Source organism: Micromonospora sp. NPDC048835 (assembly GCF_040649995.1).
Taxonomy (GTDB): domain Bacteria; phylum Actinomycetota; class Actinomycetes; order Mycobacteriales; family Micromonosporaceae; genus Micromonospora.
The window spans coordinates 1-57,671 of sequence record NZ_JBEZGM010000018.1 but is presented as its reverse complement, the minus strand read 5'-3'; the positions used below and the strand labels follow the sequence as shown (position 1 = coordinate 57,671).

37 protein-coding genes (1 of these 37 running past the window's edge) are annotated in these 57,671 nt (G+C 70.6%); 13 read left to right on the top strand and 24 right to left on the bottom strand.

Translation table 11 applies throughout. From position 1 onward, the window contains the following. The 5 genes from AB0C15_RS21630 to AB0C15_RS21610 form a co-directional block, all read right to left on the bottom strand. A protein-coding gene (locus AB0C15_RS21630; RefSeq protein ID WP_357354570.1) for an SDR family NAD(P)-dependent oxidoreductase crosses the window boundary here: on the bottom strand, positions 1-3,266 show its 5' portion. 2,191 nt of this gene lie to the left of the window's left edge; the window shows 3,266 of its 5,457 coding nt (coding positions 1-3,266); the start codon lies at positions 3,264-3,266; its stop codon lies beyond the left edge, outside the window. A gap of 14 nt (positions 3,267-3,280) precedes the next feature. Beyond that, the gene (locus AB0C15_RS21625; RefSeq protein WP_357354568.1) at positions 3,281-6,802 is read right to left on the bottom strand and encodes an amino acid adenylation domain-containing protein; all 3,522 of its coding nucleotides are present in this window, start codon (positions 6,800-6,802) and stop codon (positions 3,281-3,283) included. A 79-nt stretch (positions 6,803-6,881) separates the two neighbouring features. Further along, positions 6,882-9,959, bottom strand: a complete 3,078-nt coding sequence (locus AB0C15_RS21620) for a thioesterase domain-containing protein (RefSeq protein WP_357354566.1) — start codon at positions 9,957-9,959, stop codon at positions 6,882-6,884. Beyond that, complete coding sequence (locus tag AB0C15_RS21615) at positions 9,956-13,468, bottom strand: AMP-binding protein (protein ID WP_357354564.1); 3,513 nt, start codon at positions 13,466-13,468, stop codon at positions 9,956-9,958. The genes AB0C15_RS21620 and AB0C15_RS21615 overlap by 4 nt, the downstream gene beginning before the upstream one ends. Before the next feature lie 442 nt (positions 13,469-13,910). Then, on the bottom strand, positions 13,911-15,077 hold the full coding sequence (locus AB0C15_RS21610; protein WP_357354562.1) for a helix-turn-helix domain-containing protein: 1,167 nt from the start codon (positions 15,075-15,077) through the stop codon (positions 13,911-13,913). A gap of 345 nt (positions 15,078-15,422) precedes the next feature. On the opposite strand from AB0C15_RS21610, the gene AB0C15_RS21605 reads away from it, so the two are divergent. Next, positions 15,423-15,797, top strand: a complete 375-nt coding sequence (locus AB0C15_RS21605; protein ID WP_357354560.1) for a hypothetical protein — start codon at positions 15,423-15,425, stop codon at positions 15,795-15,797. A 205-nt stretch (positions 15,798-16,002) separates the two neighbouring features. Here the strand turns inward: AB0C15_RS21605 and AB0C15_RS21600 are convergent, their stop codons facing one another. The 12 genes from AB0C15_RS21600 to AB0C15_RS21545 all read right to left on the bottom strand — a co-directional run bounded on the left by AB0C15_RS21600 (position 16,003) and on the right by AB0C15_RS21545 (position 29,260). Beyond that, positions 16,003-17,130 carry an LLM class flavin-dependent oxidoreductase gene (locus AB0C15_RS21600; protein ID WP_357354559.1) on the bottom strand — a complete coding sequence of 376 codons (1,128 nt, stop codon included), beginning with the start codon at positions 17,128-17,130 and terminating at the stop codon, positions 16,003-16,005. 19 nt (positions 17,131-17,149) lie between these two features. Next, a complete protein-coding gene (locus AB0C15_RS21595) occupies positions 17,150-18,217 on the bottom strand; it encodes an LLM class flavin-dependent oxidoreductase (protein ID WP_357354557.1) in 1,068 nt (355 codons plus the stop codon). Further along, complete coding sequence (locus tag AB0C15_RS21590) at positions 18,214-18,723, bottom strand: GNAT family N-acetyltransferase (protein WP_357354731.1); 510 nt, start codon at positions 18,721-18,723, stop codon at positions 18,214-18,216. The genes AB0C15_RS21595 and AB0C15_RS21590 overlap by 4 nt, the downstream gene beginning before the upstream one ends. Positions 18,724-18,725: 2 nt before the next feature. Next, entirely contained in the window at positions 18,726-20,081 is a 1,356-nt protein-coding gene (locus tag AB0C15_RS21585) for an NtaA/DmoA family FMN-dependent monooxygenase (RefSeq protein ID WP_357354555.1), read from the bottom strand. A gap of 15 nt (positions 20,082-20,096) precedes the next feature. Beyond that, positions 20,097-21,305, bottom strand: coding sequence for an LLM class flavin-dependent oxidoreductase (locus AB0C15_RS21580; protein WP_357354553.1), 1,209 nt, complete (start codon positions 21,303-21,305; stop codon positions 20,097-20,099). Beyond that, positions 21,302-22,942, bottom strand: a complete 1,641-nt coding sequence (locus AB0C15_RS21575; protein WP_357354551.1) for an ABC transporter ATP-binding protein — start codon at positions 22,940-22,942, stop codon at positions 21,302-21,304. Before AB0C15_RS21575 ends, AB0C15_RS21580 begins: the two co-directional genes overlap by 4 nt. Continuing rightward, complete coding sequence (locus AB0C15_RS21570) at positions 22,942-23,832, bottom strand: ABC transporter permease (RefSeq protein WP_357354549.1); 891 nt, start codon at positions 23,830-23,832, stop codon at positions 22,942-22,944. The genes AB0C15_RS21575 and AB0C15_RS21570 overlap by 1 nt, the downstream gene beginning before the upstream one ends. Before the next feature lie 4 nt (positions 23,833-23,836). Further along, positions 23,837-24,766, bottom strand: a complete 930-nt coding sequence (locus tag AB0C15_RS21565) for an ABC transporter permease (protein ID WP_357354547.1) — start codon at positions 24,764-24,766, stop codon at positions 23,837-23,839. Then, positions 24,763-26,406 carry an ABC transporter substrate-binding protein gene (locus AB0C15_RS21560; protein WP_357354545.1) on the bottom strand — a complete coding sequence of 548 codons (1,644 nt, stop codon included), beginning with the start codon at positions 26,404-26,406 and terminating at the stop codon, positions 24,763-24,765. The genes AB0C15_RS21565 and AB0C15_RS21560 overlap by 4 nt, the downstream gene beginning before the upstream one ends. A gap of 438 nt (positions 26,407-26,844) precedes the next feature. Then, positions 26,845-27,753 (bottom strand): zinc-binding dehydrogenase, encoded by a 909-nt coding sequence (locus tag AB0C15_RS21555; protein WP_357354543.1) that lies wholly within the window; start codon positions 27,751-27,753, stop codon positions 26,845-26,847. An 88-nt stretch (positions 27,754-27,841) separates the two neighbouring features. Continuing rightward, entirely contained in the window at positions 27,842-28,375 is a 534-nt protein-coding gene (locus AB0C15_RS21550) for a flavin reductase family protein (RefSeq protein ID WP_357354541.1), read from the bottom strand. A 33-nt stretch (positions 28,376-28,408) separates the two neighbouring features. Continuing rightward, entirely contained in the window at positions 28,409-29,260 is an 852-nt protein-coding gene (locus AB0C15_RS21545) for a DUF1684 domain-containing protein (RefSeq protein WP_357354539.1), read from the bottom strand. A gap of 615 nt (positions 29,261-29,875) precedes the next feature. On the opposite strand from AB0C15_RS21545, the gene AB0C15_RS21540 reads away from it, so the two are divergent. From AB0C15_RS21540 to AB0C15_RS21505, 8 genes are all read left to right on the top strand, one after another. Then, complete coding sequence (locus AB0C15_RS21540; RefSeq protein ID WP_357354537.1) at positions 29,876-30,940, top strand: ABC transporter substrate-binding protein; 1,065 nt, start codon at positions 29,876-29,878, stop codon at positions 30,938-30,940. Continuing rightward, positions 30,937-31,773 (top strand): ABC transporter permease, encoded by an 837-nt coding sequence (locus AB0C15_RS21535; protein WP_357354534.1) that lies wholly within the window; start codon positions 30,937-30,939, stop codon positions 31,771-31,773. Before AB0C15_RS21540 ends, AB0C15_RS21535 begins: the two co-directional genes overlap by 4 nt. After that, positions 31,749-32,486 carry an ABC transporter ATP-binding protein gene (locus AB0C15_RS21530; RefSeq protein WP_357354532.1) on the top strand — a complete coding sequence of 246 codons (738 nt, stop codon included), beginning with the start codon at positions 31,749-31,751 and terminating at the stop codon, positions 32,484-32,486. Before AB0C15_RS21535 ends, AB0C15_RS21530 begins: the two co-directional genes overlap by 25 nt. Before the next feature lie 2 nt (positions 32,487-32,488). Continuing rightward, positions 32,489-33,820: an LLM class flavin-dependent oxidoreductase gene (locus AB0C15_RS21525; protein WP_357354530.1), complete on the top strand. Its 1,332-nt coding sequence runs from the start codon at positions 32,489-32,491 to the stop codon at positions 33,818-33,820. Between the two features lie 21 nt (positions 33,821-33,841). Continuing rightward, positions 33,842-34,906 carry an aldo/keto reductase gene (locus AB0C15_RS21520; protein WP_357354528.1) on the top strand — a complete coding sequence of 355 codons (1,065 nt, stop codon included), beginning with the start codon at positions 33,842-33,844 and terminating at the stop codon, positions 34,904-34,906. Between the two features lie 62 nt (positions 34,907-34,968). Next, positions 34,969-36,204, top strand: coding sequence for a vanadium-dependent haloperoxidase (locus AB0C15_RS21515; protein WP_357354526.1), 1,236 nt, complete (start codon positions 34,969-34,971; stop codon positions 36,202-36,204). 153 nt (positions 36,205-36,357) lie between these two features. After that, positions 36,358-36,909 carry an NAD(P)H-dependent oxidoreductase gene (locus tag AB0C15_RS21510; RefSeq protein WP_357354524.1) on the top strand — a complete coding sequence of 184 codons (552 nt, stop codon included), beginning with the start codon at positions 36,358-36,360 and terminating at the stop codon, positions 36,907-36,909. A gap of 99 nt (positions 36,910-37,008) precedes the next feature. Continuing rightward, positions 37,009-38,070, top strand: coding sequence for an LLM class flavin-dependent oxidoreductase (locus tag AB0C15_RS21505; protein ID WP_357354522.1), 1,062 nt, complete (start codon positions 37,009-37,011; stop codon positions 38,068-38,070). Between the two features lie 55 nt (positions 38,071-38,125). On the opposite strand, the gene AB0C15_RS21500 is transcribed toward AB0C15_RS21505, so the two are convergent. Next, positions 38,126-38,824, bottom strand: coding sequence for an NAD(P)H-binding protein (locus AB0C15_RS21500; protein WP_357354520.1), 699 nt, complete (start codon positions 38,822-38,824; stop codon positions 38,126-38,128). Between the two features lie 60 nt (positions 38,825-38,884). On the opposite strand from AB0C15_RS21500, the gene AB0C15_RS21495 reads away from it, so the two are divergent. Then, positions 38,885-39,298, top strand: a complete 414-nt coding sequence (locus tag AB0C15_RS21495; protein WP_357354518.1) for a helix-turn-helix domain-containing protein — start codon at positions 38,885-38,887, stop codon at positions 39,296-39,298. Between the two features lie 282 nt (positions 39,299-39,580). After that, the gene (locus AB0C15_RS21490) at positions 39,581-40,615 is read left to right on the top strand and encodes an LLM class flavin-dependent oxidoreductase (RefSeq protein ID WP_357354516.1); all 1,035 of its coding nucleotides are present in this window, start codon (positions 39,581-39,583) and stop codon (positions 40,613-40,615) included. A gap of 192 nt (positions 40,616-40,807) precedes the next feature. Here the strand turns inward: AB0C15_RS21490 and AB0C15_RS21485 are convergent, their stop codons facing one another. The 3 genes from AB0C15_RS21485 to AB0C15_RS21475 form a co-directional block, all read right to left on the bottom strand. Continuing rightward, positions 40,808-41,020 carry a DUF4395 family protein gene (locus AB0C15_RS21485; RefSeq protein WP_357354730.1) on the bottom strand — a complete coding sequence of 71 codons (213 nt, stop codon included), beginning with the start codon at positions 41,018-41,020 and terminating at the stop codon, positions 40,808-40,810. Positions 41,021-41,387: 367 nt separating this feature from the next. Beyond that, complete coding sequence (locus AB0C15_RS21480) at positions 41,388-48,149, bottom strand: polymorphic toxin-type HINT domain-containing protein (RefSeq protein WP_357354514.1); 6,762 nt, start codon at positions 48,147-48,149, stop codon at positions 41,388-41,390. Positions 48,150-48,379: 230 nt separating this feature from the next. Next, on the bottom strand, positions 48,380-52,111 hold the full coding sequence (locus tag AB0C15_RS21475) for a LamG-like jellyroll fold domain-containing protein (protein WP_357354512.1): 3,732 nt from the start codon (positions 52,109-52,111) through the stop codon (positions 48,380-48,382). Between the two features lie 1,116 nt (positions 52,112-53,227). Between AB0C15_RS21475 and AB0C15_RS21470 the strand changes: the two genes are divergently transcribed. Next, entirely contained in the window at positions 53,228-54,391 is a 1,164-nt protein-coding gene (locus AB0C15_RS21470) for a hypothetical protein (RefSeq protein WP_357354510.1), read from the top strand. 406 nt (positions 54,392-54,797) lie between these two features. On the opposite strand, the gene AB0C15_RS21465 is transcribed toward AB0C15_RS21470, so the two are convergent. Continuing rightward, on the bottom strand, positions 54,798-55,298 hold the full coding sequence (locus AB0C15_RS21465; protein WP_357354508.1) for an anthrone oxygenase family protein: 501 nt from the start codon (positions 55,296-55,298) through the stop codon (positions 54,798-54,800). Then, entirely contained in the window at positions 55,295-56,152 is an 858-nt protein-coding gene (locus AB0C15_RS21460) for an NmrA family transcriptional regulator (protein ID WP_357354506.1), read from the bottom strand. Before AB0C15_RS21460 ends, AB0C15_RS21465 begins: the two co-directional genes overlap by 4 nt. A 103-nt stretch (positions 56,153-56,255) precedes the next feature. On the opposite strand from AB0C15_RS21460, the gene AB0C15_RS21455 reads away from it, so the two are divergent. Further along, positions 56,256-57,215 carry an AraC family transcriptional regulator gene (locus AB0C15_RS21455; protein WP_357354504.1) on the top strand — a complete coding sequence of 320 codons (960 nt, stop codon included), beginning with the start codon at positions 56,256-56,258 and terminating at the stop codon, positions 57,213-57,215. Positions 57,216-57,501: 286 nt separating this feature from the next. Here AB0C15_RS21455 and AB0C15_RS21450 read toward each other — a convergent pair. Beyond that, a partial coding sequence (locus AB0C15_RS21450; protein WP_357354728.1) for an RICIN domain-containing protein occupies positions 57,502-57,671 on the bottom strand: 170 nt, incomplete at its 5' end.

The following is a 57,671-nucleotide window of genomic DNA, read 5'->3' as shown; positions in this document are numbered from 1 at the left end:
AACCCGGGTAGTTCGGCCGGGAGCACCCGGGCCAGCCCGGCGAGGGTGGCGTGCTCCGGGCGGCGCAGGTCGTCGCCGCGCACATCGCCGGTGCCGGCGGTGACCAGATCCAGGACGACGTCGCCGTCCTCGCCGGTCAGGCCGGCGCCGGCCAGCGCCTGCACCAGGTGCAGGGCGCTGAAGAAGCCCAGCTCCTGGGCCGCCCAGGTGGCCGCGATGTCGGTGCCGGTCGGCGCACCGTCAAGCGTGAAGGCGTGCACCAGCCGGGTCGGCAGTCCACCGTCGGCGGTGAGCGCGGCGACCAGCGCCTCGTGATCCGAGCGCACCCCGGGGCGCAGCCGGTAGCCGCCGTCGGCGGTGAAGGCGTCGCCGGGGCGTACCGGAATCGGGTCGGCACCGGCGGCCCGCAGGCCGGCGACCAGGGCGTCGCCGCGCGGGCCCGCGGTCAGCACCAGGCAGCGGCCCAGCGCCCCGGTCGGCGGCAGCGGGGCGGCCTGCCGCCAGACCGGCACCGCGAACCACTCGGGCAGCGGTCGCGGCCCGGCCTGCACCGCGGCGGCGGCGACCTGCTGCTCCGGGTCCGGGTCGATCCAGTAGCGGCGGCGCTCGAACGGGTAGCTGGGCAGCGGCGCCCGCCGCGCCGCCGGGTCCACGTCGAACCGTACGGGCAGCCCGGCGCACCAGAGCGCGCCGGCGGTGCCGAGCAGAGCGGCCAGGTCGCCGGTGGTCTCCCCGGCGGCGGGCAGGCTGCCCAGCGGGATGAGCGGCCGCTGCTCCGGCGCTGCCCTGGCGACCTGCATCCGGGCCAGGCTGGCCAGTTGCCGGCCGGGACCGCACTCGACCAACTGCCAGGTGCCCGCCGCCAGCAGGGTGGCCACACAGTCGCCGAAGCGGACCGGCTGGCGCAGGTGCGCCGCCCAGTACGCCGGGTCGGTGGCCTGCTCGTCGGTGATCCAGGTGCCGGTCACGTTGGAGAGGAACGGCACGGTCGGCGGGCGCAGCGACACCGTGCCCATCAGCGCGGTGAACTCGGCGAGGACCGGCTCCATCATCGGCGAGTGGAACGCGTGCGAGGTGCGCAGCATCTTGGACTTCGCCGTCAGCGCCGCCGCGAACGCCTCGACGGCGGCGGTCTCGCCGGCCACCACGCAGGTCCCCGGCCCGTTGACCGTGGCCACCGAGAGCCCCTCGGGCAGCACGTCGGCGACCGCCGACTCGTCAAGCGAGACGGCGAGCATCGACCCGGTGGGCAGCGACTGCATCAGCCGTCCCCGGGCGGCGACCACCCGCAGCGCGTCCGGCAGGCTCAGCACCCCGGCAACGGTGGCCGCGACGTACTCACCGATCGAGTGGCCGATCATCGCGGCCGGGCGTACGCCGGTGGCCTGCCAGAGCGCGGCCAGGGCGTACTCGACGGTGAACAGCGCCGGCTGGGCGTAGCGGGTCTCGGTGAGCTTCTCCCCCGCCATCGGATCCCGGCCGAGGATCAGGTCACGCAGGTCGATGCCCAGCTCGGGAAGGAGCAGTTCGGCGCACTCGTCGACGACCGCAGCGAAGCGGGGCTGCTCGGCGTGGAGCTGTGCGCCCATCCCGGCGTACTGGGAACCCTGACCGGAGAACAGGAGAGCGACCTTCGGGGCTGGACGCCCGGTCGACGGTTGCGCTGCGCGCTTCGGGGCGCGCAGGGCCGCGACGGTGCCGGGAAGATCCGACGCGACCACCGCGCGGCGGTGCGGGTGCGGGCGGCGGCCGACGCGCAGGGTGTGCGCGACGTCGGCGAGGTACGCGGGCCCGGCGTCCGCGGCACCGTCCAGGTGGGCGGCGAGGCGCTGCACCGCGGCGTCCAGGGCGCCCGGGGTGGCCGCGCTGACCTGGAGTAGATGCGCCGGGCGCACCCGGCGGTCGGTGCGGTCCGCCGCCGGCGCCTCCTCGAGCACGACGTGCGCGTTGGTGCCGCCGATGCCGAACGAGCTGACCCCGGCCCGGCGCGGCCCGCCGTCGGTGTCCCATTTGGTGAGGGTGCTCGCCACGTAGAACGGGGTGTCGGCGAACTCGACCGCCGGGTTCGGCGTCTCGTAGTTGATCGTCGGTGGGATCAGCCCGTGCTCCATGGCGAGCACCGTCTTGATCACGCTGACGATGCCCGAGGGTTGGCTGAGGTGGCCGATGTTGGACTTCACCGACCCGATGCCGCACCAGCCCCGCTCGTCGGTGTCCCGGCCGTAGACGGCGGAGAGCGCGGCGACCTCGATCGGGTCGCCCATCGCGGTGCCGGTGCCGTGCGCCTCGACGTAGCTGATGGTGCGCGGGTCGATGTCGGCCATGTCGACGGCCTGGGCGATCGCGGCCACCTGCCCGTCGACGCTGGGCGCCGTGAAGCCCACCTTGGCGGCGCCGTCGTTGTTGATGGCGTTGCCGCGGACTACGGCACGGATGTGGTCCCCGTCGGCGATCGCGTCGGAGAGCCGCTTGAGCAGCGTCACCCCGACGCCACTGCCCCACACGGTGCCGTTGGCGGCGGCGTCGAACGGGCGGCACCGGCCATCGGGCGAGGTGAAGCCCTCCATGCCGAGGTAGCCGACGTGCGGCAGCTCGATGTTGACACCGCCGGCCAGCGCCATGTCGCACTCACCGTTGCGCAGCGACTCGCAGGCCAGGTGGAACGCGACAAGCGAGGTGGAGCAGGCGGTGTGCACGGTCAGGCTCGGCCCGCGCAGGTCCAGCCGGTACGACACGTTTGTGGCCACGTAGTTCGGCGAGTTGCCGGTGGCGATCGAGACCGTGCTGTGTGGGTTGCCGCCGACCCGCTGGTTACGCAGCACGTGGCGGTGCAGGTAGGTGTTGCCGCCGGTGCCCGCGTACACGCCGATCGCGCCGTCGTAACGGCCCGGGTCGTAGCCGGCGTCCTCAAGCGCGGTGTGGCAGGACTCCAGGAACAGGCGGTGCTGCGGGTCGGTCAGCTCCGCCTCCCGGGCGGTCATCCCGAACAGCGTGGCGTCGAACTCGTCGTAGCCGTCGACAAGCGGGGCGCGGTTGACCCAGCCCGGGTCGTCGACCTCCGCGGGTGTCGCGCCCCGGGCGAGCTGCTCCTCCCGGGTCAGCTCGGTGGTGGACTCCACGCCGTCGACCAGGTTGCGCCAGAACTCGTGGACGTCCGCGGCGCCGGGCAGGCGCGCGGCCAGGCCGACGATCGCGATCGGTTCGATGCCGTGATCAGGTGACTCGGTGAGGTGGTCGGACTTGTCGGCTGCGGTCGGGTTGCTCATCAGACTGTCCCTCGTCACGCGGAGCCGCCGGGGCGGCGAGGTGGGTTACGACGGGTACGGCCGCGGCGTGCGGCGGCCCGCATGGCGGCTCGGGCCAGCTCCGGCCGGTCGCCGGCACCGTCGAGGCTGGCGGCGAGCGCGCGGACGGTGGGGTGGCGGAACAGGTCGAGCATGCGGATGGACCGGCCGGTCGCGGCGGTCAGCCGGGCGTGCACAGCGGCGAGCGCCAGCGAGTGCCCGCCGATGTCGAAGAAGTTGTCGGTCACCCCGACCCGGTCGTGCTCCAGCACCTCCCGCCAGATTCCGGCGATCAGCTCCTCGGTTTCGGTGCGCCCGTCCGGGCCGACAGGCGTCAGCGCGGGTGGGGGGCCGACCGGATCGCCGCCGGCGACCGTCATCGCGCCGAGCTGCGGCACCCGCACGGTGGGTCGGGGCAGCGCGGTGGCGACCTCGCGGGCCGGCGTGTTGGCCGCCGCGGCCAGCGCGCCCACCAGCTCGGCCAGGTCGGCGAGCAGGTCGTCGACGCGCCCGGCGTCGAACAGGTCCGGGTTGTAGACCACCTCGACGCCGGTACGACCGCCGTGCTGCACCACGTAGACGGTGATGTCGAACGGCGAGCCCGGCTTGGGCACCGACACCGGCTCGGTGGCCAACCCGGTCAACGTCAGCGCGGGCGGCGCGAAGTTGAGCACGTTGAACAGCACCTGCACCAGCGGTGCGCGGGCGGTGTCCCGGCCGACGCCGAGCGCCTCGACGATGCGTTCCAGTGGGGCCCCCGGGTGGGCGGTGACCTCGTGCAACTCCCCGGCACACCGGTCGACCAGCTCGGTGAAGCTCACCCCGCCGGTGCGGACCCGCACCGGCACCGTGTCGATGAAGAAGCCGATGACGTCGTCGAAGGCGGCCAACCGTCGGTCGGCGACGATCGCCCCGAGCACGTGGTCGTCGCCACCGGTGAGCCGCGCGATCAACTCACCGAAGGCCGCCAGCAGCACCGCGGCGACCGTGGTGCCGCGACGCTCGGCCAGCTCGCGGACCGCGCGGTCGGTGTCGGCGGGCAGCCGGACCGCCGCCTCCGCCCCGGCGTACGTCTGCACCGCCGGCCGCGGCCGGTCCCGGGGCAGGTCCAGCACGGTCGGCACGCCGTCCAGGTGCCCCGTCCACCAGGCCAGGTCGGGCCCGCCCCGCAGCCGGTCGCGTTCGGCACGCCACACCGCGTAGTCGGCGTACCGGGCCGGCAGCGCCGGCAGGGTGGGCGCCGTGCCGGCCACCGCCTGGTCGTACCCGGCGGCGAGGTCGTCGTAGCAGATCCGCTCCGACCAGCCGTCGAAGACGGCGTGGTGCCAGGTGACGGCCAGCACGTGCTCGGCCGGGTCGAGCCGGTAGACGGTCACCTGCCAGGGTGGCCCGGTGGCCAGGTCGAACGGATGCGCGGCACCGGCCGCGAGCATCTGGGCCAGCTCCGCCTCCGGCTCGGCGCTGCCGGTCAGGTCGACCACCGGCACCGCCACGTCGGTCGGCTCGGTGCAGACCGCGTAGGGCACCCCGGCGGACTGCGGGATGCGCCAGCGCAGCACGTCGTGCCGCTCGGCGACGGCCCGCAGTGCCGCGCCGAGGGCCGCGATGTCCAGCGGGCCGCGCAGCCGGTGCGCCACCGCGATGTTGTACGGCGCACTGGACGGCGCGAGCTGGTCGACGAACCAGAGCCGGCGTTGCGGTGGGGAGAGGGTGGGCGGGTTGCCGGTGCGCAACCGGTCGTCACCGACGGGTGCGGCGGCCACCCGCTCGGCGAGCCGGCCGAAGGTGCGCTCGGTGAACACCTCACGGGTGTCGAGCTGCCGGCCCAGCTCGGCGCGCAGCGCGGCGACCAGGCGCATCGCCGCGATGGAGTTGCCACCGGCGGCGAGGAAGTCGGTCGCCGGCCCGGGAGCCGCGCCGAGCAGCCGGGTCCAGATGCCGGCCACGGCCGCCGCGAGGGGACCACCGGGCACCTCCGGAGCGACGGTGTCGGCGGATGAGGCGGTGCGGGCCGCGGCCAGCGCGCGCAGCGCGAGGCGGTCCAGCTTGCCGCTGATCGGGCTGATCGGCAGGGCCGCGCTGCGCAGCACCCGGGCCGGCAGCATCGCCGTGGTCAACCGACTGCCGGCGTACGCGCGCAGCCGCGCGTCGTCGGGGGCATCCGCCGGAGTGAGGAACGCGACCAGCTCGGTGCCGGCCGGACCGGGCACCGCCTCGACGGCCACCCCGGTCACCCCGGGCAGGTCGGCAAGCACCGCCTCGACCTCGCCCAGCTCGATGCGCTGCCCACGGATCTTCACCTGCCGGTCGGCCCGGCCCAGGTAGACGATCCGCCCGTCCGGGTCCTGGCGCACCAGGTCGCCGGTGCGGTACAACCGCTCGCCGGGCAGCCCGGAGAACGGGTCCGGAACGAACCGCTCAGCGGTCAGCGCCGGCCGGCCCAGGTAGCCGTCGGCCAGCCCGGGCCCGCCGATCAGCAGCTCACCGCTCTCGCCCGGCGGCACCAGGTCCAGCACGGCGTCCACCACGTACGCCCGGTGGTTGGGCATCGGCCGGCCGATCGGTACCGGGTCGACCTCGGTGGCGCTCAACGGGCCGCAGACTGCCAGCACCGTCGTCTCGGTGGGACCGTACGCGTTGAGAAAGCGGCGGCCGGGCGCCCAGCGGGCGGCCAGCGCGGCCGGTACCGCCTCGCCGCCGCAGAGCACCGTACGCCAGCCGGTCAGCTCGGCCGGGTCCACCATGGCCAGCACGGTGGGTGTGACGAAACCCCAGTTGACCTCGTGCTCGATGATGAACCGGGCCAGCCGGACCGGGTCGGCGCGATCCGCTGCGCCGAGGAGCTGCACCGTCCCACCGAGCAGCAGCGGCACGAACAGGTCGATGGTGGCCGCGTCGAACCCGAGCGACGCCAGGCCGAGGCTGCGTACGCCGGCGTCGGCACCGCTCGACGCGGCCACGCCCGTCACGAACTCCACCACGTTGCGGTGGCTGGTGAGCACACCCTTGGGCCGACCCGTGGAGCCCGAGGTGAACAGCACGTACGCCGGGTCGCCGGGCCGGGCCGGGCAGGGCGCGAGTGGGGCCGGGCCGGGCAACCCGACCGCCTCGACGCCGGGGGCGTCACCGAACTCGGTCTCGGCGGCGTCGCCGACCACCAGGGAAACGCCCGCGTCGGCGGCGATCCCGCGAAGCCGCCGACGCGGGCCGCCCGGTTCCAGCGGCACGTAGCAACCGCCGGCCAGCAACACCCCCAGCACGGTCGCCACCAGCTCCGGCCGGCGGCTGCCGCACACTCCCACCCGACTCTGCCGGCCGACGCCGCGGGCGCGCAGCGCGGCAGCCACCCCGGCCGCCTGGGACAGCAGCTCGGCATAACTGAGCCGGCTGTCCCACTGGCGCACCGCCGTCGCGTCCGGCGTACGGGCGGCCTGCGCGACCACCAGCTCGGCGATCGTCGCGTCCGGCCAGGGCAGGGTCTCGCCCCGTACGGCGTTGCTGGACAGTAGGTCGGTCACCCGTTCCCCCCGGGACAGCTGTTCGGATCGGTCATCTGCCGGCGCGGCTCACTGACGTAGCCACGACCCTGCGCGTCGGTCACCGAGCTGTCGCCCCGGCATCCACAACGTGCAGTCGCAGTTCACTGAAGTAGCGCCGACCGGCCCCGTCGGGCACCCAGGCGTCCTGTTCGGTGGGCAGCATCTCGCTGACCACCACCGTGGTGTCGTCGCCGCCGTCCCGCCGGGCCGCCCGGACCAGCACGCAGAACATGTCGGCGAAGACGGGGCTGCTCAGGTCGACGAAGCAGGGTTTGGTCTCGCTGCCGAGCTTGACGTACACCTGCTCGGGCAGGCCCAGCCGGCGTCGCCAGTCCCGTACGGCCAGGAAGCGGGCCCGCTCACCCTCCGCCGCGCGGAAGTCGCACGCGCCGACGGTGGTCCGCCAGGTCTGCCGGGCCACCACGAGCCGGTCCAGCGTGATCCTCGGGGTGTACGGTGCGGCCGCGACCAGCTTGAACCCGTCCACGGCGTGCAGGCTGAGCAGCCCGGCGCAGACCTCGGTCAGGGGCCAGCGCTGCCCGTCGGGGGCCACGACCGTCAGTCGGCCGTCCTCGTCCCGCACGGTCAGCGCCACCGTGGGCAGCACCCGGTCCGGGTCGGCGTTGGGCGCGGACGCGAAGGCCACCTGCCGGTCGGTGGGGCCGATCAGCGCCTCGGCGATCCGGCTGGTGCGGCGCGGCCAGTCGGTGGGATAGAGCAGCCGGATCCGGTTCGGGCCGAGGTCGGCCGCCAGCGCGTCGCGCAGCCGCTCCACGTCCGGGTGTGCGGCCGTGAACACCGCACAGTCGAACGACGGCCAGGCGGCGTGCAGCTCGCCGAGCACCACGGTGTAGTCGCCGCGGGCCAGCGCGTCGGCGTCGGCCGCGCAGATCTGCAGGTCAGGGCTGTGCAGCCGGGAGTTCGACCAGTATGGCCGCAGAACGGGGAAGACCTCGTCGACCCGGGCGGCCAGGTCCGCCACGTCCAGTCGCACGTCGGTGCTGCCCGGCGGCAGGTCGGCCAGCCCGAACAGCCCCGCCCAGCGGGCCGCGAAGTCGCCCGCCACCGCGTCGACCGGGCGCGGCCCGCTGCCCCAGAACATGCCCTGGACCAGGAACCACAGGTCGGACAGGGCCACCGGGGCGTCGCCGGCCTCGGCGCGCAGCTCGTCGTACAGCTCCCGGAACACCACCGCGTACGCCTCCTCCAGGGCGCCGGCCAGCCAGCGGGCGGCCCGCAGCAGCACGGCGAGCGGGGCGGCGATCCCGTCCAGCAGCGGTGCGCCGAACACCACGTCCAGGTCACGGCTGGTGTCCTCGTAGCAGAGCGTCCGACCGGCGTACATCTGCCCGGCCCGACGCTGCGCCGGCTGCCCGGTCAGGTCGGTGAACGTCTCGTCGAGCGCGTTCAGCGCGGCGTGCAGCCGGTCCGGATCGCCGGCCGCGCCGGCTACCGCGTCCCGGGCGGCGCAGAGCCGATCGAAGCCGGCCTGGGCGACGGCCCGCGCGGGGGCGTCGCCGACCTGCGCGATCCGCTGCCGCAGCACCTCCTCGGCGGCCGGACTCACCGGCAGCGCGGCGTCCCAGGTGGCCAGGTCCCGCTGCACCAGCCGGTCGAGCAGCGCGTACCCGTCCTCCGGCCGGCGCAGACCGACGGCCGGGTCGGTGACCAGCTCGTGGGCGGGGCGGTGGCCGTCGGCGGCACCGAGCAGTGCCGCCTCGACCGGCGACAGGGGCACCGGGGGTCGACCCGGCCGGCGCACCTCCCGGCCGGCGAGGCTCAGGTGCGGGGCGAGCTGGGGTGCCCACCAGCGGCGGACGGCCAGGTCCTCGGCGATCCGCTGCGCGTACACGGTCAGCGCCCAGGACTCGAACCACACCCGGCGGTCACGGGTCAGCGCCGCGCCCGGCCGGACCTCGGCGGCGACCGGCAGCTCCGGGTCGAGGGTGACCCAGCAGCTCGGGCCGAAGAAGCCGACGGTCTCGTTCTTGCCGCAGTAGCGCTGCCAGTACCTGACGACGGCCCGTTCGCGCTCGCGCCTACGGGTGTTGCGGGGAGCGTCGGGGCCACCACGGACCAGCCCGTCCAGGGTGGGCAGCACCCCCCGGTTCTGCCAGGTGACCGCCTCGCGTAGTAGCGGGTCGGCGGCCAGCTCGGTGATCCGCCGGGTGGCGGTGGACAGCGCCTCGGCGAACTCCTTGTCGAAGACGTCGGCGCCGGTGCCGGTGGTCAGCAGCTCGTCGGCCGCCGCGGCGGCGTGCGGCGCGGACAGCCGGGTCAGCCCGTCGGCCGGAAAGCCGGTGCTGCGCAGGATGGCGTCGCGCCACACCGACCAGCCGGTGTCGCCAAGCGGGACCCGGTACGCGGCGGCGGCCGCCCTCGGCGCGGTGGCCGGCGGTTCGGCGCTGAGCGCCGCGGTCAGGTCGGCGCGGATCGCGTCGGCCAGCTCGGGCAACGCCTCGTGCAGGAAGAAGTGCCCGCCGTGCAGCTCGTGCAGGGTGAAGCCGGCGGCGGTGTGCTCCCGCCAGGCCGCGCTCTGCTCCCGGGTCACCGCCTGGTCGCGCCGGCCGCTGAACGCGATGATCGGCACCGGCAGCGGCTCCTCGGGCCGGTACCGGTAGGTGTCCACCCGCTCGAAGTCGGCGCGCAGCAGCGGCAGCAGCAGATCGACCAGCTCGGGATGCTCCAGCACACCGGCGGGCAGGCCGCCGCCGGTCCGCAGCCGGCGCAGCAGCTCGTCGTCGTCCACCTGGGACAGCCCGTCGAAGATGGTGGGTGCGCTGACGTGCGGTGCGCGGGCGCCGCCGACGTAGAGCCGCAGCGGCAGTGGACGCCCGGCGCGGCGCAGCTCGCGGACCACCTCGAAGCCGAGCCGGCCGCCCATCGAGTGGCCGTAGATGGCGTAGGGCCCGGTGGCCCGCCCGGCGATGGCGCTCGCCACGTCGACCACCCGGAATCGCGGGTCCTCGCTGATCCGGTTTTCCCGGCCGGGGAGCTGCACCGGCAGCACCTCGACGTCCGAACCGAATCGGCCCGGAAAGTTGCGGAACGCGCCGGCTCCGGCGCCGGCATAGGGCAGGCAGAACAATTGCACCGGTGCCGGATCGCGGCTGCCGGCGGAGAGGAACCAGTTCACCGAACACCTTTCTGAGGAGGTTCGATCCAGTACCGCTGCCGCTGAAAGGGGTAGGTGGGCAGCGAGGTTCGTCGGACGCCGTCGGCCGGGTGCAGGGCCGTCCAGTCCAGGGGCCGGCCGGTCACCCAACCGGCGGCCAGGTCGCGCAGTGGGCCGGCCGGACCGACCACCCGGGTGTCCGTGGCCAGTAACGCGTCGAGCGCGGCGACCGCGGCGGCCGGGGTGGTGGCGACCACCGCGGCCCGGCAGCCGAACTCCCGTCGGCCCAGCGCCAGCGTCGCGGCGACCTCGGCCAGCGTGGGCGCGGTGCCCGCCAGGTGCCGCCGCAGCCGGGTCAGGGCCGCCCGCAGAGCCGCAGGGGTACGCGCCGACACCGGCAGCAGGTGTGCGCTGGCCGACCCGGTGTCGACCGGCTCGACCGCGGGTGGTTGCTCCACCACGACGTGCGCGTTGGTGCCGCCCAGCCCGAACGAGCTGACCCCGGCCACCCGGCGCGGCATTTCGGGCCAGTCCCGCGCCTTCGTCGGTACGTAGAACGGACCGGCGGCCAGATCGATCTCCGGGTGCGGACGGGTGAAGTGCAGGTTCGGCGGGATGACCCCGTGCTGTACGGCCAGCACCGCCTTGATCAGCCCGGCGATGCCGGCCGCGGCGTCGAGGTGACCGATGGCGGTCTTCACCGAGCCGAGCGCGCAGGTCTCGGCGGGGGCGGCGCCCTCGTACACCTCGTGCAGCGCGGCCACCTCGATGGCGTCCCCGAGCGGCGTACCACTGCCGTGTGCCTCGATGAAACGGACCTCGCCCGGGGCGACCTCGGCGGCGGCGAGCGCGCCGGCCACCGCGGCGGCCTGCCCGGCCGGCCCGGGAACGGCGTAGCCGGCCCGGTCGGCACCGTCGTTGGTGACCGCCCAGCCGGGCAGGATCGCGAGGACGCGGTCCCCGTCGGCCTGCGCGTCGGCGAGCCGACGCAGCGCCACCACCCCGACGCCGGAGCCGAAGCCGGCGCCCTGGGCGGCCTCGTCGAAGGCCCGGCAGCGCCCGTCCGGTGAGGCCAGGCCACCGGGGGTGTGCCGGTGCCGGGGCCAGGTGACGCTCACGCCACCGGCCAGAGCGATGTCACACTGGTAGTCGGCCAGGCTCTGCGCGGCCAGGCAGACCGCGACCAGGGAGCTGGAGCAGGCGCTCTGCACGGCCACCGCCGGCCCGGTCAACCCCAGCCGGTACGCCACCTGGCCGGGCAGGTGGTCGGTGAGCTGCCGGCCGATCAGGCGGGCCTCCCAGTCGTCCGGATCGACGTCACCGGTCACGGCCGGGTTGTCCATCAGGTGGAAGAGGAAGTAACGGTTGACGGAGGTGGCGCCGTACACGCCGACGAGGCCGGGGAACCGGGTCGGGTCGTGGCCGGCGTCCTCAAGCGCCTCCCACGCGGTCTCCAGGAACAGCCGGTGCTGCGGGTCGGTACGGGCGGCCTCCTGGTCGCCGAAGGAGAAGAACTCCGCGTCGAAGTCGGCGATGCCGTCGAGCCGCCCGGTGGCCTTCACGTGCCGGGGGTCGGCGCGCAGCCCGGGGCCGACGCCCAACGCCGCCAACTCCTCGTCGCTGTGGTCGTGGATGGCGTCCACGCCGGCGCACAGGTTCCACCAGAAGGTGGCCACGTCCGCCGCTCCCGGGAACCGGCCGGCGAGACCGACCACGGCGATCTCCTCGCCGGTGTACTCGCGGACGCCGACCGACGAGGAGTACGCACCGCCGGTGGACGGCGACGCGGTGGACGCCGAGGCGGTCGCGGCGGGCGGGGCCGGCAGGTCGGCGGACGGCGGCGGGTCGACAAGTCGGGCCTGGGCGGCGACCGTCGGATGGTCGAAGAGCCGCAGCAGCGGCAGCCGGACCCCGAACCGTTCGGTCAGCCGCTGCTGTACCTGACCGAGCAGCAGGGACTGCCCGCCGACGTCGAAGAAGCTGTCGGTGCGGCCGACAGCGTCCCGGCCGAGCACGGTGCACCAGATGTCGTGCACGATCCGCTCGGTCGGGTTGGCCGGTCGATCCTCGGCCAGCACGGCCCGGGCCGGCGCCGGCAGCGCCCGTTCGTCGATCTTGCCGCTGACGGTCAGCGGAAACTCGGCGACCGGCACGACGGCGCGGGGCAGTGCGTACTCGGGTAGTTGCCGGGCCAGGGCGGCCCGCAGCGCGACCGGGTCCACAGGTGTCCCGGTCGACCGGACGTACGCCAGCAGCTCCCCGTCGCGGGCGATGGCTCGCACCTCGGCGACGCCCGGCTCGGCGGCGAGCACCGACTCGACCTCGGTCAGCTCGACCCGGTACCCGCGCACCTTGACCTGCCGGTCGAGGCGGCCGAGGCAGCGCAGCTCGCCGGTGGGCAGCAGCTCGCCGAGATCGCCGGTGCGGTACGTCGGCACCCCGTCGGGGTCCAGCCCGAACCGGTCGCTGACCTGGTCGAGGTAACCGGGGGCGAGGTGCCGCCCGCGCACCACGATCTCGCCGTCCGGTGTAAGCCGCAGCGCGTACCCGGGCAGGGCGGTGCCGATGGGCAGCGGCCCGGTGGCCGTACTGTCGACGTCGGCCAGCGGCAACGCGGACCGGGCCGCGAAGGTCATCTCGGTGGCACCGTAACCGTTGACGAGCACGCACCCCGGGGCGAAGTGACCCTGGGCGCGGGCGGCGTCGGCGTAGCTGGCCTGTTCGCCACCGAGCAGCACCACCCGGACCCGGTCGAGCCGGTCGACGCCGGGAGTGTCCAGCAGGTACCGGAAGACCGTCGGGGTGGAGTGGTAGACGGTGACGCCGTGCCGGGCCAGTTGCTCGACGGCGTACGCCAGCCCGTGGCGGCGCAGGTCGACCGGGACGACGGCGGCACCGGTGAGCAACGCCGGGTAGAGGTCGGGGATGGCCGCGTCGAAGCTGAACGAGGCGAGCAGGCTGAGCCGGTCGTCCGGACGCACGTCGAGGGTGGCGATCTGGTTGTCCACCACGTGCAGCAGGTTGCGGTGGGTCTGCCCGACCGCCTTGGGCCGGCCGGTGGAGCCGGAGGTGAACAGCACGTACGCGAGGGCGTCCGGGTCCACCGACACCGGCCGCAGCGGCGCCGGCCGCACGTCGACGGCGGGGACCACCCGCGTGCCGGGCCGGTCGGTAGCGAGCCGGCGGGCCAGCTCGGTGTGCTCGCCCCCGCTGAGCAGCACGGTGACGTCGGCGCCGTCGACGAGCTGGCGCAGTCGCTGCTTCGGGAAGCCCGGATCGAGCGGCACGTAGGCGGCGCCCGCGGCGAGGGTGCCCAGCATCGCGGCGATGGTGCCGGCACCGTGTGAGGTCAACAGTCCAACCCGGTCGCCGGGTCGGACGCCGGCCCCGGCGAGCAGCTCGGCGTGGCCGGCGGCCAGGCCGGCCAGGCCGGCGTAGTCGAGCGGGCCGCTGTCACCGAGCACGGCGGGATGATGGGGCCGGGCGGTAGTGGTATCGCCGAAGCGATGGATCAGCGTCGAATTTTCCATCTCAGGACGCGGACATCGCTCCACACAAGACGGGCACGCCACGGTCGGCCACATTGATCATGATTCCCCCCCAGGACTTCACAATGGAGCGAGCATAGGGCTCAATGCCTGACACGGAAGATCATCGACCGGAGTCGACCCGAAGGGCTAGCGGGTGATCAGACGAGGGATGACAAACATCGTCCGATCATCCCCCTGGCGCAGCGGCGGATCTACGCCTAAGACGATCACCAGGGGGCATTTTTGTGGCGACACATTCATTGCGTAGGGGAATTTCCCGACCAGAGACGTCGGGTCGCTCGCCGCAGACCCTTTGGGCCACCGACCGGCGCCGAAGACATCGCCTTCCTCCACTCGGTGCCACACCTGTCCGCACCGACCGTTCCGGTAACAAGCTGAGCTACATCTGTATGAAGAACATGGAGCTCACCCGGCTGCTGATCTAGCCGGCGAGAATCCGGGCGACGGCGGTGCTCAGCACGCGTACGCCGCGGGTCGAGCCCGGCTCCAGCCCGGTCAGGTCACGCACCCGGGTCAGCCGGTAGTCGAGCGTGCGCGGGTGGATGCACAGCGCGGCCGCGGTGTCGAGCCGGTTCATGTCGTGCTGGTAGTAGGTGTCCAGCGTCGCGACCAGGTCGGGGCCGGCGTCGAGTTGCGCCGCCACCACCTGGAGCCACTGCCCGACCTCCGCCAGCCGGGCGGCGCCCAGCTCGGCGAAGACGTCGGTGACCGTGTACGCGTGGCTCGGCACGGCCCGCACCGGTGCGACCTCGCTGACCTGCCGGGCCAGCGCCACGGCGTCGCCGAACGCGCGCACCCGACCAGGCGCGGTGCCGGCCGCGCACGGTCGGCCGGTCATCGAGGCCACGTCGCGGGCCAGCGCGAGCCCGCGCTCGACCGCCGGCTGCCGGCCGCCCGGCGAGCTGGGGATCAGCGCGACCACCTCGTGCGGCTCCAGCCAGCTCAGCGGCATCCAGTGCGTCTTCAGCAGCGCGCCGGCGAACTCGTCCCGCGCCGCCTGGTCCGGCCCGGGCGACCCGCCGGCCACCCGGACCACCGTCGCGACGACGTGGTCGGGGACCGGCATGTGCAGGCCGCGCGCCAGGTCGGTCGCGCTGTCGTCGCCGGCCAGCAGCATCACCGTCAGCAGCCGCACCTGGGCGACGGTCGCCAGCGCGCGCCGCTGCCCCTCGATCCACCCCCGGGTGTACGCCCCCTGGGCGGCCAGTCCCGCGGGAGCCAGCCAGGCGAGCGTGTGCATCGTCGCGGCGATGTCGTTCGGGCCGGCCGCCTCGTACACCTCGCGCAGCGTCAGCCGGGTGTGCACGAGCAGCACCTGCCGCTGCGCGGTCAGGGTGAGTCCCTTCTCGCCGCGCTGGCGGCCCATCGCGGCCATCAGGTCCAGATCCTGCACGTGGAACGGCGCGCTGTCCGCCGCGAGGTCGACCGTGCGCTGACGGAGGAAGACCGCGAAATCGAGCATCTCCGACCGCACCCGCGGCATCACCGCGAGGTTGCGGTATTCCAGCAGCTCCTCCTGGTAGGCGTCCACCGCCCGGCGGGCATTGTCGGCCACTCGCTGCCGCCAGAGGCTGAACAGACCGCCCATGCCGGTCAACGGTAATCGATGCGTTCCGGCCACGCCGCCCGGTTGACGCGCACCGGACAGCCTTGCGGACATTCACAAGAACCGGGGTACACCGGCGACCCGGTTCTCGCAAAGTCACGAAGACCCGGCCACCGGCACCCTGGAACGCTTCGCCATAGACGTCAGACGACGGCCCGGCCTGTTCGGGCGCGACCAGGTACGCGCCCCGGCATCCGCAGGTCGCACAGCAATCGAGAGGTGGTTCTGGTTATGACATGGCGTAGTCGACCCTCCGCCGGAGCACGATCCGGCACTCTCCGCACATCCAGTCTGCTATTGGCCGCGACGACGATGCTCGCCGTGTTCATGACCGCGCCGTCCGCGGCGGTCGCGGCGCCCGCGCCGAGCGGCGATGCGGCTGTCGCCGCCATCGGAGCCGAGCGGGCATCGGCGAGTTCCGCCGGCACGTTGAGCGTCACGACGTCGACGGCGGCCGCCGCCTCACCGGCGAAGGGCGGCGGTTTCTCGGTGATGTCGGGCTCCTGCCCGTACGCCGGGCAGTACATCGACCCGTGGCTGATCATGTTCCAGGGCTGCACCCTCACCGGCCAGCCGACGACCGCGGTCAGCGCCAGGTGCTCCAACGGGGCCACCCTGGGCCCCGTGCACGTGCCGCCCGGCGTCTACGACATCTATGTCGACTGCTACCCGGCGTTCTTCAGCTCGCTCGCGTTCATCTGATCGGCCCGCCCGGCACGGATCCCGTTGCGGGATCCGTGCCGGCGGTGCCGGTCTCAGGGCAGCGCGTCCAGGTGCGGGCCGACCGTGTCGGCGAAGCGGTTGCCATTCGTCACGTCCCAGCTGACCGACCAGGTCATCGCGCCGCAGGACGTCACAGGATCTCCGGCGTCCGGCGCTGAGCACGAGTACCGCCCTGATGACACGGTCAGTCCCGCCACTCCTTTGCGAGCAGCTCGTATGAGCTGACCCGGTCGCTGTGCGCGTGGGTGATCGTGGTGATCAGCAGTTCGTCGGCGGCGGTGACGTCCCGCAGGACGCGCAGCCGCTCGACGACCGTCGCGGGCGATCCGACGAACTGGGTGTCCACCCGGTCGGCGACGAGGTCGCGGTCCTCGTCGGTCCACGGCAGCGCGGCTACCTGCTCCGGGCGGGGGAACGGGATCGCGCCGTCGCCGTTGCGGATGCTGCGCACCCAGGGCCCGTACGGCGCGGCGAGTCGGCGGGCCGCCTCGTCGGTCTCGGCGACCACCACGTCGGCGGAGACCACCACGTACGGCTGGGCGAGCACCGTCGAGGGCCGGAACGCCGCCCGGTAGGCGGCCACCGCCTCGAGCACCGAGGAGGGGCTGACGTGGTAGTTCGCGGCGAAGGGCAGGCCGAGCGCGCCGGCGAGGTGGGCGCTCTCCCCGCCGCTGCTGCCCAGGAGCCACACCGTGAGGTCGGCAGCCTCCCCGGGTACGGCGTGGGCGTCCAGGCCGTTCTCGTCGGTGTAGTCGCCGCGCAGCAGGGCCAGGACGTCGGCCACCTGGTCGGCGAAGGCCGGCGGCTGCGCGCCCGGTTGGTGCAGCAGCGCGCTGGCCAGCGCAAAGCGCGGTGAGGCGAGCACGCTGGCGTAGGAGAAGGGCGGCGGGATCAGCAGTCCGTCGACGACCCGGGCCTCGACCCGCGGCGGGTCGGCGGGGGCGGTGACGGCGCGGGCTGCCTCGACGCGTCGTTGACCGGAACGGCCGAGCCCGAGGTCGATCCGCCCGGGATAGAACGCGGCCAGGGTGCCGAACTCCTCGACCACCGACAGGGCGGTGCGGTGACCGACCTGGACGGCGCCGGAGCCGACGCGGATGGCGCTGGTGGCCGCGGCGACCTGCCCGATGAGCACCGCTGGCGCCGAGCTGGCGACGCCCGCGGCGAGGTGGTGCTCGGCCAGCCAGTAGCGGTGGTAGCCGGATTGTTCGACCCGGCGGGCCAGGTCGACGGTGTTGCGCAGGGCGTCGGCGACGGTGCCGTCGGCGGGCACCGGCGACAGATCGAGGACGGACAGTGGCGTGGATGGCATGGTGGGTTTCCCGTCTCTCTCAGACCGCTGGCGCGGCGTCAACCGCCGACGCGAAGGGGCGACTTGGTATCTCTTGCCGCAGCACCGGCGCCACCTCGGCCTGGAACAGCTCCAGGCTCTCGCGGTGCTGCTTGTCGGTCAGCCCGTCGTGGTCGGCCTGGAGGTGCATGACCTCGTGACCGAACTGCTCGTGGTAGCGCAGCACCTTGTCGATGATCTGCTGCGGACTGCCCACCAGGATGGAGCTGCGATCGATCGCGTCCTCCAACGTGGGGAAGACCGTGGGAACGCCGAGCCTCTTGAACGCGGCGACCCGGGCGTCGAAGATCGGCCGGTACCGCTCGATCGCCTCCTGGGAGGTACGCGCCACGTGGAAGCCGGCCGAGCCGGCGCCGACCAGGGCGTCCGCGGGGTCGTGGCCATAGTGGACCCAGCGCTCCCGGTAGTGGCGGATGAGTTCGGCGTACGGCTCGATGGGGTTGGTGACGTTCGCGGAGAAGAGTGGGTCCCCGCAGCGGGCCGCCAGGTCGACCGACTCCCGGCTGGTGGCGCTGCCGTGCCACACCCGGATCGGTTGCTGGAGCGGGCGCGGCCAGGTCTCGGCCTCGTTCAGTGCCGGCCGGTACTTCCCCGACCAGGTGACCCGGTCCTCGCGCCACAGGCGGCGGAACAGCTCGTAGCCCTCCCGGTTCCGGTCCCACTGGTCCTCGGCGGTGACGTGGAACAGTTGGGCCTGCGCGGCGCCGTTGCCCTTGCCGATGATCAGTTCGAGCCGGCCACCGGAGAGGTGGTCGAGGGTGGCGTAGTCCTCGTATGCGCGGACCGGGTCGAGCAGGCTGAGGGTGGTGACGGCGGTGAAGAGGCGGATGGTGGACGTACGGGCCGCGATGTGGCTCAGCACCACCGGAGGCGACGAGGAGATGAATGGCCGTTCGTGCCGCTCGCCGACGCCGTACCCGTCGAAGCCCAACTCCTCGGCGAGGACAGCCGTTTCGACCACCTCCCGGAACCTTTCGGTGGTGGTGCGGCGCTCACCGGTGACCGGGTCGGGCAGATGCGTGATCAGGGTGATCAGCAAGAACTTCATGCGGGGACCGTCACTTTCGGCGGCAGGATCAGGGGCGGGCGCACCGTCAGCGCGAAGCAGCGCGAGTACGGCAGGGTGTCGTACGGGGCGAAGACCGGGATCGGCTGGTAACCCGCCTGCTCGTAGCGGCGGATCGCGTCGGGTTGGCGGTCGCCGGTCTGTAGCACGATCCGTACCGCGCCGAGCTGACCGGCGGCCTCCCGGGCCACGTCGAGCAGGCCCCCGGCGATGCCGCGCCCCCGATGAGCGGGCGATACGTACATCCGCTTGAGTTCCAGGTCGGGACCGCACCACCGCAGGGCGGCGTGCCCCACCGGCGTGGCCTCAGCCGTGTACGCCACGCCCGTCCACGCGACCGAGCCCGGGCTGAGCACCTGGGCCGTGGGCAGGTGGATCGGGTCGTCAGGGCGGTCGGCGTACCGGTGGCGCAGTTCGGCGGTCATGGCGGCCCGCAGGGCGACGGCGTCGGGGTCGTCCCAGCGTCGGCGGCAGACCGTGACGGGCATGCTCACGCCGCACCGACGCGGCCGACCGGGCGGGCGGGGCCGAGACCGAGGTGGTCGCGCAGGGTGGTGCCGGTGTACTCGGTGCGGAAGACGCCGCGTTCCTGCAGCAGCGGGACGACCTGGTCGACGAACTGGTCGAGACCGCCAGGGGTCAGGTGTGGCACCAGGATGAATCCGTCGGCGGCGTCGGACTGGACGAAGTGGTCCATCCGGTCGGCGACCTGCCGGGGGGTGCCGACGAACGACTGCCGTCCGGTCACCTCGATGATCAGATCGCGGATTCCGAGGCCCTTCTCCTCGGCCAGGGCACGCCACCGGCGCGCGGTGCCGACCGGGTCCGGGTACATGCCGGCCCGGCCTCGGCTGATCGCGTCGGCGCTCACCTCCGGATCCTCGACGGGCAACGGGCCCTCCGGGTCGTACGCGGACAGGTCCCGGTTCCACAGCTGTTCCAGCAGCAGGATCGCGGTCTGCGGGCTGACCTGCTGACGACGGATGTGATGGGCGCGTTCCTGCGCCTCGGCGTCGGTGTCGCCGAGCACGAGCGTGACACCGGGAATGATCTTCAGGTCGTCCGGGTGGCGGCCGTGTCGGGCGAGCCGGGCTTTGACGTCGCGGTAGAACTCCTGACCGTCCTCAAGAGTGCCGTGCCGGGAGAAGATCGCATCGGCGCTGGACGCGGCGAACTCACGTCCGTCGGGCGAGTCGCCGGCCTGCAGGATCACCGGGTGCACCTGCGGGCTGCGCGGCACGGTGAAGTGCCCGGCGATGTCGAACTGGTCGCCGTGGTGGGTGAACGCTCCCGGGTCCGCCTCCGTCACGTACCGTCCGCCGGCGCGGTCCCCCACGATCGCCTCCGCTGGCCAGGACTCCCACAGCTCGCGGGCGGTCCGGACGAATTCGGCGGCCCGCTCGTAGCGCAGGGAGCGGTCGAGGTAGCCGCCCCGGCGGAAGTTCTCCCCGGTGAACGCATCGGACGTGGTCACGACATTCCAGGCGACGCGGCCGCCGGAGAGGTGGTCGAGGCTGGCCAATTGGCGGGCCAGCTCGTACGGCTCGCGGAAGGTGGTGTTGAGGGTGCCGGCCAGCCCGAGATGGCTCGTGACGCTCGCGAGGGCGGCCAGCAGGGTCAACGTGTCCGGGCGGCCCACCACGTCGAGGTCGTGGATGCGGCCGCGCTGCTCGCGCAGGCGCAGCCCTTCGGCCAGGAAGAAGAAGTCGAACTTGCCGCGCTCGGCGGTGCGGGCCAGGTGGACGAACGAGGAGAAGTCGATCTGGCTGCCGGAGTCGGGGTCGCTCCACACTGTCGTGTTGTTCACGCCGGGAAAGTGCGCGGCCAGGATGATCTGTCTGGGCATCTCGGTCTCCAGGGTTCAGGCGGTCGCCGCGACGGCGTACCGGCTGGCCGGTCGGGGCAGACCGAGCAGGTCACGCAGCGTTCCGCCGGGATAGCCGACGCGGAACAGGCCCCGGCGCCGCAGCGCGGGCACCAGCGCACGGGTGATCAGGGTCAGGTCGTGGGGGAGCACGGCGGGTCGCAACCGGAAACCGTCCACGCCCGCGCGGTGCCATTCCCCGAGCAGATCGGCCAGGTCGGCCGCCGTACCGGTGAAGCTGGCCGCGTCCGAGCTGACCTCACCATCGTGCAGTTCGTCGAGGCGATCCCGGCGTCGGCGGGCCAGACTCGGCGCCTCGTCGAGCAGGACGCCCAGGTCGGCGAGGACGCGCAGCGGTGGTTCGGTCCGGCCGACGGTCGCCTCGGCGGCCCGTACTTCCGCCACGATCGCAGCGGCGTGCCCGGCATCGGTGGGAGTGATGAAGACGACGTCGGCGTGCCGCGCGGCGAACGCGTACGGCACCGACGAGTGGGCCAGCGCGGCCACCACCGGCTGCCCCTGCGGAGAGCGGGGCACGATGGATGGACCCTTGACCGAGAACCAGCGGCCGACGAAGTCGATGTAGTGCAGCCGGTCCCGGTCGACGAAGCGCCCGCTGGAGACGTCCCGGATCTCGGCGTCGTCCTGCCAGCTGTCCCACAGCCGGCGGACCACCTCCACCGCGTCGCCGGCCTCGGCGAAGAGATCACCGACAAGCCGGACGACCTCCGGAGCGTCGAGCCGGGTCGGATCCAGCGGGGGGATCTCCCGGCGGCCGAAGTGACCGGCCTCGGTTCGCCGGGCGGAGACCCGGGGCCGCCAGCCGGCCCGGCCGCCGCTGACGTGGTCGAGGGTGGCCACCCCGGTGGCGAGGTGGAATGGTTCGGTGTGGGTGGTGCTGGTGGTCGGCACCAGCCCGATGTGCCGGGTCAGCGGGGCCAACCGGGCCGCGATCTGCACGGCGTCAAGGCGTCCGCGGAGCTGGTCGACCCGACCGTCGGGGCCGTCCGGTCGGGTCGACTGAAGGTCGAGGCTGTCCTCGAAGGTGAGCAGGTCCAGGGTGGCCCGTTCGGCCTCGCCGGCGAGGGCCGCCCAGTAGCGGGCGGTCAGCGGTGCCGCCGCTCCGGCGCGGGACAGCCGCCAGGCAGCCGGGTGCCAGCCGAGGCCGTCGAGGGCGACTGCCAGATGCAGTGTCTTCTCGGTCATGAGCGTTCCTCCTTCGGTGGACCGGCGACGACGAGCGTGGGCAGCGCGTCGAGCAGGGATCGGGTGTAGTCGTGCCGGGGGTAGGTGAAGACGTCGCCGACAGGTCCCTGCTCGACCACCGTGCCGTCGTGCATCACCAGGACCCGGTCGCTGAGGTGGTGCACCACGCCCAGGTCGTGGGAGATGAAGAGCAGCGCGGTGCCGTCGGCAGCGCGTAGCTCGGCCAGCAGATCGAGGATCTGCGCCTGGACGGATACGTCGAGAGCGGAGACCGGCTCGTCGCAGATGAGCAGACTCGGTTTCGGAGCGATCGCGCGGGCGATGGCGACCCGTTGCCGCTGCCCGCCGGAGAGTCGTCGCGGGTGCCGGTCCAGCAGGTCCGGGCCGAGGCCGACCCGGCGTAGCAGGTCGACGACGTGCGTGGACCGGTCCCGTCGGTCGACGTCGGGGAGGTTCTCACCGATCACCTGGCCCACCGTGTAGCGGGGGTCGAAGGAGCTGAGCGGGTCCTGCGAGATCAGTTGCAGCCGGCGGCGCACCGGACGGCGGGTCCGTTCGCGGGTGCCGGACCATCGCAGGCCCTCGAAAGTGACGGTGCCGGCGTCGGGATCGAGCAGACCGGCGACGATCCGCGCGACCGTGCTCTTGCCGGAGCCCGACTCCCCCACCAACCCGAGTGTCTCCCCGCGCCCGATCGAGAACGTCACGTCGTCGACGACGGTGTGCTCGCCGTACCTCCTGGTCAGGCCGCGCGCGTCGAGCACCCGGTCGTTCGGGCGGAGATCGCCGCGCGCGGGCAGGGCCGCCGGGACACCCGCGACCGTGCCCGTCGCGGCAAGTCGGCGACCCCGCGACGACGCCGACGGCACCGCGGCCAGCAACTGCCGGGTGTACGGATGCTCGGGTGCCCGCAGCAGCCGCTCGGTGGGCCCGTGCTCGACGATGCGGCCCTCGCGCATGACCAGGACCCGGTCGGCGACCTGGGCGACCACCGCCAGGTCGTGGCTGATCAGCAGCAGGCCCACGCCGGCGGCCCGCCGTTCGGCCAGCAGCCGCAGGATCTGGGCCTGCACGGTGACGTCCAGCGCGGTGGTCGGTTCGTCGGCGATGAGCAGCGCCGGTTCCCCGGCGATCGCCGAGGCGATCAACGCGCGCTGCCGCAGCCCGCCGGAGAGCTGGTGCGGATACTGTCGGGCCCGGCGCTCCGGCTCTGGCAGGTGGACCAGGTCGAGCAGGTGGGCGACCCGGCCGGCCCGCTCCCGGCGGCCGACGATGCCGTGGGTGGTCAGTGCCTCGCCGACCTCGGCGCCCACCGTCCGCAGCGGATCGAGGGAGACCAGCGCGTCCTGCAGGACCAGCCCGGCGAGGCGACCCCGGACCCGCCGCCAGTCCCGTGGGCGGTGCGTGCGCACGTCCTCGCCGGCCAGGTCCAGCCGTGCGGCGCGCACCCGTGCGCCCGGGCCGGCAAGACCGACCAGGGTACGGGCGGTGACGCTCTTGCCGGAGCCGGACTCCCCGACCACGGCCACGCACTCGCCCAACTCGACGGTGAAGCTGATCCCACGCACCGCGGCGACCCGACCGGTCGGCGTCTCGAAGTCGACGTGCAGGTCCTCGACCGTGACCAGCGGTGTCATCAGCGACGCCGTCCGTCGAAGCGGGCCTGCCAGTGTCGGCCGACGACGGTCAGCGAGACCACGGTGGCGGTGACCGCCAGGCCGGGCAGGATGCTGATCCACCATGCCACCTGGAGATAGTTGCGGCCCTCGGAGAGCATCGCCCCCCACTCCGGCGAGGGTGGTTGCGGACCCATGCCGAGGAAACTGAGCCCGGCGGCGGCCAGGATCGCCTCACCGAGCCCGATCACGGCGAGCACCGGCACCGGGCCGACGACGTTCGGCAGCACGTGCCGCAGCACCAGCCGAGGCCGGGACTGCCCGAAGGTGACTGCCTGTTCGACGAAGCCGGAGCGGCGCACGAGAAGCGTCTGACCACGGACCACCCGAGCGTGGTGCGACAGGGTGGCGATACCGATGGCGCCGATCAGGCTGGCGGTGCCAGGGCCGGCGATGGCGATGAACAGCAGGGCCAGCAACAGCATGGGAAATGCCGACAGCGCGTCGAACGTCCGGCTGAGCGCCTCGTCGGCGACCCGGTGTGTGAGACCGGCGAGCAGGCCGAGAAGAACCCCGCCGGTCACCGCGATCGCGGTGGCGGCGATCCCGATGGTGAGCGAGTGACCGGCGCCGTGAACGACCCTGGTCAGGACGTCGCGGCCGAGGTGGTCGGTGCCGAACCAGTGCGCCGCGCTCGGCGGCGACAGTACGGCGAGCGGGTCGGCGGCGAGCGGGTCGGCCGGGGCCAGCGCGGCGGGCCAGGCCGCCGCGCCGACCAGCAGCATCAGGTACGCCCCGGCGGCAAGCAGGCCGGGCCTGGGCAGACGGCCCCTTCGCACGACCGGGGTGGGCGGGGCCGTCCGGGCCAGCCCGGGGGCATCGGTGGATAGCGGGTCGAGGGTGACGGTCATCGGGTCAGCTCCTTCTCAGGCGCGGGTCGACCAGCAGGTACGCCAGGTCGGCGGCGGTGTTGACCACGACGTAACCGGCGGCGGAGAGGGTGACCACGGCCAGCACCACCGGCATGTCCTGGTTGGAGACGGCCGAGAGGATGACCTGGCCAAGGCCGGGCCGACCGAAGACCTGTTCGACGATGACGGTGCCGCCGATCACAATGCCGAAGACCCAGCCGGCAAGGCTGACGGCCGGCAGCAGGGCGTGCCGCAGCGCGTGACGCAACAGGACAGCCCCTTCCCCGATGCCTCGGGACCGGGCGGTGAGCACGGACGGCTGGTCGAGGGCCTTGTCGATGCCGTCGCGGAGCACCTGGGCGAGCAACCCGGCGATGGGCAGCGCCAGGGTCACGGCGGGCAGCACCAGCGCGCCGACCCCCTGATCGCCGGAGACCGGGAAGAACGTGAACCGGAACGACAGCACGCTGAGCAGCAGGAGCCCGATCAGGAACGACGGGGTGGAGACGAGCAGCAGTTCGGTGCCGGAGCTGAGCCGGCGCAGCCACGGTCGCCGGTTCCCGGCGGTGGCCACCGCGATGACCAGGGCGAGCAACACCCCGAGCCCGGCGGCGGCGACCGCGAGCACGACAGTGGGGACAAGCTGTTCGCCGATCACGTCGGAGACCGGACGTTGCAACAGGTAGGAGCGGCCAAGGTCGCCGTTGACGAGCCGCACCAGATAGTCGACGTACTGCACCACGGCGGGCCGGTCCAGACCCCATTGGGCGATGATCTCGGCACGGATGTCCGGGGTGTCCGCGCCGTCGCCGATGATGTTGTCCACCGTGTTGCCGGGAGCCGCCAGCAGCGCCAGGTAGGCGGCGGTCGCGGCGACCCAGAGGACGACCAGAGCGGCGCCGATCCGGCGGGCCACCGCCCCCAGGGTTGTCACTTCCCGACCCACAGGTCGTACGCGCTGGCTGGTACGCCGGCGGTGGGCTCGAAGCGGACCCCGCCGACGCTGGTGCTGGCGGCGATCTGGTCGGCCGGAGCGTAGAGCGGCAGCAACAGGGCCTGCTCGGCGACAACGCGCTGCTGCAGTTCGGCGTAGATGCCGGCCCGCTTCGCCGGGTCGGCGGTGGCCTGGCCGGATTCCAGGAGCTGGTCGATGCGTGGATCGTTGACCCGGGCGCGGTTGATGCCGCCCTTCGAGTGCAGCAGCAGGTTGAGCGCCGCACCGGCGTCGGTGTCGGCCCGGGAGTTGTCGAACACCTCGTACTCGTTGCGCTCGAACGCCTCGTTGGCGGTGCCCTGGTCGACGAGGGAGACCTTCAGGTCGATGCCGGCGCTCTGCTTGACGGCCGCCTGCACGGCCTGCGCCAGGACGTCGCGACGGTCCCGGACGAAGGGCGCGGACTGCACCAACCGTACGGTGAGCCGCTTGCCGTCCTTCACCCGGAAGCCGTCGGCGTCACGTGCTGTCCAGCCGGCCTGGTCGAGCAGGGTGTTCGCCTTGCGTGCGTCGCCGCCGTATCCGCCTTCGAGGCTCTTGTCGTAGAGCGGGCTGGACGGGCTGATCACACTCCAGGCGCGGGTGGCGGTGTCCCGGTAGACCGACCGCAGCACGGTGTCGACGTCGACGGCCTCCCGGAACGCCTGCCGGACCCGCAGGTCGTCGAAGGGGGCGTGCGAGCTGTTGAAGTAGTAGGAGTAGGCGGAGCCGGAGTTGAGTTCGCGGCTCAGTCGCAGTCTCGTGTTGCCGGTGACCAGTGGCTGGTCGGTGGCGGGAACACCCTCGACGAGCTGCACCTGACTCGACGTGAGGGCACCGACGCGGACCGCTGACTCCTTGAGGAATCGGTAGGTGATCTCGTCGAGGTAGGCCGGGCCGGTGTGGGTCACGGTGGGTGGTGCCCAGTCGTAGCCGGCGTTGCGCCGGTAGTGCAGTTCCTGTCCGGGGACGTAGCGGTCCAGCACGAACGGGCCGGTGCCGACCACGTCGACACCGCCGGCCTTGAGGTTCTTCGCCTCCCGCAGCGACTTCGGCGAGACCTGGGCGCCCTGCGGGGAGGCGAGGAAATCGAGGATGAGCACGTCGGGCCTGGTGAGGGTGAGCCGTACGGTGCGCGGATCGGCGACCTCGACGGCCTTGAGGTTGCGCAGCTGCACAGCGGCGACGGCGGGGGCGTACCCGGGCTCGCGCAGTTTGTCGATGTTCGCCTTCACGGCCGCGGCGTCCAGGGGTGCGCCGTCGGAGAAGGTGACGCCGTCGCGCAGTGTCAGCGTGTACGACAAACCATCCGGGGCGGTCTGCCAGCCGGTGGCCAGCCACGGCGCCAACGTGCCCTGCTTGTCGTAGGTGAGCAGGGACTCGAAGGTGTTCCAGACCAGCAGGCGGGCCTTGGCCTGGGCGTACTGGTGCGGGTTGAGGGTGATCGGCTCGGTCTCCACGGCCCAGGTGAGGCTGCCGCCGGCGCGCGGCTGACCGGCGGCTTCGGCGGCCGGCGTGGCGGCGGTGGAGCAGCCGGCGACGACGGTGAGCAGTGGGGCGAGCGCGGCGGCGGCGAGGGTTCGCAGACGGTTGGCGGGCATGGCGAGGTCTCCTGTCCAGACAGGCGGTACGGGTACGCCGACACCCGGCCCGGCGCGGTGGGCGCGGGTCGGTCACGGTGTCGGTGCTGATGGCTCGGCGGTCGGCTCGGCGGTGAGCCCCACCTCGGCGGGCCGTGCGGCGGGCCGGGTGAGCGGGGTGCCGGTCAGGCCAGACAGGAACTCGACCACACCCGACCGAAGTCGATGTGGCCGCGGATCGTCAGCCGCAGCTCGCTGGACATGAGTCGAGTCCACCGTTCCCGCGCGGCGGTGTCAACGAATCGTTCGATGGATGTCGGCTATCGCACGTGGGACGCCGATTCGTTGACGCAATACCTACTAAGGCTATAGGATTTACAGGGAATGTGTCCGGCGGGTCGACCTGGACCCGCGCCGGGCCGGGACCGAATCCGCCGGACACGTCACCGCTCGGTTGCGTCAATCCAGATCGAGCAGGACCTTGCCCGGCACCCGCCGTTCCCGCAGCGCCTCGATCGCGACCCCGAGTCGACGCCACGAGCCGCGCCAGCCGATCGGCGCCCGCAGCACCCCCTGCGCCACGAGGTCCACCAGCAGCGCCAGATCGACGGCCGGGGCGCTGGCGTCACCGAAGGACCGTAGCGTTCGGAACGCGCCCGGGGCGTAGGTGGAGTTCACCGGAAAGACGGCCGGGTCACCGGAGGCCCAGCCGATGCTGTGCAGCACACCGCCCGGCGCGAGCAGACCCCACGCCGCCACCAGGTGAGCGCCGCCCACGGTGTCCAGCACCACGTCGACCGGGTCGCCGACGCCCGCCAGACCAACCACCACCTCGTCGGCCCCCAGTGCCGCCAGCCCGTCGCCCCGGGCCGCCGACCCGACCGCGGCTATCACGTACGCGCCGCCGTGTCGGGCCAGCTGGACGGCCACCCGACCCACTCCCCCGGACGCCCCCGTGATCAGCACGCGACGTCCGGACAGCGGACCGGACGCACGCAGCGTCCGCAGCGCGGTGAGCCCGACCATCGGCAGCGCGGCCACCTCGGACAGGTCGACGTCGGGAGGCACCGCCGCGACGCTGTCCAGGTCGAACACCGCGCGTTGGGCCCACGCGCCCGGCCCGAAGGCGAGCACCCGGTCGCCGGCACGGGGACCAGAGCCGCTCTCGGCGGCGCGCAGCACCTCGCCGGCGGCATCGTGCCCGAGCACTCGTCCAGCCGGCCAGATATCGAGGTGACGGATCTCGCCGGCGTTGACGGCGGCGTGCCGCACCTCGATGAGCACCTGCCCCGGCCCGGGTTCGGGCTCGGGAACGTCCATTACCCGGAACCCCTCGACGGCGTCCGGAGCGGCGACGATCGCCCGCATACAAACCCCCTGAGTCCTCTCCAGGCTTCGGACAGACGGCGCACGCCGACGACCCAGTCGACGACGCGCGGCGGAAGACGCCCGGTTATCAGGCGGCGGCGCGACGGGCCGTGCCGTCCGGAGCGTCCGCGAGGCCCGCGTAGCGACCCCGGTGATAGAGCAACGGAGAACCGACGTCGGCGTGCCGAAGCAACTCCGGCTCGGCCAGCACGACCACGTGATCGCCCACGACCACCCGGTCCACGACACGACACGCCAGCCAGGCCAGGGTGCCGCCGAGGATCGGCAGCTTGTTCGGGCCGGGCCGCCAGCGGGTCGGAGCGGCGAAGCGGTCGATGCCGCTCGTGGCGAACGTCTGGGCCAACTCGTGCTGGCCGTGAGCGAGCAGGTGTACCGCGACGTGCCGGGCCTGCGCCAGCGTCGGCCACGTGGACGAGCCGAGGTTCAGGCAGAACGAGACGATCGGGGGCGTCAGGGACACCGACGTGAACGATGTCGCGGTGAAACCCACCGGTGGCGCTCCGGGGGCGGTGACCACCGTGACGGTGCTGGCCTGGTGGCGCAGCAACCTGCGCAGCGCGTCGACGTCGGCGTCGGTCGGGTCGTCGGTGGACGAGGTCATGGCGTTCCTCCCGAGGGGTGTGGGCGCGAAGCGCTAGGAACGGGCGGCGGGGTCGGCCGCCAGCCGCTCGTACGGGATCTTCTCGCCGGCCTCGACGGCGACCGGCAGCCGGTTCTCCGACGGTGGCAGCGGGCAGGTCGCGAAGTCGGTGTAGGCGCACGGCAGGTTGACGGCCCGGTTGAAGTCCAGGATCACCCGGCCCTGCTCGTCCGGCGCCCCGACGGCCAGCGACCGGTTCGCCCCGTAGGTGGTGACGCCGGAGGTGGTGTCGGTGAACAGCACCGACAGGCTGCCGGGCGACACACCGTTGAACGCGGTCAGGCTCAGCGGCAGCCCGTCGACGCTGAACTCGATCCGACCCGGCGCGTCGTAGACGTGGTGGAGCCCCTCCACGGCAGCGCCGACCGTGGTCGGTCGGGGACGGTCGAACGGCACGAACCGCCCCTCGAGCACCCACCGTTCGGTGGGCGGGTAGGTGGCGGTGCCCCGGTAGCGCGTCCGCAGCGGATGATCGGGACGTCGAGGCCGAAGGATGTCGTGCCCACCCCGCCGAGCCACCTCAAGGACGCCCCGGTGGATGTCCACCGTGATGCCGGCACGTGCGGCGATCGCCCCGAACTCGTGCCTCTCCCGGACGCGACCGCCATCGACGACGATCTCCTCGTTGTCGGCGATGGCCACGACCGGCCCGTCCGTCCCGGTGTGCCACTCTCCGGGCACACCGGGGAACCGCTGCGGCTCCCCGGTGAGCCAGTGCAGTCCGGTCACCGCGAGGAAGCCGTGGCGGTCCGCCCGCGCCTCCTCGTGCCGGCGGTGCCACTCCTGCCAGTCCTCGGCGAATTGTCCGGCTTCGGCGGGTGCGGACGGTGCGAGACCACTAGTCATGACGGATCCCTCTCGTTGGCGTACGACCACTCGGAACGGGGTGTGGGGATGCCGGACGCGAGCCGGCGGGGCGACAACCGGTGGGCAGGGATCGCCTGCTCAGGCCGGAAGGGTGGCCACGCGACAGAGCTGCGCGGCGACCCGCATCGGGTCGACGACCCGGCGGGAGGTGAACAGCCGGACAAGCAGCATGGACCGATTTTCCTACCAAACAAGTAGGATTTCAACCCCCTGAAGCCGGGCGGCAGCGGGCGGACCGATTCCCAGCGCCTGAAATCCTACTTGACACATAGGAATTGTTGGTTAGCGTCGTATCCGTGACCAGCCAACACACCCTGCTGCAGGGCACCGCCATCGCGGTGTCGCGGGGATGTTGCCGTGGCTGGACCGCCGCTTGCGGCCGCTGCCGCTGAGCCCACGATCCTCCCTGTTCCCACTCGTGCCGCCGGCTCGACGACGACCGGCTGCCGATTCCTCGTACCGATACGACGGTTGCTCGCCGCCCTGGGTCCACGCGCACTCAGGGCGGTGCGTAGCTGTCTTCGTCGACCCAGGAGGACAGCCATGACCGTCATCGTCGAACCCGCCCTGCAACCAGCGACGAAGGAGCTGTAAGTGACCACACCATCCCTCCTGGACCGTCGGGCGTTCCTGTCCGCGACCCTCGGCGCGGTCACCCTGAGCCTGACCGCCTGCGCCGGTGACGACACACCCGTCGCGGCGTTGGCCGCGGGCGCTCCGCTGCCGCAGTCCGTACCGAAGGGAACCAAGCTCGTCGTCGGCGACAAGGAGCACCAGAAGGCGATCGAGTACTCCGGCGAGGCCGACAAGCTCAGCTTCGAGGTCGAGTGGGCGAACATCAGCGGCGGCCCGCAGACCCTGGAGGCCTTCCGCGCCAAGGCCCTGGACATCGGCTCGGTGGCGGACATCCCCCCGATCCACTCGCACTGGACGGGCATCCCCACGAAGATCGTGGCCTCGAAGTTCCGCCAGGACCCGCTCAACCACGCCATCTACCGGCTCGGCATCGCACCCGGCGTCACAGTCGCCACCCTCACGGACCTGGCGGGTAAGAAGATCGCGTACAGCCCAGGCCAGGCGCAGGGAGCGCTGGTTCTGCGAGTACTACACAAGGCCGGCCTCAGCAAGAAGGACGTCAAGCTGGTGGAGCTGCCGAGCACCGGCGATGTCTACAACACCGCGCTCGCCAGCCGCCAGGTCGAGGTCGCGCCGATCGGCGGTGTGCAGATCAAGCGGTACGAGACCAAGTACACCCGCGACGGCGCGACGACGATCGCGCACGGACTGCGCGACGACCCCGGTCACCTGTACGCGCCCGTCACCGTGCTCGGTGATCCGGCGAAGGCGGCGGCGATCCGCGAGTACACGCAGGCGTGGGCGCGGGCCTGGCGGTGGCGTGAGGCCAATCCGGACGAGTGGATCGAGCGGTACTACGTCAAGGACCAGGGCCTGACCGCCGACGACGGCAGGTGGCTGGTCCAGAACGGCGGCGTGGCCGACATCCCCGCGAGCTGGACCGAGGCCATTGCCCGGCACCAGGAGACCATCGACCTGCTCGCCAAGGAGACCGGCAACAAGCCCCTGAAGGCCGAAGACCTGTACGACCGACGGTACGAGTCGGTCGGTGCGCAAGCGCTGACCGCCGGAGGTGCCCAGTGACCGTCTCGGCACCGACCCGACCCCGGTCGGGGGCCGCCGCTCCCGCCGGCCGGCCGCGACGTCGGCTCAAGCCGGGGCGCCCGATCCCGTTCGGGGCGGCGGTCGGTCCGACCCTGCTGCTGGCGGTGTGGGCGGCCGGCTCGGCCGCCGGTTGGATCGACCCCCGTACGCTCTCGGCACCCTGGACCGTGGTGGTCACGGCGGGTGACCTCATCGCCGACGGTCGACTGCAGGAGAATCTGGCGATCTCCGCTCAACGGGCCGGCCTCGGCCTCGCCATCGGCACCGCCGTCGGCACCGTGCTGGCCCTGCTCGCCGGTCTGAGCCGGTGGGGCGAAGCCATCCTGGACGGGCCGATCCAGATCAAGCGGGCCATCCCCGCTCTCGCGCTGATCCCGCTGCTGGTCCTCTGGTTCGGCATCGGTGAGCAGATGAAGGTCATCACCATCACGCTGGGCGTGTTCGTACCCGTCTACATACATACCCACAACGGGCTGCGCACCATCGACAGCCGGTACGTCGAACTGGGCGAATCCCTCCGGCTGCGGCGTACCGCCTTCATCCGCCGCATCGTGCTGCCCGGCGCGCTGCCCGGCTTCCTGCTGGGCATGCGCTTCGCGGTTGTCGGGGCATGGCTGTCCCTGGTGGTCGTCGAGCAGATCAACTCCACCAGCGGCATCGGTTACATGATGGATCTCGCCCGCGAGTACGGCCAGACCGACGTGATCATCGTCGGGCTCGTGCTGTACGGCCTGCTCGGGCTCTTGTCCGACGGCGCCGTGCGGCTCGCACAGAGGAGGGCGCTGTCGTGGCGACGCACGCTGGCGGACTGACCGCATCCCGCGCCGTACGCGTCCAGGGCCTGGCACGCGGGTTCGCGGACCGGGTCGTGCTCGACGGGTTCGACCTGGAGATCGGCGCGGGCGAGTTCGTCGCGCTGCTGGGGCGCAGCGGTTCGGGCAAGAGCACCCTGTTGCGGGCGCTCGCCGGCCTGGACGGCGATGCCACCGGCTCCGGTCTGGTCGACGTACCGGGGAACTCATCGGTCGTCTTCCAGGACGCGCGGCTCCTGCCCTGGCAGCGCGTGCTGGACAACGTCGTCCTCGGCCTGTGCGGCCCGGACGCCACCGAACGCGGCCGCGCCGCGCTCACCGAGGTCGGCCTGGCTGGTCGGGAGCGGGCCTGGCCCAACGAGCTGTCCGGCGGCGAGCAGCAGCGCGTGGCGCTGGCCCGCGCGCTGGTGTCCGAACCGGACCTGCTCCTCGCCGACGAACCGTTCGGCGCGTTGGACGCGCTGACCCGGCTGCGCATGCACGCACTGCTGCGCGTGCTCTACTCCCGCCACCGGCCCACGGTGCTGCTCGTGACCCACGACGTCGACGAGGCCATCACGCTGGCCGACCGCGTGCTGCTGCTGGACAGCGGCCGGATCGCCGTCGATCTCGCCATCGACCTGCCCACACCGCGCTCGTACCGGCAGCCCCAGTTCCTCGCGTACCGCGAAACCCTGCTCCGCGCGCTCGGCGTCGAGCCGACGGAAGGATGACCATGCTGCACCTCAACGCGTTCCTCATGGGCGTCGGCCACCACGAGGCGGCCTGGCGGCTGCCGGAGAGCGACCCGTTCGCGCAGACCGACGTCGCCCACTTCACCCGTCTGGCCCGCATCGCCGAGCGCGGCAAGCTCGACTCGCTGTTCCTCGCCGACAGCCCGGTGCTGTGGAACAGCATCGGTCGTCGGCCGGGCGGCACCCTGGAGCCCACCGTGCTGCTCACCGCACTAGCCGGTGCGACGAACCACATCGGGCTCATCGCGACGGCCTCGACGACGTACAACGAGCCGTTCAACCTGGCCCGCCGCTTCGCGTCGTTGGACCACGTCAGCGGCGGCCGGGCCGGCTGGAACATCGTCACCACCGCCGGCGAGAAGGCGGCCCGGAACTTCAACCTGGACGACCTGCCGGCGCACCGGGACCGGTACGAGCGCGCCGCCGAGTTCATCGAGGTGTCCCGGAAGCTCTGGGACAGCTGGGACGACGCCGCGCCCCTCGGCGACAAGGACGCCGGGCGGTGGGGCGACGACACGCTGCTCTACCCGCCCGAGCACGCCGGGCGGCACTTCAAGGTGGCCGGTCCGCTCAACGTCCCCCGGTCCCCGCAGGGCTATCCCCTGCTGGTGCAGGCCGGGTCGTCCGAGGACGGCAAGGACCTGGCCGCCCGCTACGCGGAGGCCGTCTTCACCGCCCAGCAGACGCTCGGGGAGGCGCAGGCGTTCTACCGCGACCTCAAGCGGCGCACCACGCAGGCCGGCCGCGACCCGGACACCATCAAGATCTTGCCGGGCATCGTGCCGGCCATCGGTGCCACCGAGGCCGAGGCCCGCGCGCTGGAGGACGAGCTGGACCGGCTGATCAAACCCGAGTACGCCCGCCAGCAGCTCGCCACGACGTTGCGGGTCGCTCCGGAGGATCTCGACCTGGACAAGGAACTACCCGCCGACCTGCCGAGCGAGGACGAGATCGAGGGCGCCAAGAGCCGCTACACCCTGATCGTCACCCTGGCCCGGCGGGAACGCCTGACCGTCCGTCAGCTCATCGGCCGGCTCGGCGGCGGGCGTGGACACCGCACCTTCGCCGGCACGCCGGAGCAGGTCGCCGACGCCATCGAGGAGTGGTACCGCGCCGGCGCGGCCGACGGCTTCAACATCATGCCTCCCGTGCTGCCGTCCGGGCTGGAGGCGTTCGTCGACCACGTCGTGCCGATCCTGCAACGCCGCAAGCTGTTCCGCACCGACTACACCGGGACGACCCTGCGCGAGCACTACGGGCTGCCCCGACCGGCCAACCAGTTCACCCGCGCGCTCGTTGCCGCGTCCCGCTGACCGATCTGCGAAGGAGAGACCATGGTCGACCAACGGCCCTTCGGGCGCACCGGCGTCCGCATCAGCTCCCTGACCCTGGGCGCGATGAACTTCGGACAACGGGGCAACCCGGACCACGAGGACGGTATCCGGATCATCCACCGCGCCCTTGACGAGGGCATCAACTCCATCGACACCGCCGACGTCTACTCGCACGGCGAGTCGGAGGAGATCGTCGGAAAAGCCCTCACGGGCGGGCGGCGCGACGACGTCTTCCTCGCCACGAAGTTCCACGGCCAGGTCGGCGACAACCCGCAGCACCGCGGCAACTCCCGCCGATGGATCGTCCGCTCCGTCGAGAACAGCCTGCGCCGGCTGGGCACCGACTGGATCGACCTCTACCAGGCACACCGTCCCGAGCCGGACACCGACTTCGACGAGACCCTGGGCGCGCTCACCGACCTGGTGCGCCAGGGCAAGATCCGCTACATCGGCACGTCCACGTTCGACCCGTCCGCGATCGTGGAGGGGCAGTGGATCGCACAGCGACGCGGCAGGGAGCGGGTGGTCAGCGAACAGCCGCCATATTCCATTCTGGCCCGGGGCATCGAACGTGAGGTGCTGCCGGTGGCCCAGCGGTACGGGCTGGCGGTCATCCCGTGGAGTCCACTGGCAGGCGGGTGGCTGTCCGGCCGCTACCACGCCGGTCTCACGGCGCCGATCTCCGAGCGCGCCGCGCGGCTCCCGGCCCGATTCGACCCGACCCTGCCGGCCAACGCCGCCAAGCTGACCGCCGTCGACGAACTGGCCGCGCTCGCCGACGAGGCCGGGATCTCCCTCATCCACCTCGCGATCGCCTTCGTCCTGGAACACCCGGCGGTCACGTCGGCGATCATCGGACCGCGCACCCTGGCGCACCTGGAGTCACAGCTCCGCGCCGCCAAGGTGGCGCTGTCCCCGGACGTGCTGGACCGCATCGACGCCATCGTTCCGCCCGGCACCACGCTCAACCCCGCCGACGCCGGCTACCAGCCACCGTCGCTGACCGATCCGGCGAGCCGCCGACGCGGCGGCACGACGCCATTCGCCGCCGGACCCTCCCGATGAGCAGCCGAGGCACGCCGCTCTCCCTGCCGTCTCACCTGCCCCACGCGAGGAGCCACCGCATCATGACCCTGTCGAGCCACCTCAACTGGCGCCGCCGTGTGGCGATGATCGCCGCCGCCGCTCTGGTCGCCGGCCTGCCCGCCGCGCCGGCCGCCGCCACCACGACGACCGACACCGCTCTGGAGTGGTACGACGCCACCGCCACCGCCGTCGCTACCGGCACACGGCCACAGGTCACCAACAGCCGCGCGTGGGCGATCAGCTGGCTCGCCGCCGCCCGCGCCACCCGCACCGCGCCCACCGGAGACCCCCGCCACTACCGGGACGCGGCGCTCGCGGCCGCCGTTCACACCGCGCTGAGCACCCTGATACCCGACAATGCGGCCGCGCTCGACACGGCACTGCGGACCACACTCGACCGGATCCCCAACGGGCGGGCCAAGGACCGGGGCGCGGCCACCGGCCGCGCCGAAGCACGCGGGCTGCTGGCCCAGCGGGCGGGCGACGGGCTGGACCCCGACTCGGTCAACCCGGCGTATCCGAACCCCGAACCGGACCCTGGTACCTGGCAGCCCACCCCACCGAGCTTCTCCCCCGCTCAGCAGGCCGGCAACCGCTTTGCCCGGCCGTTCCTGCTCGACCGTGCGGACCGGTACCGGCCCGGTCCACCGCCCGCCCTGAACTCGGAGCGCTACCGGGCGGACCTCGCCGAGGTTCGGGCGTACGGGGCTGTGGACAGCGTCCTACGCACACCACAGCAGACCGACACCGCGACCTTCTGGCTCGGCTCCTCACTGACCCTGTACACCGAAATCCTGCGCGCCGCACTCGCGCAGTCCACCGGGCCGGTCACCGGACGGGCGAGCCTCGTGGCCATCTTCCACGTCGCGCTCGTCGACACCCAGATCGCGACCTCCGACGCCAAGTACGCCCACCTCCGCTGGCGACCGGTCACCGCCATCCGGGCCGGCGCAGGCGGCGATCCGGCCTGGACGCCGCTGCACACCACGCCGGCGCACCCGGACTACCCGAGCGGGCACAACACCTATTCCGGCGCCGCCGAGCAGGTGCTCACCACCCTGCTGGGGTCGCAGGCCCGGGAGCCGTACACCATCACCAGCCCGAGCCAGCCCGGCGCCACCCGGACCTATCGCGACTGGCGGCAACCCACCAGGGAGAACGTCGACGCCCGGGTGTGGTCGGGCATCCACACCCGTACCGCGGACCAGGTCGGCGTCCGGCTCGGCCGCGAGGTGGCCGCGCACACGCTGCGCAACGCACCACGGCTGTTCCGCTGACCGGACCCACCGGGGCGGGGCGGCCATCGCCGCTCCGCCCCCGAAGCGGGGAGACCCACTGATGAACCGGAACTTCCCCTCGTACAGGCCGAACCAGGTCGAGCCCGCTCATTGCCGCGGCGGCTCATCGGCGCGGTGGATCGGGGTGGCCTCATGAGCGACAGATCGCCGTCGACCCCGGACGTCGTCGTGCTGGTGGGTAACCCGCGGGCCGGGTCGCGTACCAGGGGCATCGCCGAGGCGGTCGCCGCGGCACTACTCGATCGACTGGACGGACCACCGAGCGCCGTCCAGGTGCTGGAGTTGGCCGAGATCGTCGGCGTGTCGTTCGGACCGGAACCGGCGTACGGCGCGAAGGCCGGCCCTGATCCGTTCGCGGCTGTCCGGTCGGCGCGGCTGCTGGTCGTCGCGACGCCGACGTACAAGGGCAGCTACACCGGGCTGTTGAAGGTTTTCCTGGACCAGTTCGGGCACCGCGAGTTGACCGAGGTGGTCGCGGTGCCGATAGCCGTGGCCGCATCGCCGGCGCACGCCGACGCGGCCGCAGCAGCCCTGCGCGACGTACTCGTCGAACTGGGCACTCCGGTCCCGGCGCCGCCGCTTGCCGTGCTCGAGTCGCAACTGGCGAACCTGCACGAGATCGCGGCGCAGTGGGCCGACCAGCACTCCACCGCGATCGGCGCAGAGCGGGCCAGCGTGACGTGACACGACCCCCGACCCGGCTAATCCGCCGGCGGCACGGTCACCGCCCGCCCCGCGGGCGACGCGCTGCCGCCATCTCACCGAACTGGAAGGCAGCCTCCGATGAGTTCCGAATTCCTCTGGTACATCCCGAACCAGGTCCAGCCCGGCCACCGCGGCGACGACGTGATCGACAACCACAACAGCCTGAAGACCCTCACCGACCATGCTGTGGCTCTGGAGGAGCACGGGTGGGGCGGCGCGCTCATCGGGACCGGCTGGGGACGGCCCGACACGTTCACGGTCGCCACCGCGCTCGCCGCCCGGACGACCACGTTCCAACCGCTGATCGCGATCCGACCCGGCTACTGGCGGCCCGCCAACTTCGCCTCCGCCGCCGCGACTCTCGACCACCTCAGCGGAGGCCGAACGCTGATCAACATCGTCTCGGGCAAGGACGACCTGGCGGCCTACGGCGACGGCGAGGCCGATCCGGCCCACCGGTACGCCCGCACCAGAGAATTCCTCCAGATCGTGCGGAAGCTGTGGACCGAGGAGAGCGTCACCTACCAGGGCGAACACTTCGCCGTCGCCGGCTCCACCCTGGCGCTACAGCCAGTCGTCCGCGGCGAACGCCTCCACCCCCGGCTCTACTTCGGCGGCGCCTCCCCCGCCGCCGAAGAGGTGGCCGCCACCGAGGCCGACGTCCAACTCTTCTGGGGCGAGCCACTCGACGGCGTGGCCGAGCGGATCGAGCGACTCAAGCAGCTCAGCGAGAAGCTGGGACGCGAGCACCGTCCGCTGGAGTTCGGGCTGCGGGTCACCACCCTCGTACGAGAGACCACCGAACAGGCATGGGCGGACGCCGAAGCCAAGGTCGCCGACATGGCCAAGGGCAAGGGCGTCGCACGCGACCGGAACTGGCAGGCCGCCGTCGGTCAGCGCCGGCTGCTCGACCTCGCCGCCCGCGGCGAGGTGCTCGACGACAACCTCTACACCACCCCCGGCACATTCGGTGGCGGCGGAGCGGGCACCACCTGGCTGGTCGGCTCCGCCGAGGACGTGGCGAGCTCGCTGCGCAAATACCAGCGGCTGGGCATCACCCACTTCGTGCTCTCCGACACGCCCTACCTTCGCGAAATCACCCGCCAGGGCGACCAACTGCTGCCGCTGCTGCGCACCTGAGGCTGCGGGACGCGACCACCGACAATTCATCGGCTGTGAGCGATGTGTTCGGTGCCTAAGCTGGAGGAATCACTGCCACGCGGGCGTTGTGGATCGTCGGCTGTAGCAGTTCGGTGGCGACAGCTTGGGCGTATTGGGCGTACGTCAGATGGGCTGTTGCCTGTTGACGAGTAAGGGGTTCGACGACCAGCCGGCACCCTTGCCCAACCGCCGGCTCGTGCGGCGATCCGAACCCGGCAGGCGGGGCCAAGATCGCCCAATCGAGCGTGGTACCGGCGAGCGCGGGCAGTTGCCGGGCGTGCGCCTGGGCGAACGGTGTGAGTTCGGGCGGAAACAGGCTCGGGTCTTCCATGAACGTGCCGCCCGAGTCGAGCCGCAGTGTGGCGGTCAGACCGATCGCGACGAGGCGTCGACGTGCACTGTGCCAGTTTGCGTCGATGCCGGCGATGATGTTGGTGTAGTAGTCCAGGTCGAAGCCGTCGAATGAGGAAGGCGGAGCCGTGAACGGCGTGACGGACAGCACGATAGCGTCGACGGTGCCAAGGGTGTCCGTCAGTGCCTCGAGATGCTGAGCGTCTCCCTGGACCACATGAAGCCGCGCATTGCGCGGCAGGTCGTATCGGGTTGGTTCGCGGAGCACGGCGTTGACGTGGATGTCCTGCTGGAGCAACGCGGCCGTGACCGCGCGGCCCACACGGCCGGCGGCGCCGAGGACCGCGACCTGTCGCAGACGGGTGTTGGCGGCAGTGGGCATGGGCACGACCGTAGGTCACGCGTAGGTGGTTACCGCAACGAAACCACCTACGCTGGGTTGGTGACCCAGACCGTCGCGCCGTTACCCTCGTTTGATCCGGCCTGTCCGATGAGTGCGTTCCCGATCCAGGTCGGTGGCAAGTGGACCGCGATGATCGTGCTGTGTCTGGAGAACGGACCGCGACGTTTCGGCGTTCTGCGCCGTCATCTGCGACCGATCAGCACCAAGGTGCTCGCCGAGACGCTGACCGCGATGGGACGGGACGGCCTGGTGCGGCGCTGCCCAGTCGAGGGCGCCGACGATGGCGGCGTGGAGTACGAGTTGACACCACTCGGTCGCACCCTGCTCGACGTCATCGAGCACACGCGTGACTGGGCCCGCACCCATCTCAGCGAGCTGGTGCGCGCCCGGGACGCGTTCGACCGAGCCGCCACCGCGTCGAAAGCCGTGCTCGGCACATCCAGAGCGCCGTAGAGCTGAGTTCAATCCGGTCAGAGCCATTCGTCGATGGCAGCACCGTGGATCGTGGCTTCGTGGCGGACGGCGACCTTGTCGAACCTGGTCGCGACCTCGCAGTCGCGCCTCAGGCGGCTGGGCCGCACCGGAGGCAGGAACACCGCGCGGGGCAGCTACGCGGCGACCCGCGCCAGGTCGACGACCCGGCGGGAGGTGAGCCGAACAGGCAGCATACGATCGATTCTCCTACCATTCGAATAGGATTTCAGATCCTTGGGTGAGCATCAGTGGAGGCGGACGGTGAGTGAAACGCCGGTGTCGAAACAGTCGGCCCCACTGCGAAGGCTCGGCTTCCTGACCATCGGCCTGTTCGACGAGGCCGACCCCCGCAGCGGCCACGAGGCGACACTTCAGCTCATCGAGTTGGGCGAGCAACTCGGCTTCGACAGTACCTGGGTACGCCATCGCCACCTCCAGTACGGCATCTCCTCGCCGATGGCGGTTCTGGCGGCGGCCACCCAGCGGACCCGGCACATCGAACTCGGCACCGCGGTCATCCCACTCGGCTGGGAGAATCCACTGCGGCTCGCCGAGGACCTGGCCACGGTCGACATCCTCTCCGGCGGGCGCCTCAACCCCGGGGTGAGCGTCGGTCCGCCGATGCATTACGAACGGGTCCGCCGATCGCTCTATCCGGACACTGCCGAATCGGAAGACTTCAGCTACACGCGGGTACGACGGTTGCTCGACCTCGTTCGCGGCGAGCCGGCCAGCGACGTCGAGGGCTTCGAGGGCTTCGAGCAGTTCTCCCGCCGGGTGCAACCACACTCCCCCGGCCTGGCTGCCCGGATGTGGTACGGCGCCGGCAGTCTCGGCTCCGCCCGCTGGGCCGGCGAGCAGGGCATGAACCTGCTCACCAGCAGCGTGGTCAAGGCCGAAGAGTCCACCAATTTCGCCGAGATCCAGCTCTCGCACATCCGCACGTTCCGCGCCCACCACCGGGACCCCGAACGGGCTCGCGTCTCACAAGGACTCGTTGTCATCCCCACCGACACCGCCACCCCGACCCAACGTGCCCGCTACGAGGAGTACGCCCACCAACGCACACCTCGAACCGCGTCACCCCAGGGTCCGGCCCGGATGATGTTCGCCCCTGACCTCGTCGGCCCGTCGGAGCTGATCGCCGAACGACTGCTCGACAATGCCGCGTTCCGCGAGGTCGACGAGGTGGCGTTCGCCCTGCCCTTCACCTTCGCGCCGGCCGACTACGCGCAGATCCTCACCGACATGGCGACCCGGCTCGGCCCTCTCCTCGGATGGCACCCCAGCCGCTAGTGACAGTCGGCTGATGACCGAGCCAGCCGACCCGCCTTCTCTCGCTGACGGCGGGGAGACCAACTTCATGCACGCGTACGCGCACGAGCCCCGCATACGCCAATCCCGGCATCGCCACCACCCACGACGGCACGCGCTCTCGCCGCGGCACGACGTACACGGTCGCGCGGCGAGCCGCGATCCGACAATCCCCTATCCGTTGGCCGGCGCGCGGCTCCAGATGTCACTGCACTCGGCGCAGACGGCGTCAGGGATCCACCCGATCCGGATGAGCCCCGCGAAGATCGCGCAGCCCACGCAGAACCCGAACACCGATTCCAGTGTCGCCGCCACGACCACCGCGCCGAGGACGAGGTATGCCGCGAGGTGGTGCCCAAACCCGAGCGCCAGCACAGCGGCGGTCAGGGCCAGCCCCGCTCAGATCCAACACAAAGATCCACGCTTGATCGCGCTTACTGAAGCCTCTCGCCGAAGCAGCACAATGCCCGGTCAATATTTCTCCCGCCGAGCCGGAGGTCAAAGCGTTTCGATTTCCTTCCCCTTTGAGTCAATGATCGTGTGATCGCCAGGATATGGGACCCAAACCCCAACTCCATTGGGCCACGAGACAATCTCGAGCGACGCCACGTTCCCGATGGCCGTCCGGAGGGAAATCGACTCACCATCGCTCAAGGAAAAAGTAGTTCCTACTGGCTCGAAACACACTTCAATAGTTTCTCCTTGCGCAGCCCTAAACTTAAGGTCGATGACCTGCTCCTCTTTGCCCGATCGACTATCTCCAAGCATCAATGATCTCCTGAGTTAGCTCCACACGTGCCGGCGCAGTTTTTCCACCTTTTCCAGCAAGCTCTGCACTTCGATAGAAGTCCTGCAATTTTTCCGCATCACCTCTACTCGCTAGCCCTCGCAGATCAGCTTGCGAGCGCGTTCCTATGAGGTGAGAAGGATTACCGGAGCCCCAGATGCGCCCACCCACCTCTTGCAGAGTGCCGCCTTCAAGCTGCGGAACTCCGACCCTACCGCTGGGATTGGTGTAATCGGTTACGGTCCCCTTCGAGTTAACCTCGAAACGAGGACCGCACCTGTTGTGCACCAGAACCGGCGATGCTCCCGCCAATACATAGTACGTGTGGATGCCGTCAACCTCGAGGTTGTAGGCCAACGCCACCCGGCTCGTACTGATGCGGAGCCCGCCAACCGTGAGGGTGTCCCCTTCGGCTGTCAGGACCCGCTCACCAGCTGCGAGCTCGTCGGCCCGCTCAAACCTGTTGTCGGTGACAGACCAGAATGGGTGATCCTCAGTCGTACCCAAAACTGCGCCGTTGCCCAGCGCTAGGTCCGTGACGGTGTCTTGGTGCACGAAGACCTGCGTAACCTCGCGCGGCTCCTGCTCACCGGTCTCCGGATCCGATGCTATGACCTCGTCGCCAACTTCAACCTCGCTGATCGGTTTGCGGGATCCGTCGGCCATTAAAACGAGCGTGGCTCCTTCGAAGGAGCACAAGCGGGCGGCAGTTCGGGCGGCAACGGCTGTGACGAGGGCGCGGCCAGCCATCACCAAGAATTCGGAGATGATTAACTCGAGCGTAATCTCACCGGCGTGCATCATTGATTCGGCGCACTTCGCGACGCCGCAGTCCCACTCGTAGCCGTACTGGTTCAAACAGTTGGTGTAGTCCAAGCGCCCGCCGCCACACAGGATCTGAATCTCGGCCTTGATCGGGTCGAAGTGTTGCTCAACCACTGCCCAGCGGAGCGCGTCACAGTCGCTTTTATGAGCCTTGCAGTTGATGTTGGCGTCGGTGTAGGTCGCAAGGAAGACGCCCTTGGCTGCAAGGCGCGCCGCTTTTTCGTCGTTGCCGCCGCCAGGGGGTGACGGGTTTGCCGCCTCGCTCTCTTCTTTTTCCTTTCTTTCTTGGTCGATTCGCTGGCCGCCGCCGGGGTCGAGGCCGCTGGGGTCGGAGAGAGTGATGGGGCTGTTGTTGGCGTAGGAGTAGCCGTTCCAGTGCTGCGGGTCGGTGAGGTCCATGAGCGGATCGACTGAGATGAAGCGGCCCAGTGTTCGGTCGTACTTTCGGGCGCCGATGTTGATCAGGCCGGTGGGGTCGGTGTCGCCGTCGACGAAGCCCTTGTTGTTGGGCCAGGTGGGGTTCGTTCCGCGTGGGGTGCCGTAGGGGGTTTGCCGGCGGATGTCCACTGTTTGAGTGCCGGCGTTGATGGCGACTTGTTGGGTGCCTTGGTGGTCGCTGTAGAGCCAGGTCAGGTCGGTGACCGCTGAGCCTGCGGTGCGGCTGGCGATGGTCGTGCCGGCGAAGTCGTAGTAGCGGGTGCCGGTGGTGGCGCCGCCTTGGAAGCGGATTTCCTGGCCGGGGAGGTACAGGGTCGTTCCGGTGGTGTCTTTGCGGATGAGCCGAACGCCGTCGGTGTCGTAGATGTTGGTCTCGACGGGGTTCCCGGCGACGCTGACGGTGGCGAGCTTGCCTTCGGCGTCCCAGCCGAGGATGTGGTTGTTGGCGCTAGAAACGCAGTTGTTGCTGGCGCGGTTGAAGCTGGGCCGGCAGGTGGTGTTACCCGACTTGTCATATTCGTACTTGCTGCTGACGGTCGTCCGATCGGGGTTTACGGTCTTCACGTTGGTGACGGCGTGGGGTCGTACGACTCCCGGGCCGCCGTCGGGCACGGTGTAGCTGCGGGTGGTTTTCCCGCTGCTGTCATTGCTGGTTTCAGTGAGCCGGCTGCCCGTGTCGGTGAAGGTCCAGTCCTGCCAGTACGGTGCCGGCCCGCCGAGGTTGGCGACGACGGGGTCCGTGGCGCAGGAAACCCCGGCCTTCGGGGTCCAAGCGGTCGTCAGGCGCCCCAGTGCGTCGTCGCGGAAGCACTGAGCATCCGCATCACCGACCTGCGGGGTATCGGTGATCGACTTGAGGTTGCCGGCGTCCTGGTAGGAGTAGCGGCGGTCCGAGACCGTCCCGGCAAGCGTCGAGCGTTCGATGATGGTCCGGTCGACTCGGCGAGTTGCCCCATCGCGGTAGACGGTGTCCTGGGTGAAGTTGCCGCTGCCGGGGATCTTGTAGATCGAACCGCTACGTTCGCCGTACGCGGTGTAGCTGGCGGTCGCCAAGGTACCCACGAACCCCGTGAGGCTGGTGTCCAGGCGGACCGGCATGCCGGTCGTGGAGTCGTAGTCGGTGGTGAGTTCCTCGTTGACGAGGCCGCCACCGCCGGGGTAGGCGATCGTCGTGGGGGCGCCGGTGTACTGGGAGTAGCTGTAGCCGAAGCCGTAGGTGTCGCCGAGGTCGGAGTCCCACGGCATCACGTAGTCGACGCCGGTCGGTTGGTAGCGCTCGTTGAAGTTGCCGACGTGCCACTCGTACTTGCTGGCGGTGCCGGCGGAGTCGTAGTCGTAGCGGATCTTCTGGGTCAGCTGCCCTTTGAACCTGGGGTTCGGCTCGCCGTAGAGCGTGTCGTATTTCCACTCGGAGCGCAGCCGCCCGGTAGCGGAGTCGTCGCGCAGTTGGGTTTTGCGGCCGAGTTGGTCGTAGACGTACCAGAGGGTCTCGCCGCGGGCGTCGACGGTCTGCTTCAACGCGTTGTCGTCGTAGAAGGCGTTGGTCGTGGTGCCCTTGTCCGGGTCAGTGGTACGCCAGAGGCGGCCCTTGGCGTCGTACTCGTTGATCCACTCGTTCCCGGCGGAGTCAGCGTTCTTCGTCGCCTGGCCCTTGCGGTTGAACGCGTAGGTCGTTTCCAGATAGTCCCCGTCGACGCCGGAAGGCGTGGTGTGTTGCCGCAGTCCGACGGTCCGGCCCTCGACGTCGGTGACGGTGGTGGTGGGGGTGCCGCCCTTCGGCGGGGTGACCTTGGTCAGGTCACCCTCGTAGCTGGTGACCGTGCGCCACTTCTCGACCAGGTTCGTGACGTTGTCACCGGCCAGGAAGATGCTGTTCGTCGGTCGGGACGCCTGGTCGTAGACCGTCCGGGACACCGCGGGTACGGACCAGTCGGGTTCGGACCAGAAGACGCCTGACGGGGCGCCGGGCTCGGCGTGGGCGGGGTAGCTGGCCGTCTCGCGCCCGTACGCGTCGTAGAGGGTGTCGGTGACGACCCGGTCGCTGCCGCCGCCCAGCGACGGTGACTGGGTTTGCCGCAGACGTAGCAGCCCATCGACGATCTGGTACGAGGTCATGTAAGCGCCGTCGGCGTTCAGGGTCTTCGACGTGACGTAGGGGTAGCTGTCGCGTCCGTCAGCGAACGTGTAGGTGTACTGCGCCGATGGGGTGTTCGGGTTGGCGGCGCTCGTCCACCCCGGCGTCCACACCTTGGCCACACGTCCGAGGGCGTCGTACTGGACCGTCGAGGTGACCTTGTCGTTGGGGTCGGTGGTTTTTGTCGTCGAGCCCCAGTAGGGGTTCGTCTCCACCTTCGACGACCAGTTCAACTGGTTGGTGCTGGTCAGCAGGGTGATCGGCCCGCCGACCGCTGGGGTGTACGCGGTGGTGGTGACGTTGCCCTTGATGTCGGTCGAGGTCCGCTGCTTGCCGGCGATGTCGTAGGTGGCCTGGGAGGTCGTTTGCCAGACCGTCCCGGTGCCGGACGTCCAGTCCTTGAGCTGCTCGGTCCTGGTGCCGGAGCCGAACGTGGGGGCGGTGTCGACGCTTGTCGCACCGTCGTAGTAGACGCGGGCATCGGAGATGACGTCGTCGACGCTGGCGGGGTCCTTGCCGCACGGCAAGGCGGTGGTCGTGGTCCGCTTGACCAACTGTGTGAGGTTCTTGCCCAGATTCTGGTTGTAGGTGTACGTGGTGCACTTCTCGTCGCCGGTCTTCGGGTATTCGCCGTCGTCCTGGGACGACGTGACCCTGCCGTACGTGTGGTCGTAATCGCTCGTGCCGCGCGAGGTGCGCCACCCGCGGGAACCGTCGACGCCCAACGCGGTAGCTGCGTACGTCGTCTGGGTGTTGACGAACCGTGCTTCCACCAGGTCCCCGTTGATGGTGCGGCTCGCGGTGGGATCCGACCGCCACGGCACGTTCACCGTCATCGACACCGGCTTGGTCTCGACGCCGTTGTAGACGACCTGTTCCCGGATCTGTCCGGCGAACTGGTCCTCGTCGTAGACGGTCTCCGTGCCCACCGACGCCGGCACGGGCACGCTGCGGGTGCCGCCCGACGGGCTGAGCTTGTCGCCGTGCATACCGCGCAGGAACGTCGTCACGGTCAACGTCCGCGGGTTCCCACTGTCCCCGACCCGGGTCTTGACCTTGTCGTAGCCGCGCCACTGTCCCCACGTCTTGCGCTCCGGCCTGGTCAGGCCGTCATCGTCGTCGAAGTGCCACGCCGGGGAACCGGGATAGTCATACCAGGTGTGCGTGGTCGGCGACTTCCCCTTCGGCAGTTGCACGTCGTCCTGGGCCACGTGCTCGACGCGGTACTTGTGCCACCACTCCGTGACCAGCGTGTTGCCCGTCGGGTCCTGCGGGTCGGGCACCCTCACCGGATAGCAACGCCGGGTGTTGTTGTGTGGTGCCAGCGTGGCGACGATGGCGGCGGTGCACTCGGGCAACGAGTAGTCGACCTTGATGCGGGCACCGGTCTCCGTGACGATGCTCGACAGACGCAGCCAGTTGTCGGTGGGGCTGTGCTCGGTGTACACCCGGTTCGGTAGTGACTCCGCACCGAACGTCACCTTCGGCAGGTTGACGGTGGTGCCGACCAGGCCCGCGTGGTCGATGCGGTCCAGCCACAGGCCCTCGTGGGTGGAGTCACCCGTCGCCGAGAAGGTGTGCCCCAGCGTCCAGGACTCGACGTTCTGCCAATCCGGGGTCGACTTGGTGGTGTCCCACACCCGGGTGGTGACCGTCTTCAACCGCTTGGTGGTCCAGAACGTCGGCGTGTACTGCTGCGGGCACGACGTCGCCGATGCCTTGCACTCCTGGTCCCACGGGGTGTCTTTCCAACTCGCGGTCACCGGGGCGGCCTCGGTGCCACAGGTGGAGAAGCAGCGCATATCGGTGGTGAACAGGACCTGCGCGTACGGGGTGGTGCTGCGTTCGGTGACGCCGTGCGTCGCGGTCGTCCGGTCGTACGTGCCGTAGTCGATGCGGGTGAGGTATCCGGCCCGGTCGTAGGTGACGTCGTCGGAGTCGGTGACGTTGCGGGCGTACTTGTTGGTCTCCTTGCCGTACCAGAGCGACATGGTGTTGCCGCGCACGTCGACGACGTAGTCGAGGTTCCACCGCCACGCCTGCACACAGTCCGAACCGGCGAACGTGTCCTTCGCGCACGGCTCTTTAGCATGGTTGCCGAACACCGGCACGGTGAGGGTGGAGTTCGTTACGGACGTCTGACCGGGCAGGTTGTGCCGGCCGAAGAAGTACTGGGTGCCATCGGTGGTCGTCACCTTCCAGTACTCCCCCACGTCACCGTAGGCCGCATCGCCGGTGTCGCCGTTGGTCGCACCGGTCAGCTTCTCGATCTTCGACCCGTCCTCGGTACGGGAGTGCCAGCCCTTACCCGCCTGGTAGATGAGCTCGCCACCGCTGCCGTTGAGGCTCATCGTGGCGTTGTCCGAGCGCCAGCACTGGTCACCGGTCCGCGTACTGTTGGTCGCCCCGTTCTTCATGTCCTCGGCGCAGGGCACGTAGCGCCGCTCGATGAAGCCGGAGGAGTAGTCGAAGCCCTCGCCGATCCACGACGGCTGATTGTTCGTTACTGCCGACCGGCCATCGACTGTGGAGGACGAGTAGCTCAGGGCCACCGACGGCGCCGGGCCAGTCGCCGGCGGCATGCGCATCGGGTAGTTCCACGAGAAGTCACCAGCGCTACCGCCGCTGGACCAGGTGGACGAGGGGGCGAGGCTGGTCGCGCCGAAGTCACCGTCGGCCCCGGCCGACGCAGCGGCCAGCATGAGGAAGGAACCGGATGGCGCACTGGCGGACGCCACGCTCACGTCCGCGGTGGCGATTCCCGCGGTGGTGTCGTTCATGGTGTGCAGCGGCACCGACCGGCAGCTGGGGCTGGTGGGGTTGCTCATCGCGCATTGCGGAACCTGCCACAGACGCAGGCGCGACGCCCAGGACGCGCCGGTCGCGTACCGGAAGGAGTCGTAGTTGACCGATACCTTCGCTACGCCGGTCGGTGCGCCTTGCGGAGCGGTCACCTGCACCATCAGGCCGTCGCGCCAGGCCTGCGGGAGGGTCGCCCGATCCACGATCTTCACGTCGAGCTGAGTGAGCGGCTTACCGGCCTTACCGGCGACGCGGTCGACCCAGACCGGCAGCGAGCCGGCCCGCACGCCGCGGCTGGTGGTCGCGCGGGCTGAGGTCGCGGCGAGGTCGACTCGCGCGGCTGCGGGAGCGGGCCATTTCGGTGCCGGTGAGGGTGCGGAGGTCACCCTGTTCTGTTGCCAGGCTTTGCCGCCGGTTACCGGGCCGCCGTCGCGGTCGAGTTTCTCCGCGGGCGGCTTCGACGGCTGTCGCGGTGCGGCCGCCTGCGCCGGCACGTAGGGCACCAGGGACAGCACCAGAGACGCGATCACCGTCCCGACCAACGGCCAGAGCCGGCCGCTCGTACCGGGATGACTCCGACGGACCCGCCGTGGGCCGCGCACAGACCGTGCCGACATGAACTGTTCCTCTCCGACAACCACTACAAAGCTTGGGGGAATTCGACAGGCGCGATCGGCTGTTGCCAGACCGACGGACCTCGACCCTCTCCTGCCCGGCCGGGCCGGGGGCCGGGCCGAGCAGGAGATGGCTTACCGCCGGTTCACCGATGCCATATGACCGTTCCGCCAGGGTCGAGGAGCACCAAGTCCCCGTTATCTCGCAGCACGAGTTGGCTCGCGTTCGTACCTCGGGTGTTGGTGTGCCACACCGGCGTGCCATCCCGGCTGTAGACAACCAGATTGCCGTCGGACTGCAGGGTCAGGTGGGCCCCGGGGATGCCTCGGGTTTCGGTGTCCCAGAGAGGGAAGCCTGCCTGGGTGAGGACGAGGTTGCTGTCGTCCTGCATCCACAGCTGGTAATTGCCGGTATCGGAGCGCAGATACTGGCCTGCGGAGAGGCTCTCGCCCTTGGCGAGGGTGTTCGTGCCAGGTGAGACCGACATGTGGGCGTTGTACGCGTTGAGCACCGCAGTGTCGGTCATCGCGCCCTGGTATACCGCCACGTCGTCGATACCGCCGCTGAACTGGTCGGCGAACTGGTCATGCCACAGCGTGCGTCCCACCAGCAGCGGCCCCGACGATTTCATCGGCGCGAACGCCACCGCCTTGGTTGCCTGCAACTGCCCGTTGACGTAGAGGCGCAGCTCGCGGCGGCTGGCGTCGTAGACGCCCGTCAGGTGGGTCCAGACCCCGTCGGCCGCGGCGGACGTCGACGACACCCAGTCGGTTGTTGTGGTGGTGACATCCTCATCGCTCACCACGAAGGACCACTTGCCTTCGGTCTCGGTGTACTTGAGCCAGCCGGCGCTCTCGTGTGTGCCCCGTTGCGAGAGGATCGCTCTGCTTCCGGTCAGGCTGTCGATCATTGCCCAGGCGGACAGGGTGAAGGAGTCGTCGGTGCGCAGCACCGGGGTGTCCTGCCAGACGGTGAATTGGTTGCCGTCGCCGTTGGGTGGGGTTGATCCGGTCTTGACGGCGCTGCGGGCGTACTCCTCTGATGCGCTGGTGTAGCCCTCGTTGGGGAAGTATTCCGAGTCCAGCCACAGGCCGAAGCCGCCATTGCCGTGACCGGAGCCGTTCGTCGCGCCCCGGGTGAGGGCCAGCCACCGACCCCAGGATGACGGCGGATCAGGCGCCTGGCAGGTATCCCGCAAGTTGGTGAGGTAGCAGCGTCGCATGTCGTCGAAATCCCAGCTACCGGCGAGGATCGGCGTCAAGATTCCGGGCTCGTTGAACCCGCCGGACAGCGGATCGGTGGCCAACTGGCCGGTGAAGTCATGCGGCACCAGAACCCGGTCGAAGACCTGCACGTCGGCGAGGCTGCCCTGCCACCATGTTGACCCCGCTCTGCTCCTACCGATCCAGAGCGGTGCGATTGCGTCGTTGAATCCGACGACACCGGTGACCGTGGACTCCAACGACCCATTGACATACAGCTTGAGCGTGTTTTCCGTAGCGTCGTATGCGGAGGCCAGGTGGGTCCAGACGTTGGTTGGTGGTACCGAGGTGGACTTGGCGATCCACCACGTTGCCGTGCCGGAGGTCGCGGACGGCATTTGCGCCACCCACCGGTCAGTGCTCTTGTGGTACTGGAAGTACAGCGACGCCCACCCGGAGGCGTCTTTACTCACCAACGTCCGGTCGGCTGACTTGTCGGTCAGCCGCACCCAGGCGGCCACGCTGTACGACTTCGACGTGTCGACAACCTGCCCGGCGGCTTGGCCGTACGACGACGTTCCGTTGAACGTCGCTGTCTGCCCTCCCACCAGCCGGACGTCGTTGGCCCACGTCACGTTCGACGCCGTGACCGGCGAGTTGAGCGGAGCGGGCTCGCCGTCGGCCAGCGCCGCAGCCTGGTTGATCCCCGGGTAGGTCTCCAAGCCCCATCTGGCCGTCGGGCCGGATGAGCGGGAGACCATGAACTCGACCGATCCGGAGCCCTCGTTCATCGTGGCATCTACCGCTTTGACGAGCAGAACATTGCGGCCGAAGCTCTGCGCCGTCATGTCCACCTCGGCGAACCGGGGGTTCGTGCCCTGCGCGGTGATCACCCGGGTGGCGTCGTCCCAGCCGTAGAGGAACTTGACGACATCCGTGGAGGTGGACTCGAACCTGACCCTGCCCCTCGTACCCGGCCCCGAAGGCAGCGCCACCACCCGCGCCGTCACTGTCGGCTTGGTCGTGTCGGCCCTGAATTGGCACCACTTCGACCAGGGGCTCGTCGCGTAATAAGGGGCCTTATCGGTGACCTTGGTACGAAACGCATACGTCACGCCGGTCGTGATGGTCACCGGGTTGCTGTCCGCGCGGGTGCCCGGGGTGACGGCGGCCTTGGTCGGCGGCGGGGCCTTGCGGGCCGGGGACGTGTCCGTCACCGTGCCCATACCGCCGGCAGGAACCTGGATCCACTCGAAGGCCGCCGTCAACGAGTCATTGTTATCGGCGTCCGGGAACACCGCGTAAAACTCCGGCGTCAGCGTGCCGACCGTCAGGACCCCGGAAGCAGGACAGGCCACCTCGGCGACCTGCAAGCCGTTCGGCGTACCCGGCGTGGAGTCGTAGTCCGCGTACAGCTTGGCGTCGTTCGGCTTGAACTTCTTCCACCGCTTCTGCGTCGACTCGCCGGTCCCATCGGACGAGCGCGCGGTGAACCCGACGGTGATGGTGTTCCACCAGTCCGTCGCCGCGGTCTGCACCTGACGGGTCACCGTCGCCCCGTCGAACTTCATGATCATGTCCGGTTGCGGCGGGTCGCACCCGCCCGCCTCGTTCGCGTGACCCGAGGCGCTATCCAGGAACGTCGGCATCTTCATCTTCGACCAGCTGGACTTCATCGTCGCGTCGATCGCCGAGGAGAGATACATCGACGCGACCGTGTCCTCACACGAGAAGGAGTGCCCCAGGTTCATCTGGACATACGCCGACTCGATGTGCTTGCCCTTGAGCGACACCCCGTTCGCGGTTGTCTTGAACTCGAAGAACGACCGGTACAGGGCACCGGTCTCCGGATTCAAACCCACCCGGGCGGACGTGTGGTCACTGTTCGAGGAGCCATTGTTAGTGGCGTAGGCCGACCGTGACTTGTAGACCGACCAAAGCGGGTCGATGAAGAGCGGGAACACCGTGTCAGGTGCCTGCAGCAGCTCCGCGTCCGGGCGCAGCACGAGATCAGCACCCACCACGTCCACTGCGACAGGCGCCACCTGGGCGGAGTCGCCGGCGATCGCCGACGTCGACATCGACTCCATCGGTGACACGCCGCCGCGGGCAGAGACTCCCGCCGCCTCACCTGTCCGGGAGTCCCACATGATGGCAGGTTCCGCTGAGGCGATGACGGAGCTGCCAGCCGTCGCGCGCAATCCACCGTCCGGATCGGCGCTCACCTGCACATCCCCGCTCAACCCGAACCGGATCTGGCGCACTGCCGGACTCGCCGCGGCCGCCGCTGACTTGACGACCAGCGCGTGAGCGAACCCCGTCCGGGTCGCCCGCACCACCAGGTCCACCTCACTCAACACGTTGCGGTAGGTGACGGCGTCACCCGAAACCTCCGGCGCTGGCAGAGGACCTCCAGGCCACGACATCATCATCGTCTTGCCGCCGCGCTTGAGGGTCACCAGCGGGCCGCTGCCACCAGCGGAGAACGAGACGTCGGCGACCGATGCCGCTGGCCGCCACCCACCATCGGCTCCCGGAGCGAGATCGAGGTCAACGTCGGCCCACCTGCCGTCCTTGCGGGTGCGCTGGGGCTCTACTGCCGCTTCGAACCGCATCCGCCCGTCTGGCTGCGCCACCACCTGGGCAAATTCCGTGCGGGAACCGTCAACGGACACCGGCTCGGCACACGCCACAGCCAACGCCGATGCCGCCGCCTCCGACGGCGCGACACCCGTACACGCCGGAGCCGCCCCAGCAGCGGGCACGGGCGCAGGAACGACGAGCAAACTGCCGGTGACAGCAGCGGCTACCCACGCTGCAAGCCCACGACGGCACCGACGTCCCATGCCACACGTCCAATCGATCAAGGAGCAGTGGCAGAGACGATAGGGCTAGTGATCTCTTTGCTTGGTCCCGTTGAGTCGCGCACAGGCTGACCTGATCCACATCGGACCTCGCTGGCATCGCACGTTATCTATGACAGCACCTCTCTGATCTTGATTCACTACGCTACGTAACCGTCGCCAGCTAAACGTGGCGATGGCGTGATGTACGTCATAGCGGGATCGGCGAGATTGTGCGGTCTGCTGCTCAGCTGACCTCCGGCGTCCCTGGAGGAATGGGTTAAGACCGCCTGGCAACGGCTACACGAGGTCCCGTTCAGCCAACAACGGGGTAGCAGGACGGGTCCGGGTCGCTGACGATGGCCTCCCAAAATCGGTGTTCGCAGATGCGGCCCAAATCGGTGCGAGTTCGGTCGTCTGCCGCGCACCAAGCTCCAAACACCACTTAATGACTGACGTCAGCGCTCCCCTCGCCGAGACTTTGGCCCGTCGATCGACCGCGCCCTTCAGCCAAGCAGCGCCCGCGGTCGAGGACGACCTGGCGACGCCGCACGACACAGCGACGGCAGGGCGATTTGTATCGCTTCCTATCGAACCAGCTCCGACGACGAACGCCGCACTGAGCATCGAGGTTCCAGACCACTGCACGGCCCACGCCCCACCACGGCAGCAGCGGAAGGCTCTTGGTGGGTTGGCGGTAAGCCGTTGCGAACACAGCACAGAAGCTCCGGCCGACGCGCTCGTTGTCACACCGACGATGCTCTTGGCAGTCACGTTTCACGTCGGGCAGGCCCTGCGGCTTGAACCGCCCAGCCCTGCGAGGTGTTCATCGAGGACCAACCTCCTTCAAGATCACGATTGGGTGTCGGGTCTGACCGGGCCGTTGACCCTCCGGTACAACTCCCGTGAGCTGTGCGGCGGGCAGAAGCCCGGATCGGGGGAACAACAATGGAAACCACGGCACCGGGACCTGCACCCGTCACGCCGCCGCGACCGCGCCGACGTCGGGCGTGGCTCGCGTTCGCGCTGGCCGGAGTGCTGGCCAGCGGGGCTGCCGGAGTGACAGTCTGGCGGACAACCGCCACCCCGTCACCGGCGTCCGCCGAATTCACTACCCCCGGTAAAGCCCTGGAGCTCTTCGCCGGGCTACCCGACCGGCTGCTGCCACCGACCAACCCGACCGCCCTACCCAGCGACCGGGCCGTCGGGCGGGCAACCCTGCTCTACCAGATCAATGACCCCAAAAGCTTCACCGCCACAAGCGGCGGCTTGCCTCGACTGCCGATCTACCTGGTGACCGCAACCGGCGACCAATTCACCGTCGGGCTGGTCACCATCAGCGAGTTCAGTCACGCGCTCTCCCCCGACGGACGGTGGTTCGCCCACCGCCGAGACCGACAGTGGTGGATCCGCGACCTCACCGGGACCACCGACCGGGCCGTCCCGCCCGGCTACGAGCTGCGGCAATGGTCCACCGACGGACAGTCGCTGCTGCTCGGGCTGACCACCGGCACCAGCGAGACGTACACGGCATTCACCCTGCCCAACGGAGAACTGCGCCCGCTGGGGTTACCCGCGATGCCGGCCCGTCGAATGCTGGCATTCCTCGACGGGCGCGAACTGGCCACCGCAGAGTTCAACCTCGGCGCGAACCTCCGGCCGCGCCGATACATCACCATCGCCATTCAAGACGCCGACGGCCGCAGCGCCCGCTCGGTGTCGATCCCCACCACCCTGCAGGTAAGCCCCGGCGACTTCCGCAACGCGCTCGCCCCAGTCCTGCGCGGCGGAGGCAATCCGCCGAGCGTATGGGCTGTGGTCACCCGGCAGAAGCAGGCCCCGACCGGCCAGCCGGAACAGCCGCAGTCAGAGCCCCCCTGGACGATGGTCGGGGTAGACCTACGGTCCGGCCAACCAGCCGGCCGGATAGACCTCGTGACACCCAACAACGACCAGGGTGAGGAATTCCTCGGTCTCGCCGGCACCGAAATCCTTCTGCAACGCTGGACTACCCAGGGCGCCGAACTGGTCGCCGCCAATCCCGCCAACGGCCAGCGCCGAGTACTCACCTCACTACCCGACTACGCACGGCTGACCCTCCCCGGCAACTAGCAGTGTCCAAGCCAGCGCCAACACGGCGGACGCTCGTGAGCAGAGAGGGATTCAAACCCACGACAGCCCAATGTCGAGCCTCGTTCAAGGCTTGTCGCTGCTTGTCAAAACCCCTTGTTGCCATCCGCAACCGAACCACGCATGTCATTGCTTGCCTAAAGTGGTGGCTGAGCTGCAGAGACACCGCCAGGCGTTCATCGCTCCTTGTCACCCGGCTACGGACAGGCCGCGACCAACTCGTCAGCCTGCAACCAGCGGATCCAGACCGACGGGCCGTTCATCGAGCATGCCCGGCGGATTCCGGTCGACGCCCACCGGCCCGAGTGACGATCTGCTGGGCACACTCCGTGCCGCATTCCCCCCGGCTGCCCGGAACTGGCCACCCTGCCCGCAACGGACGGCGACGTCATCGGGACGGGCCCGAGAGATAGACGCCGAGACCAGCCAGCAACAGGCTGATCAGGCTGGCGCCGGCGCGTACCGAGTTCCACCACGTCCAGGCGGACGAGTAGGAAGCCCACACCCGGACCGCCTCCGCAGGATCGGTCGGCACGCCTGCGGCGTCGAGCGTCTCGTTCATCGGCACGTTGACGACCACCGTCGGGATGAACGCGGCTACCAGGTACACCCCTGCGGCCACCAGGAACAGCACACCCGACCGTTTCCCGATGATCAACAGGAATACACCGGTCACCGTGGCGGCGACGAGCGGGCCGAAGAACGTGACGAAGAACAGCGGATTCTGGATCCTCTGGTTGATGCTCGTCATGGCCCGGATCGCGGTGCCAGCGTCGGCGGCGTTCAGACCGGGCATCACTGCCACCGAAAAGGCGTAGTAGACACCGGTGATCGCACCCGTCACCACCAGGGTCACCGCCGCCGACCAGGCAGCCAGGGTGGCGTTCATGCCCAGTCTCCACCGGGTGACATGTCCCATGCACCAGCGGCGGCGGCGTCCTGGGCATAGTCGGTGAAGTCGCGCGGCCTGCGGCCCAGCGCCCGTTGCACACCATCGGCGAGCTGTGCATTGCGGCCGTCCAACACCTTGCCGAACAGCTCGGTCAGCACCGCCGTGAGTTCCGCCGGCACGTCGTACCCGGCCATCACGGCGGCGTACTCCTCGGGCGATACCGATCGGTAGCCGATCTCCCGCCCGAGCGCGTTGCCGATCTCCGAGGTCGCCTCGGCGAAGGTGAGAAGTCGCGGGCCGGTCACCTCATAGAGCTGCCCTGCGTGCCTGTCGTCGGTCAGCGCAGCGACCACGATGTCGGCGATGTCGAGGGCGTCGACGAACGGCTCCGGCACGTTCCCGGCCGGGAGGGCGACCTCGCCGCCGCGTATCGGGTCGGTCAGGAAGTCCTCGCTGAAGTTCTGGCTGAACCAGCTCGCCCGCACGATCGTCCAGGCCACCCCGGAGTCCTGGACCACCCGCTCGCTGAGTTTGGCCTCCTCCTCGCCCCGGCCGGAAAGCAGAACCAACCGTTCGATCCCGCCGGACACCGCCTGTTCGGTGAACGAGCGGATCGTCGCGAGGGCGTCCGGCGCGACCAGGTCCGGGTAGTACACCAGGTAGACCGACGAAGCCCCGTCCAGTACGGGTGCCCAGGTGCGCTCGTCGGTCCAGTCGAACGGCGGCTCGCCGGAGCGGGAGCCGACCCGTACCGGCCGGTCGAGTTTGGCGAGCCGGTCCACCACCCGGCGGCCGGTCTTGCCGGTGCCGCCCAGTACGAGGATTGGCTGCTCATCAACGGTCTTCGTCATGGCAACCAGTCAAGTCGAGGGCGAGCGCACCGGGAATGGGCGAGACTCTCGATCGCATGTCCCGACGTCTCGACCGCCCACCTCACAGGGCTAACCTGAGCGCATGGATGCGCTCGCGGGGCTGCTGGACGGGCCGAGGGCGCGCGGTGCGTTCCTGATGCGGTCGGTGTTCGACCCGCCCTGGTCGGTACGGATCCAGGATCGTGCGCCCCTCACCCTGGTCACCATGCTGCGCGGCACGGCGTGGGTGGTGCCGGATCAGGGTGCTGCGGTGCCGCTACGCCCGGGCGATGTCGCGATCATCCGTGGCCCGGAGCCGTACACGATCGCCGACGACCCGGCCACGCCGCCGCAGGCAGTGATCCATCCCGGTGAGCACAGCACCACGCCCAGCGGGGACGAGTTGTGCGAAGTGATGGACCTGGGTATCCGGACCTGGGGCGAACGCGCTGACGGGATGGCGGTGCTGCTCAGTGGTACGTACCAGTTGCAGGGCGAGGTCAGCCAACGGCTGCTGAGGGTCTTGCCTCATCTCCTGGTGCTGCCGGCCGGAGCACTGGACAGCCCGCTCATCCCCTTACTCGGCGACGAGATGACCAAGGACGAGCCGGGGCAGGATGTCGTCCTGGACCGACTGCTCGACCTACTGCTCATCGCCGTACTTCGGGCCTGGTTCTCCCGGCCCGAGGCGGCGGCGCCCGCCTGGTACCGAGCGCACGGCGATCCGGTGGTCGGCAGGGCGTTGCGACTACTGCATGACCACCCGGCAAAGCCTTGGACGGTGGCCACCCTCGCGGCCGGCACCGGTATCTCGCGGGCGGTGCTGGCCCGCCGGTTCACCGAACTGGTCGGCGAGCCTCCGATGGCGTACCTCACCAACTGGCGGCTCGCGCTGGCCGCCGACCTGTTGCGCGAACCGGACGCCACCGTCGGCGCGGTGGCCCGCCAGGTCGGCTACGGCAGTTCATTCGCACTCAGCGCGGCCTTCAAACGGGTACGCGGTCTCAGCCCGGCCGAACACCGGCAGGCCATCGGGTCGCCTGACGTCGCTTCACTGGGATGAACGTGCCGAGGCCGGACACGGGGTTTTTGGGGGGTAGACAGGGGATCCGCTCTGTTGCATCGGGCGTAAGCATGATCGGTTCCAGCTTGCCCAGTGTGGTCTGCTTGGCCGGTGAGGTCGCTGTCTCGTGTGCGGTCTTGGTCCCCGCCGCCGTCGGCATTCGCCGGGTTCCGGTTTCGCTACGAAGCCGCCCGCCGCCAAGACAACGACGGATTGCCGACATGCAACCCGTCGTTGTCCGGCTCGGGTAAGCCATCGTGAATCGGTCGTTACGTCGGAACGACCGTCAGACGACGGTGCGGGACCACTGCTGGTTGGCCCCGGTGTTGCACGTGTACTGCTTGAGGACCACCCCGTCCGTGGTCGACAGGGCCGGTACGTCCACGCACTTGTTGCTGTGTCGTGCCCGGAGCTGGAAGTAGCTGCCGTTGGTGACCAGTTGGAACTGCTGGTTGG

Excerpts from the sequence above, each read along its gene's own strand:
- AB0C15_RS21615 (WP_357354564.1), bottom strand. The coding sequence starts at position 13,468 with ATGGAAAATTCGACGCTGATCCATCGCTTCGGCGATACCACTACCGCC.
- AB0C15_RS21610 (WP_357354562.1), bottom strand. The coding sequence starts at position 15,077 with ATGGGCGGTCTGTTCAGCCTCTGGCGGCAGCGAGTGGCCGACAATGCC.
- AB0C15_RS21605 (WP_357354560.1), top strand. The coding sequence starts at position 15,423 with ATGACCGCGCCGTCCGCGGCGGTCGCGGCGCCCGCGCCGAGCGGCGAT.
- AB0C15_RS21600 (WP_357354559.1), bottom strand. The coding sequence starts at position 17,130 with ATGCCATCCACGCCACTGTCCGTCCTCGATCTGTCGCCGGTGCCCGCC.
- AB0C15_RS21595 (WP_357354557.1), bottom strand. The coding sequence starts at position 18,217 with ATGAAGTTCTTGCTGATCACCCTGATCACGCATCTGCCCGACCCGGTC.
- AB0C15_RS21590 (WP_357354731.1), bottom strand. The coding sequence starts at position 18,723 with ATGCCCGTCACGGTCTGCCGCCGACGCTGGGACGACCCCGACGCCGTC.
- AB0C15_RS21585 (WP_357354555.1), bottom strand. The coding sequence starts at position 20,081 with ATGCCCAGACAGATCATCCTGGCCGCGCACTTTCCCGGCGTGAACAAC.
- AB0C15_RS21580 (WP_357354553.1), bottom strand. The coding sequence starts at position 21,305 with ATGACCGAGAAGACACTGCATCTGGCAGTCGCCCTCGACGGCCTCGGC.
- AB0C15_RS21575 (WP_357354551.1), bottom strand. The coding sequence starts at position 22,942 with ATGACACCGCTGGTCACGGTCGAGGACCTGCACGTCGACTTCGAGACG.
- AB0C15_RS21570 (WP_357354549.1), bottom strand. The coding sequence starts at position 23,832 with ATGACCGTCACCCTCGACCCGCTATCCACCGATGCCCCCGGGCTGGCC.
- AB0C15_RS21560 (WP_357354545.1), bottom strand. The coding sequence starts at position 26,406 with ATGCCCGCCAACCGTCTGCGAACCCTCGCCGCCGCCGCGCTCGCCCCA.
- AB0C15_RS21555 (WP_357354543.1), bottom strand. The coding sequence starts at position 27,753 with ATGCGGGCGATCGTCGCCGCTCCGGACGCCGTCGAGGGGTTCCGGGTA.
- AB0C15_RS21550 (WP_357354541.1), bottom strand. The coding sequence starts at position 28,375 with ATGACCTCGTCCACCGACGACCCGACCGACGCCGACGTCGACGCGCTG.
- AB0C15_RS21545 (WP_357354539.1), bottom strand. The coding sequence starts at position 29,260 with ATGACTAGTGGTCTCGCACCGTCCGCACCCGCCGAAGCCGGACAATTC.
- AB0C15_RS21525 (WP_357354530.1), top strand. The coding sequence starts at position 32,489 with ATGCTGCACCTCAACGCGTTCCTCATGGGCGTCGGCCACCACGAGGCG.
- AB0C15_RS21520 (WP_357354528.1), top strand. The coding sequence starts at position 33,842 with ATGGTCGACCAACGGCCCTTCGGGCGCACCGGCGTCCGCATCAGCTCC.
- AB0C15_RS21515 (WP_357354526.1), top strand. The coding sequence starts at position 34,969 with ATGACCCTGTCGAGCCACCTCAACTGGCGCCGCCGTGTGGCGATGATC.
- AB0C15_RS21510 (WP_357354524.1), top strand. The coding sequence starts at position 36,358 with ATGAGCGACAGATCGCCGTCGACCCCGGACGTCGTCGTGCTGGTGGGT.
- AB0C15_RS21505 (WP_357354522.1), top strand. The coding sequence starts at position 37,009 with ATGAGTTCCGAATTCCTCTGGTACATCCCGAACCAGGTCCAGCCCGGC.
- AB0C15_RS21500 (WP_357354520.1), bottom strand. The coding sequence starts at position 38,824 with ATGCCCACTGCCGCCAACACCCGTCTGCGACAGGTCGCGGTCCTCGGC.
- AB0C15_RS21470 (WP_357354510.1), top strand. The coding sequence starts at position 53,228 with ATGGAAACCACGGCACCGGGACCTGCACCCGTCACGCCGCCGCGACCG.
- AB0C15_RS21465 (WP_357354508.1), bottom strand. The coding sequence starts at position 55,298 with ATGAACGCCACCCTGGCTGCCTGGTCGGCGGCGGTGACCCTGGTGGTG.
- AB0C15_RS21460 (WP_357354506.1), bottom strand. The coding sequence starts at position 56,152 with ATGACGAAGACCGTTGATGAGCAGCCAATCCTCGTACTGGGCGGCACC.
- AB0C15_RS21455 (WP_357354504.1), top strand. The coding sequence starts at position 56,256 with ATGGATGCGCTCGCGGGGCTGCTGGACGGGCCGAGGGCGCGCGGTGCG.